Source organism: Rhodococcus jostii RHA1 (genome assembly GCF_000014565.1).
Lineage (GTDB): Bacteria > Actinomycetota > Actinomycetes > Mycobacteriales > Mycobacteriaceae > Rhodococcus_F > Rhodococcus_F jostii_A.
Map to the genome: position 1 here is coordinate 1,062,672 of NC_008268.1, position 56,467 is coordinate 1,119,138.

The 56,467-nt window shown below is 68.8% G+C and carries 59 protein-coding genes, 1 tRNA gene and 1 pseudogene (2 of these 61 only partly in view); 18 read left to right on the plus strand and 43 right to left on the minus strand.

Annotated features, from left to right (window positions below; genetic code table 11):
* A protein-coding gene (locus tag RHA1_RS04785) for an oxidoreductase (protein ID WP_011594170.1) crosses the window boundary here: on the plus strand, positions 1-33 show its end. The gene continues 807 nt to the left of window position 1, outside the view; only the last 33 of its 840 coding nucleotides appear in the window; the start codon falls outside the window, past its left edge; its stop codon occupies positions 31-33.
* Between the two features lie 42 nt (positions 34-75).
* Here the strand turns inward: RHA1_RS04785 and RHA1_RS04790 are convergent, their stop codons facing one another.
* A complete protein-coding gene (locus RHA1_RS04790; RefSeq protein WP_005260374.1) occupies positions 76-705 on the minus strand; it encodes an ANTAR domain-containing response regulator in 630 nt (209 codons plus the stop codon).
* 100 nt (positions 706-805) lie between these two features.
* Here RHA1_RS04790 and RHA1_RS04795 point away from each other — a divergent pair.
* Positions 806-879 (plus strand) — tRNA-Leu (locus RHA1_RS04795).
* An 83-nt stretch (positions 880-962) separates the two neighbouring features.
* On the opposite strand, the gene RHA1_RS04800 is transcribed toward RHA1_RS04795, so the two are convergent.
* A complete protein-coding gene (locus tag RHA1_RS04800) occupies positions 963-1,418 on the minus strand; it encodes a carboxymuconolactone decarboxylase family protein (RefSeq protein WP_011594171.1) in 456 nt (151 codons plus the stop codon).
* Positions 1,419-1,515: 97 nt separating this feature from the next.
* Between RHA1_RS04800 and RHA1_RS45800 the strand changes: the two are divergent.
* The 3 genes and pseudogenes from RHA1_RS45800 to RHA1_RS04815 form a co-directional block, all read left to right on the plus strand.
* Positions 1,516-2,228, plus strand: a pseudogene (locus RHA1_RS45800) (sigma factor); the annotation flags it as partial.
* Between the two features lie 121 nt (positions 2,229-2,349).
* Positions 2,350-2,853 carry an SRPBCC family protein gene (locus tag RHA1_RS04810; RefSeq protein ID WP_011594172.1) on the plus strand — a complete coding sequence of 168 codons (504 nt, stop codon included), beginning with the start codon at positions 2,350-2,352 and terminating at the stop codon, positions 2,851-2,853.
* Positions 2,854-2,921: 68 nt separating this feature from the next.
* On the plus strand, positions 2,922-3,905 hold the full coding sequence (locus RHA1_RS04815; protein WP_011594173.1) for a glycoside hydrolase family 183 protein: 984 nt from the start codon (positions 2,922-2,924) through the stop codon (positions 3,903-3,905).
* Positions 3,906-3,918: 13 nt separating this feature from the next.
* Here the strand turns inward: RHA1_RS04815 and RHA1_RS04820 are convergent, their stop codons facing one another.
* From RHA1_RS04820 to RHA1_RS04880, 13 genes are all read right to left on the minus strand, one after another.
* Complete coding sequence (locus RHA1_RS04820) at positions 3,919-5,706, minus strand: ABC transporter ATP-binding protein/permease (protein ID WP_011594174.1); 1,788 nt, start codon at positions 5,704-5,706, stop codon at positions 3,919-3,921.
* Positions 5,707-5,904: 198 nt separating this feature from the next.
* On the minus strand, positions 5,905-6,153 hold the full coding sequence (locus RHA1_RS04825; RefSeq protein WP_009473659.1) for a hypothetical protein: 249 nt from the start codon (positions 6,151-6,153) through the stop codon (positions 5,905-5,907).
* 105 nt (positions 6,154-6,258) lie between these two features.
* The gene (locus RHA1_RS04830) at positions 6,259-7,137 is read right to left on the minus strand and encodes an acyl-CoA thioesterase (RefSeq protein WP_009473660.1); all 879 of its coding nucleotides are present in this window, start codon (positions 7,135-7,137) and stop codon (positions 6,259-6,261) included.
* Positions 7,138-8,556 (minus strand): pyruvate kinase, encoded by a 1,419-nt coding sequence (gene pyk / locus RHA1_RS04835; RefSeq protein WP_009473661.1) that lies wholly within the window; start codon positions 8,554-8,556, stop codon positions 7,138-7,140. It lies immediately after the preceding gene.
* 37 nt (positions 8,557-8,593) lie between these two features.
* Positions 8,594-10,096, minus strand: coding sequence for a glutamate synthase subunit beta (locus tag RHA1_RS04840; RefSeq protein WP_009473662.1), 1,503 nt, complete (start codon positions 10,094-10,096; stop codon positions 8,594-8,596).
* A complete protein-coding gene (gene gltB / locus RHA1_RS04845) occupies positions 10,089-14,672 on the minus strand; it encodes a glutamate synthase large subunit (protein WP_011594175.1) in 4,584 nt (1,527 codons plus the stop codon). The genes RHA1_RS04840 and gltB overlap by 8 nt, the downstream gene beginning before the upstream one ends.
* Before the next feature lie 275 nt (positions 14,673-14,947).
* On the minus strand, positions 14,948-15,790 hold the full coding sequence (locus tag RHA1_RS04850) for a TM2 domain-containing protein (protein ID WP_011594176.1): 843 nt from the start codon (positions 15,788-15,790) through the stop codon (positions 14,948-14,950).
* Positions 15,783-16,862 carry a prolipoprotein diacylglyceryl transferase gene (gene lgt, locus RHA1_RS04855; RefSeq protein ID WP_011594177.1) on the minus strand — a complete coding sequence of 360 codons (1,080 nt, stop codon included), beginning with the start codon at positions 16,860-16,862 and terminating at the stop codon, positions 15,783-15,785. The genes RHA1_RS04850 and lgt overlap by 8 nt, the downstream gene beginning before the upstream one ends.
* Positions 16,859-17,662 (minus strand): tryptophan synthase subunit alpha, encoded by an 804-nt coding sequence (trpA, locus tag RHA1_RS04860; protein WP_009473666.1) that lies wholly within the window; start codon positions 17,660-17,662, stop codon positions 16,859-16,861. Before trpA ends, lgt begins: the two co-directional genes overlap by 4 nt.
* Positions 17,659-18,978 (minus strand): tryptophan synthase subunit beta, encoded by a 1,320-nt coding sequence (gene trpB / locus RHA1_RS04865; protein ID WP_005247488.1) that lies wholly within the window; start codon positions 18,976-18,978, stop codon positions 17,659-17,661. Before trpB ends, trpA begins: the two co-directional genes overlap by 4 nt.
* A gap of 62 nt (positions 18,979-19,040) precedes the next feature.
* Entirely contained in the window at positions 19,041-19,850 is an 810-nt protein-coding gene (gene trpC, locus RHA1_RS04870; RefSeq protein ID WP_005247490.1) for an indole-3-glycerol phosphate synthase TrpC, read from the minus strand.
* Positions 19,851-19,936: 86 nt separating this feature from the next.
* Positions 19,937-20,641, minus strand: coding sequence for a TIGR02234 family membrane protein (locus RHA1_RS04875; RefSeq protein WP_041811094.1), 705 nt, complete (start codon positions 20,639-20,641; stop codon positions 19,937-19,939).
* The gene (locus RHA1_RS04880) at positions 20,638-22,224 is read right to left on the minus strand and encodes an anthranilate synthase component I (protein ID WP_011594179.1); all 1,587 of its coding nucleotides are present in this window, start codon (positions 22,222-22,224) and stop codon (positions 20,638-20,640) included. Before RHA1_RS04880 ends, RHA1_RS04875 begins: the two co-directional genes overlap by 4 nt.
* A gap of 59 nt (positions 22,225-22,283) precedes the next feature.
* On the opposite strand from RHA1_RS04880, the gene RHA1_RS04885 reads away from it, so the two are divergent.
* On the plus strand, positions 22,284-22,748 hold the full coding sequence (locus tag RHA1_RS04885; protein ID WP_011594180.1) for a peroxiredoxin: 465 nt from the start codon (positions 22,284-22,286) through the stop codon (positions 22,746-22,748).
* Here the strand turns inward: RHA1_RS04885 and RHA1_RS04890 are convergent.
* Positions 22,736-23,515 carry a dioxygenase family protein gene (locus RHA1_RS04890; protein WP_009473670.1) on the minus strand — a complete coding sequence of 260 codons (780 nt, stop codon included), beginning with the start codon at positions 23,513-23,515 and terminating at the stop codon, positions 22,736-22,738. The genes RHA1_RS04885 and RHA1_RS04890 overlap by 13 nt on opposite strands.
* Positions 23,516-23,694: 179 nt before the next feature.
* On the opposite strand from RHA1_RS04890, the gene RHA1_RS04895 reads away from it, so the two are divergent.
* Positions 23,695-24,204, plus strand: a complete 510-nt coding sequence (locus tag RHA1_RS04895; RefSeq protein ID WP_009473671.1) for a MarR family winged helix-turn-helix transcriptional regulator — start codon at positions 23,695-23,697, stop codon at positions 24,202-24,204.
* Between the two features lie 7 nt (positions 24,205-24,211).
* Here RHA1_RS04895 and RHA1_RS04900 read toward each other — a convergent pair whose 3' ends face one another.
* From RHA1_RS04900 to RHA1_RS04965, 14 genes are all read right to left on the minus strand, one after another.
* Positions 24,212-24,391, minus strand: coding sequence for a tautomerase family protein (locus RHA1_RS04900; protein ID WP_005260336.1), 180 nt, complete (start codon positions 24,389-24,391; stop codon positions 24,212-24,214).
* Between the two features lie 76 nt (positions 24,392-24,467).
* Complete coding sequence (hisI, locus tag RHA1_RS04905; protein WP_009473672.1) at positions 24,468-24,812, minus strand: phosphoribosyl-AMP cyclohydrolase; 345 nt, start codon at positions 24,810-24,812, stop codon at positions 24,468-24,470.
* Positions 24,809-25,582: an imidazole glycerol phosphate synthase subunit HisF gene (gene hisF / locus RHA1_RS04910; protein WP_005247506.1), complete on the minus strand. Its 774-nt coding sequence runs from the start codon at positions 25,580-25,582 to the stop codon at positions 24,809-24,811. The genes hisI and hisF overlap by 4 nt, the downstream gene beginning before the upstream one ends.
* Positions 25,579-26,412 (minus strand): inositol monophosphatase family protein, encoded by an 834-nt coding sequence (locus tag RHA1_RS04915; RefSeq protein ID WP_011594181.1) that lies wholly within the window; start codon positions 26,410-26,412, stop codon positions 25,579-25,581. Before RHA1_RS04915 ends, hisF begins: the two co-directional genes overlap by 4 nt.
* Positions 26,413-26,421: 9 nt before the next feature.
* Positions 26,422-27,156 (minus strand): bifunctional 1-(5-phosphoribosyl)-5-((5-phosphoribosylamino)methylideneamino)imidazole-4-carboxamide isomerase/phosphoribosylanthranilate isomerase PriA, encoded by a 735-nt coding sequence (gene priA / locus RHA1_RS04920; protein WP_005247511.1) that lies wholly within the window; start codon positions 27,154-27,156, stop codon positions 26,422-26,424.
* Between the two features lie 19 nt (positions 27,157-27,175).
* The gene (locus RHA1_RS04925; RefSeq protein ID WP_011594182.1) at positions 27,176-27,433 is read right to left on the minus strand and encodes a membrane protein; all 258 of its coding nucleotides are present in this window, start codon (positions 27,431-27,433) and stop codon (positions 27,176-27,178) included.
* Complete coding sequence (hisH, locus tag RHA1_RS04930; RefSeq protein ID WP_009473677.1) at positions 27,430-28,065, minus strand: imidazole glycerol phosphate synthase subunit HisH; 636 nt, start codon at positions 28,063-28,065, stop codon at positions 27,430-27,432. Before hisH ends, RHA1_RS04925 begins: the two co-directional genes overlap by 4 nt.
* 9 nt (positions 28,066-28,074) lie before the next feature.
* The gene (locus RHA1_RS04935) at positions 28,075-29,256 is read right to left on the minus strand and encodes an MFS transporter (RefSeq protein WP_011594183.1); all 1,182 of its coding nucleotides are present in this window, start codon (positions 29,254-29,256) and stop codon (positions 28,075-28,077) included.
* A complete protein-coding gene (locus RHA1_RS50350; protein WP_007297398.1) occupies positions 29,256-29,408 on the minus strand; it encodes a CG2302 family histidine operon protein in 153 nt (50 codons plus the stop codon). The genes RHA1_RS04935 and RHA1_RS50350 overlap by 1 nt, the downstream gene beginning before the upstream one ends.
* A gap of 13 nt (positions 29,409-29,421) precedes the next feature.
* Positions 29,422-30,036, minus strand: a complete 615-nt coding sequence (gene hisB / locus RHA1_RS04945) for an imidazoleglycerol-phosphate dehydratase HisB (RefSeq protein ID WP_011594184.1) — start codon at positions 30,034-30,036, stop codon at positions 29,422-29,424.
* Entirely contained in the window at positions 30,033-31,175 is a 1,143-nt protein-coding gene (locus tag RHA1_RS04950) for a histidinol-phosphate transaminase (RefSeq protein ID WP_011594185.1), read from the minus strand. Before RHA1_RS04950 ends, hisB begins: the two co-directional genes overlap by 4 nt.
* Complete coding sequence (gene hisD, locus RHA1_RS04955; protein ID WP_009473681.1) at positions 31,172-32,494, minus strand: histidinol dehydrogenase; 1,323 nt, start codon at positions 32,492-32,494, stop codon at positions 31,172-31,174. Before hisD ends, RHA1_RS04950 begins: the two co-directional genes overlap by 4 nt.
* A gap of 106 nt (positions 32,495-32,600) precedes the next feature.
* The gene (locus RHA1_RS04960; protein WP_011594186.1) at positions 32,601-33,662 is read right to left on the minus strand and encodes a zinc-binding metallopeptidase family protein; all 1,062 of its coding nucleotides are present in this window, start codon (positions 33,660-33,662) and stop codon (positions 32,601-32,603) included.
* A gap of 111 nt (positions 33,663-33,773) precedes the next feature.
* Entirely contained in the window at positions 33,774-35,717 is a 1,944-nt protein-coding gene (locus RHA1_RS04965) for an acyl-CoA dehydrogenase family protein (RefSeq protein ID WP_011594187.1), read from the minus strand.
* An 87-nt stretch (positions 35,718-35,804) separates the two neighbouring features.
* Here RHA1_RS04965 and RHA1_RS04970 point away from each other — a divergent pair, with 87 nt between their 5' ends.
* Entirely contained in the window at positions 35,805-37,082 is a 1,278-nt protein-coding gene (locus RHA1_RS04970) for a glycoside hydrolase family 1 protein (protein WP_011594188.1), read from the plus strand.
* Between the two features lie 36 nt (positions 37,083-37,118).
* A complete protein-coding gene (locus RHA1_RS04975; protein WP_016880075.1) occupies positions 37,119-37,748 on the plus strand; it encodes a LysE family transporter in 630 nt (209 codons plus the stop codon).
* Between the two features lie 51 nt (positions 37,749-37,799).
* Here the strand turns inward: RHA1_RS04975 and nadC are convergent, their stop codons facing one another.
* The 3 genes from nadC to nadA are packed head-to-tail and all read right to left on the minus strand — an operon-like array spanning position 37,800 to position 41,271.
* Entirely contained in the window at positions 37,800-38,669 is an 870-nt protein-coding gene (gene nadC, locus RHA1_RS04980; RefSeq protein ID WP_011594189.1) for a carboxylating nicotinate-nucleotide diphosphorylase, read from the minus strand.
* Positions 38,669-40,237: an L-aspartate oxidase gene (locus tag RHA1_RS04985; protein WP_011594190.1), complete on the minus strand. Its 1,569-nt coding sequence runs from the start codon at positions 40,235-40,237 to the stop codon at positions 38,669-38,671. The genes nadC and RHA1_RS04985 overlap by 1 nt, the downstream gene beginning before the upstream one ends.
* The gene (gene nadA, locus RHA1_RS04990) at positions 40,234-41,271 is read right to left on the minus strand and encodes a quinolinate synthase NadA (RefSeq protein WP_005247541.1); all 1,038 of its coding nucleotides are present in this window, start codon (positions 41,269-41,271) and stop codon (positions 40,234-40,236) included. The genes RHA1_RS04985 and nadA overlap by 4 nt, the downstream gene beginning before the upstream one ends.
* Positions 41,272-41,349: 78 nt before the next feature.
* Between nadA and RHA1_RS04995 the strand changes: the two genes are divergently transcribed.
* Positions 41,350-42,075, plus strand: a complete 726-nt coding sequence (locus tag RHA1_RS04995) for an NUDIX hydrolase (protein ID WP_011594192.1) — start codon at positions 41,350-41,352, stop codon at positions 42,073-42,075.
* Between the two features lie 19 nt (positions 42,076-42,094).
* Here RHA1_RS04995 and RHA1_RS05000 read toward each other — a convergent pair whose 3' ends face one another.
* Positions 42,095-42,694, minus strand: coding sequence for a TetR/AcrR family transcriptional regulator (locus RHA1_RS05000; RefSeq protein WP_011594193.1), 600 nt, complete (start codon positions 42,692-42,694; stop codon positions 42,095-42,097).
* A gap of 83 nt (positions 42,695-42,777) precedes the next feature.
* Here RHA1_RS05000 and RHA1_RS05005 point away from each other — a divergent pair, with 83 nt between their 5' ends.
* Entirely contained in the window at positions 42,778-43,590 is an 813-nt protein-coding gene (locus RHA1_RS05005; protein WP_011594194.1) for an SDR family NAD(P)-dependent oxidoreductase, read from the plus strand.
* On the opposite strand, the gene RHA1_RS05010 is transcribed toward RHA1_RS05005, so the two are convergent.
* The 3 genes from RHA1_RS05010 to bioB are packed head-to-tail and all read right to left on the minus strand — an operon-like array spanning position 43,580 to position 45,487.
* Positions 43,580-44,137, minus strand: a complete 558-nt coding sequence (locus RHA1_RS05010) for a DUF2567 domain-containing protein (RefSeq protein WP_041811099.1) — start codon at positions 44,135-44,137, stop codon at positions 43,580-43,582. The two genes, RHA1_RS05005 and RHA1_RS05010, sit on opposite strands and share 11 nt — an antisense overlap.
* A 10-nt stretch (positions 44,138-44,147) precedes the next feature.
* A complete protein-coding gene (bsaP, locus tag RHA1_RS05015; RefSeq protein WP_041811102.1) occupies positions 44,148-44,477 on the minus strand; it encodes a biotin synthase auxiliary protein BsaP in 330 nt (109 codons plus the stop codon).
* Positions 44,474-45,487: a biotin synthase BioB gene (gene bioB / locus RHA1_RS05020; RefSeq protein WP_005260291.1), complete on the minus strand. Its 1,014-nt coding sequence runs from the start codon at positions 45,485-45,487 to the stop codon at positions 44,474-44,476. Before bioB ends, bsaP begins: the two co-directional genes overlap by 4 nt.
* Before the next feature lie 154 nt (positions 45,488-45,641).
* Between bioB and RHA1_RS05025 the strand changes: the two genes are divergently transcribed.
* The 4 genes from RHA1_RS05025 to RHA1_RS05040 all read left to right on the plus strand — a co-directional run bounded on the left by RHA1_RS05025 (position 45,642) and on the right by RHA1_RS05040 (position 48,944).
* On the plus strand, positions 45,642-46,271 hold the full coding sequence (locus RHA1_RS05025; RefSeq protein WP_005260290.1) for a TetR/AcrR family transcriptional regulator C-terminal domain-containing protein: 630 nt from the start codon (positions 45,642-45,644) through the stop codon (positions 46,269-46,271).
* Between the two features lie 77 nt (positions 46,272-46,348).
* A complete protein-coding gene (locus RHA1_RS05030) occupies positions 46,349-47,479 on the plus strand; it encodes a lipase family protein (protein ID WP_011594198.1) in 1,131 nt (376 codons plus the stop codon).
* Between the two features lie 59 nt (positions 47,480-47,538).
* Positions 47,539-48,276 (plus strand): FadR/GntR family transcriptional regulator, encoded by a 738-nt coding sequence (locus RHA1_RS05035; protein ID WP_193384922.1) that lies wholly within the window; start codon positions 47,539-47,541, stop codon positions 48,274-48,276.
* A complete protein-coding gene (locus RHA1_RS05040) occupies positions 48,273-48,944 on the plus strand; it encodes a sterol desaturase family protein (RefSeq protein ID WP_041811105.1) in 672 nt (223 codons plus the stop codon). The genes RHA1_RS05035 and RHA1_RS05040 overlap by 4 nt, the downstream gene beginning before the upstream one ends.
* A 61-nt stretch (positions 48,945-49,005) precedes the next feature.
* Here the strand turns inward: RHA1_RS05040 and RHA1_RS05045 are convergent, their stop codons facing one another.
* Genes RHA1_RS05045 through RHA1_RS05060 form a run of 4 tightly spaced genes read right to left on the minus strand, consistent with a single transcriptional unit; the run spans position 49,006 to position 52,818 of the window.
* Entirely contained in the window at positions 49,006-49,755 is a 750-nt protein-coding gene (locus tag RHA1_RS05045; RefSeq protein WP_009473697.1) for a succinate dehydrogenase/fumarate reductase iron-sulfur subunit, read from the minus strand.
* Between the two features lies 1 nt (position 49,756).
* Positions 49,757-51,691, minus strand: a complete 1,935-nt coding sequence (locus RHA1_RS05050) for a fumarate reductase/succinate dehydrogenase flavoprotein subunit (protein ID WP_009473698.1) — start codon at positions 51,689-51,691, stop codon at positions 49,757-49,759.
* A 21-nt stretch (positions 51,692-51,712) separates the two neighbouring features.
* The gene (gene sdhC / locus RHA1_RS05055) at positions 51,713-52,537 is read right to left on the minus strand and encodes a succinate dehydrogenase subunit SdhC (RefSeq protein ID WP_009473699.1); all 825 of its coding nucleotides are present in this window, start codon (positions 52,535-52,537) and stop codon (positions 51,713-51,715) included.
* Complete coding sequence (locus RHA1_RS05060) at positions 52,534-52,818, minus strand: Rv0250c family protein (RefSeq protein ID WP_009473700.1); 285 nt, start codon at positions 52,816-52,818, stop codon at positions 52,534-52,536. The genes sdhC and RHA1_RS05060 overlap by 4 nt, the downstream gene beginning before the upstream one ends.
* Before the next feature lie 173 nt (positions 52,819-52,991).
* Between RHA1_RS05060 and RHA1_RS50355 the strand changes: the two genes are divergently transcribed.
* Positions 52,992-53,378, plus strand: coding sequence for a VOC family protein (locus tag RHA1_RS50355; protein ID WP_041811106.1), 387 nt, complete (start codon positions 52,992-52,994; stop codon positions 53,376-53,378).
* A 25-nt stretch (positions 53,379-53,403) separates the two neighbouring features.
* Positions 53,404-53,778 (plus strand): VOC family protein, encoded by a 375-nt coding sequence (locus tag RHA1_RS50360; RefSeq protein ID WP_009473702.1) that lies wholly within the window; start codon positions 53,404-53,406, stop codon positions 53,776-53,778.
* Positions 53,779-53,788: 10 nt separating this feature from the next.
* Here RHA1_RS50360 and bioD read toward each other — a convergent pair whose 3' ends face one another.
* Together bioD and RHA1_RS05080 are read right to left on the minus strand one after the other, a co-directional pair.
* On the minus strand, positions 53,789-54,484 hold the full coding sequence (gene bioD, locus RHA1_RS05075; RefSeq protein WP_011594202.1) for a dethiobiotin synthase: 696 nt from the start codon (positions 54,482-54,484) through the stop codon (positions 53,789-53,791).
* The gene (locus RHA1_RS05080; RefSeq protein ID WP_011594203.1) at positions 54,481-55,632 is read right to left on the minus strand and encodes an 8-amino-7-oxononanoate synthase; all 1,152 of its coding nucleotides are present in this window, start codon (positions 55,630-55,632) and stop codon (positions 54,481-54,483) included. The genes bioD and RHA1_RS05080 overlap by 4 nt, the downstream gene beginning before the upstream one ends.
* Before the next feature lie 68 nt (positions 55,633-55,700).
* On the opposite strand from RHA1_RS05080, the gene RHA1_RS05085 reads away from it, so the two are divergent.
* Positions 55,701-56,467, plus strand: the 5' portion of a protein-coding gene (locus RHA1_RS05085; protein ID WP_009473705.1) for an adenosylmethionine--8-amino-7-oxononanoate transaminase. 529 nt of this gene lie beyond the right edge of the window; the window shows 767 of its 1,296 coding nt (coding positions 1-767); its start codon is at positions 55,701-55,703; its stop codon lies off the right edge, out of view.

Consider the following 56,467-nt stretch of genomic DNA (forward strand, 5'->3'; position numbering starts at 1 on the left):
AGCCGATCCGCGGACTTCCCCACCGGCGCCTGACGCCTCCGGCGAAAACGCATCGCCTGTCGCCGATCTCGCGGGTCAGCTGGTGGGAGCTTCCCCACCGAGGGTCTCGAGCACCACCTGCGCGACCGCCTTCATCGTCGACCGGCGGTCCATCGCCGCCCGCTGGATCCACTTGAACGCTTCGGGCTCGGTCAGGGACTGTTTCTCCATCAACACGCCCTTCGCCCGCTCGACGATCTTGCGGGTCTCCAGACGCTCCGACAGATCGGAGATCTCCCGCTCGAGCGCGGTCACTTCCTTGAACCGGCTGGCCGCCAACTCGACCGCAGGAACCAGGTCGGCCGTGGAGAACGGCTTGACGAGGTAGGCCATCGCCCCGGCGTCGCGAGCCCGCTCCACCAGCTCGCGCTGACTGAACGCTGTGAGAATGACCACGGGCGCAATACGTTTCGCCGCGATCTCCGAGGCCGCATCGATGCCGTCACGACGGGGCATCTTCACGTCCATGATCACGAGGTCGGGTTTGAGCTCCACCGCCAGGTCGACGGCGGCCTGCCCGTCACCCGCCTCACCGACCACGTCGTAGCCCTCTTCCCGCAGCATCTCGACCAGATCGAGCCTGATCAGCGCCTCGTCCTCGGCCACCACGACCCGTCGCGGCTGCGACGGCACACCTTGCTGCTGGGGAGCGTTCATGGCCACCATTCTCCTCTGCTCGGACGACCCCGGCGCGGGGAGCGAACGTTAGAAGGGTACCGGTGGTTGACTCCCGACGGCGATCTTCTACAGTGGTACAGCGCAACACGCCCTCGTATCCCAATTGGCAGAGGAAACGGATTCAAAACCCGTCCAGTGTGAGTTCGAGTCTCACCGAGGGCACTGCCAGAATTTCTCGCGATTCGCAGGTCAGATGCATTATCTGACCTGCGATTAGCATCTCGTCCCCCGTCATGGTGTTTCCGTCACCACTGTCCGCCCGCGACCTGCCGGGTGGCGGCGTTGAGCCGGTTCCACAGGTTCACGGTGGCGATCGACAGGACCAGCGACGCGAGCGCCTGCTCGTCGTAGTGCCGGGCGGCCTCGTTCCACACGTCGTCGGGCACCGGGTCCGAACGATCGCTCAACCGGGTCATCGACTCGGCCAGCGCCAGGGCCGCGCGTTCTGCGTCGCTGAAATACGGAGCCTCCCGCCACGCCGCCACCGCGAAGATCCGCTCGTTGGTCTCGCCCTCCTTCTCCAGTTCACGCGAATGCATGTCCACGCACACGCTGCAGCCGTTGATCTGGCTCGACCGCAGATGCACGAGAGCGTGGGTCACCGGCGGCACGTCCGCCTTCGACGCTGCCTTTCCCAGAGCCAGCAGAGACTTCATGGCGTCGGGAACGATCATCGCGGGGTTGGTCATCCGGGCTTTCATGATTGCCTGCCTCCAAAGGTATTCGGGTGATCTTCTGTCACACCGGGTGATTTTCGTTCTCACTGACATGACGAACCGCGACGGCAGAATGTGACAGATGAACGACGACGAAGTTCTGGCACACCGCTTCGAGGAGAACCGGACGCATCTGTCGGCGGTCGCCTACCGGATGCTCGGCTCGATCAGCGAAGCGGAGGACGCCGTGCAGGAGGGCTGGCTCCGCCTCAGCCGTGCCGAGACCTCGGATGTGGAGAATCTGCCGGGTTGGCTGACGACGGTCGTCGCCCGGGTGTCGTGCTCGACACGCTGACGCCCGCCGAGCGGCTCGCATTCGTGTTGCACGACATGTTCGCCCTGTCCTTCGACGAGATCGCCCCGATCGCCGGACGCACCGCCGCCGCGTCCCGTCAGCTGGCGAGCCGCGCGCGCCGCCGCGTCCAGGGTTCGGGGCCTGTTCCGGATACCGACCTGACCCGGCAGCGCGAGATCGTAGAGGCATTCATGGCCGCCTCGCGGGGCGGCCGGTTCGACGACCTCCTCGCGTTGCTCGACCCGGACATCGTCCTGCGGGCCGACGGCGGCGCGGACGGATCCTCTCTCGTGCGCGGAGCCCGCGCCGTCGGCGAGCAGGCCCTCACCTTCTCGCGCTTCGCTCCTTTCGCCCGGCTCGCCCTGGTGAACGGCGCCGCCGGGGACGTGACCGCGCCCGAGGGAAAGGCCATGTCGGTCATGGCCTTCGCCGTCGCAGGTGGAAAGATCGCCCGAATCGACATCCTCGCCGACCCGCACCGTCTGCTGCATCTGGGGCTCTTCCGCCGTCGACTGACGACCCCGCAGGTAGCGGCGGTTTTTTGTGCCCGATCCTGGGGATCTGCGCCGTCCTGCCAGTACCATGGTGGGACAGGTACGCCCTCGAGCACGGAGGTCACCCATGGAGCTCGGCACCGTCACTTTCACCTACGACGGGCGGGTAGCCCTTCGATTCCAGCAAGCGCTCTCGCACTCGCCGGAGAAGGTGTGGCGAGTTCTCACCGACCCGCAGTACCTGAAGGCCTGGTTCCCCGCCGACGTCGAGTTCGACCTCACCCCGGGCGCCGAACTCGTCTTCCGCGTGACGCCGGAGCAGGTCCGCCGATTCGGATTGCCCGCAGATCAGACCACCACCGGGACGGTCATCTCGGTGCATCCCGCGCACATCCTCGAGTACCTGTGGGACGCCGAGACCCTGCACTGGGAACTCGTCCCCGACGGCAGTGGAGGCTGCTGGCTGACGCTCACCCACACCGTGGAAGAAGAAGAATCCGCCTACGCCCACGCCGCCGGCTGGCACGCGGGACTCGAGGTGGTCGAAGCGCAACTGGACGGCCGCGAGGTCGACTGGTCCCCGTGGGATCGGGCCGACGAACTCGCCGAGTCCTACCGCAAGACGTCCTGACCACCGGATTCACCGACACGGGAGAAACGCGTATCGCGGACGGCACGACCACACCGGCAGCGACCTTCGTGAAGGAGGTCACCGGCGAGGCGACGCGATGCTGGGGTGTGCACGGCACCGACCTCGGCTGTCCCGCGCGCCTGCCCGACGGGAGAGTCGCGTTCTTCTTCGGCGACACGTTCAGCCGGCACGGCCGGCACGGCAGGCGGTGGCGCAGCCCCGTGATGTTGCGCTCCACCACCACCGATCTCCGCGGCGGCATCGAGTTCGACTCCGCGGCCGGCGGCCGGACGGCGGCGGAGATCCTGCCGAACGCGCACGACGACCGCGAACTCCCCGACCGGGAATCGGCGGGCACCGAGTTCACCGTCGTTCCCGCTGACGCCGTCACGATCGGTGATCGGACCTACCTGTCCGTCGTCAGCGTGCACTCGTGGAGGTCACGTGCGTGGCCGACGAACTTCACGTATCTCGCCTGGTCGGACGACGGTGGCGAGAACTGGCACCGCTCGCCCGCCCGCTGGGACAACCGTGGCGGGTCGCTCGATCAGCTGTGGACCATGGAGCGGCACGACGGCTACGTCTACGTCGTCTCGAGCGCGTTCGACCGCACCACTCCTGGTGGGATGATCCTCCGGCGGGTCCCGGAATCGTGCATCCTCGAGCCCGCAGCGTACGAAGAATGGGGCTGGGACCGCGGCACGGGGTGGGCGTGGGGGCAGCCCGCGACCCCGATCCTGCCGGGCCCCGTCGGCGAGATGTGCCTGCGACGGATCGACGGCACCTGGGTCCTCGCGTACTTCGATCCCACCGCGTACGCGATCGTCACACGCACGGCGGAGCGCATCGACGGAGCGTGGTCGGAACCGACCGTGCAGATCGCGGGCGGCGACTGGGGAGCGGCGGACGGCACGTGGGCGCAGATCTACGGCGGATTCATCCACCCGGCGTCCACACTGGACGATCTGCATCTGTTTGTGTCGCAATGGAACACGACGACCGGCGACCCTTATCGCGTCCTGCAGTTCACCACTCGACTGGACGCCGGGTAGCCCGCAGCACGAGTCACCCGACGAGTTCCGACTCCGTCCACCGCCCCTCGCCCTCGAGTTCCACACCGCGGGAATGGAACTGGTTGAGGGTGCTGCGGTGGCCCACACTCACCACGATGCTGTCCGGGAGTTCGGTCCGGAGCAGCGTGTAGAGCGTGTATTCGAGGCCCTCGTCGATGGCCGACGTGGCCTCGTCGAGGAAGATCACCGCGGGCCGTGCGATCAGCACCCGCGCGAACGCGAGACGCTGCTGCTCGCCCGGCGACAGGATCCGCGTCCAGTCGGCGGTCTCGTCGAGCCGATCCCCGAGATTGCCGAGCGACACCTTCGACAGCGCAGCGCGCACGACGTCGTCGGCCGCCGTCGGCTCCTTCGGGTACGCCAGTGCGGTTCGCAGCGAACCGAGCGGCAGGTACGGCCGCTGGGACAGGAAGATGGCCTCCCCCGCGGGCCGCGACACGGTGCCGTCTGCGTACGGCCACAGATCGGCGAGTGTGCGGAGCAGGGTGGTCTTGCCCGAGCCGGAGGGGCCCTTGACCAGTAACGACTGCCCCGGGTTCACGGTCAGGTCGAGGCCCTCGATGAGAGTCTGGCCCGTGGGAATGCGCACGTCCAGCTTCTCGACCTGGAGGTCGTCGCCCGACTTGCCGGTCTTCAGGATCGGAAGTTCGGCGGCGTGCTGGTTGTCGTTGGCCAGCCCGTTGAGTCGGATGAGGGTGGCGCGGAAACTCGCGAAGTCGGCGTACGACTCGCGGAAGAAGGACAGGGAGTCGTGGACCTGCCCGAACGCCTGCGACGTCTGCATCACGTCACCGAGCGACACCTGACCGGTGAACAGTCGCGGACCCTGCACGAGGAACGGGAAGATGACGGCCGTCTGGTTGACCGTGAGGTTCCATCCACTGAACTTCAACGTCCGGAAGACGATCTGCCACATGTTCCGGATGACGTCCGCGAACCGTCCGGCAAGCGTGCGGCGCTCGACGTTCTCGCCGCGGTAGAACGCGATGCTCTCGCCGTACTCCCGCACCCGGATCAGCGCGTAGCGGAAGTTGGCGCCCAGTTTCTCGTTGAGGAAGTTCAGCTTGATGAGGGGCTTGCCGATCCAGAACGCGACCACCGTGGTCACCAGCACGTAGATGTAGACGAGGAAGATCATCGCCCGCGAGATCTCGACGCCGAACACCGTCATCGGGCCGGACAGATCCCACAGGATTCCCGTGAACGACACGATCGACAGCACGGCCGTCACCGCGCCCATCGACAGCGAGCGGGACGTGGTCACGAAGTTGGTGATGTCGGCCTGGACGCGCTGGTCCGGGTTGTCGATCGCGTCGTCGAGGAATCGGTCACGGTAATAGGCGCGGCTGTCGAGCCAGTCGTCGACGAGATGGTGGTTGAGCCACGTCCGCCAGTCGATGTCGAGGGTCTGCCCGATCAGGTACTCGATCAGGGCCCGAACCACGTGGACGGTCGCCAGAATGGCGAAGACGCGGAGGAAGTGCCAGAACGCCGACTCGTCCAGGTTCTGGATCGAATCGTAGAAGTCGTTGTACCAGTAGGAGAACAGCACCGTCATCCGCACCGCGAAGACCGTCGACAGCAGCAGCACCGCCAGGATCGTCAACGGCTTGAGGCTGCGCCGCGGATCGAAGTACGGCGCGGCGAAGCGCCAGAACTGCCTCCCCCATTTGGTGAACCGCGCGAGCAGTATCACTACGACGACGAACGCGACGACAGTCATGACGTAGGCCTTGAGCAGCCACATTGCGCTGTCCCAGACGACGTTGTTCCAGTCCACGACCCATATCCCCGATCACGAGGTGAAACTCACCAGAAAAGATGGCGAAGTCTAACCCCGGACCTCGGTCATCGGCGAGTGATACACGCAGGACACCCGTCGACGCGCACCCACACGTCGCCCGATGTCCCATTTGCGCAGTTTCGACCGCACAAGCGGGACATCGGGCAGGCAGAACGGGCGCCCGTCGACGGGAGTCTACGAGTCCTTCTCGGGCTCAGGCTTTTTCAGGTTTCCCTCGTCGTCGACGTAGTCGTCGAAGGCGGTACCGGACACCGTGCCGTCGGAGCCGGGCAGGACGACCGTCTCGCGGGCGCCCGGCTCGTAGCGGGCGTCGATCTCCTCCACCTTCTTCTTGGCTGCGGCGAGCGCCTCGTCGTCGGGAAGGGGAACTTCGGTCTCGGCCGGCCGGCCGGTGTTCTTCTGCTCGGGTGCGTCTGCGCTCATAGTGCACGTCCGTTCCGTTTCGGAGATTCCAGACCGACCATACGCCGCGACCACCAGTTGAACTACCGTTCAAACCCGTTCGGTGGCAAAGGAATGGCGGGGCCGCTACTTCCGCGGCGGGAAGTGGCGGATCAGGCCCTCCTGGACCACGGTCGCCAGCAACTCGCCTTCCAGGGAGAAGAACCGCCCCGTCGCGAGACCGCGGGACCCCGCCGCGACCGGCGATTCGGTGGCGTAGAGCGTCCAGTCGTCGAACCGGAACGGCCGGTGGAACCAGATGGAATGGTTGACGGTGGCCGCGACGATCCGGTCCAGCCCCCACGACAGTCCGTGGGTGGTGATGATGGAATCCAGGACCGTGGTGTCCGACGAGTAGCCCATGACGGCCACGTGAATCAGCGGATCGTCGGGAAGGTCGCCGTCCGATTTCATCCAGACCCGGTTGTGGGTGAGCTTCTCCCCGGTGCCCTTCATGATCCACGACGGGTCGTTCGCGTAACGCATGTCGATCGGCTTGAGCGCGTCGACGAACATCTTCAGTCGATCCTCGTACCCGAGGAAGTGGTCGCCCAGTGGCGGCAGCGTGTCCGGGAACGGCACATCGGGCACCTCGACCGCGTGCTCGAGACCCTTGCCCCAGTCCTGGAACGCCGCCAGCATGACGAACAGTTCCTCACCGTTCTGCAGCGCCGTGACCTGACGGTTCGCGAAGGCCCGTCCGTCACGGTGCCGCTCGACGCGGTATTCGATGGGTTCCTTGACGTCGCCGCCGCGGATGAAGTGAGCGTTGATCGCGTGCACGGCACGCTCGCCGCTCACGGTGCGGCCGGCGGCGACCAGTGCCTGGGAAATCAACTGGCCGCCGAACGTCCGGCTACCCACCTGCGCGGGATGCCGACCTCGGTACGTGTCCTCCCCGGTCTTCTCGAGATCGAGAAGTTCGAGCAGGGTCTGGAGATCGGTCTTCGCCGCGACTTCGCTCACCTAGTGGTCCTCTTCGCCGATTCTGTGGACGTGGATCAGGTTGGTCGAGCCAACGGTGCCGGGCGGCGACCCGGCCACGATGACCACCAGTTCCCCCTTCTGGTACCGGCCCAACCCGAGCAGCGCGTGGTCGACCTGCCGCACCATCGCGTCGGTGCTCTCGACCGGATCGACGATGAACGTCTCGGTACCCCACGTCAGCGACAACTGGCTGCGCACCTCCGGCAGCGGGGTGAACGCCAGCAACGGCAACGGCGTGTGCAGCCGCGCCAACCGGCGCACCGTGTCCCCGGACTGGGTGAACGCGACCAGCGCCTTCGCATCCAGCCGCTCCCCGATGTCGCGGGCCGCATAGGAGATGACACCGCGCTTGGTCCGCGGCACGTGCGTGAGCGGCGGCACCTGAGTGGACTCGTTCTCCACCGCCTCGACGATCCGCGCCATCGTGCGCACCGTCTCCATCACGTACTTGCCCACCGACGTCTCACCCGACAGCATCACCGCGTCCGCACCGTCGAGGACCGCGTTCGCGACGTCGGACGCCTCGGCGCGGGTGGGCCGCGAGTTCTCGATCATCGACTCCAGCATCTGCGTCGCGACGATGACCGGCTTCGCGTTCTCCCGGGCGATCTGGATCGCCCGCTTCTGCACCAGCGGCACCTGCTCGAGCGGCAACTCCACCCCCAGATCACCACGGGCGACCATCACCGCGTCGAACGCCAGCACGATCGCCTCGAGGTTGTCGATCGCCTCCGGCTTCTCGAGCTTCGCGATCACCGGGATCCGGCGACCGACCCGATCCATCACGGCGTGAACCAGTTCCACATCGGCCGGCGACCGCACGAACGACAGGGCGATGAAGTCGACACCGAGACCGAGCGCGAACTCGAGGTCGGCGATGTCCTTCTCCGACAGCGCCGGGACCGACACGTTCATCCCCGGCAGGGACACACCCTTGTTGTTGCTGACCGGGCCGCCCTCGGTGACCCGGCAGATCACGTCGTTGCCGTCCACCCCGGAGACGACGAGACCGACCTTGCCGTCGTCGACCAGCAGGCGGTCACCGGCCTTGGCGTCCTCGGCGAGCTGCTTGTAGGTGGTCGACACCCGGTCGTGGGTGCCCTCGACCTCGTCGACGGTGATCCGCACTTCCTCACCGTTGGCCCACGTGGTGCGCCCCTCGGCGAACCGGCCGAGCCGGATCTTCGGGCCCTGCAGGTCGGCGAGGACACCGACCGCCTTCCCCGTCGCGTCCGAGGCCGCCCGGACGCGTTTGTAGTTCTCCTCGTGGTCGGCGTGTTCGCCGTGGCTGAAATTCAGCCGCGCCACGTCCATACCGCTTTCGACGAGTTCGCGAATACGGTCACCGGTGGCGGTAGCAGGTCCAAGTGTGCATACGATCTTCGTGCGTCGGTTCACGGCCTCGAGCCTAGTCGCCCCGCGCGCCCTTCTCCATTTAGACGACTGCCAGCGGGAGCGCCGTCGGATGCACCGGCGACGGGAGGTCCGACGCCCCGGTCAGATACACGTCGACGGCGTGCGCCGCGGACCTGCCCTCCGCGATCGCCCACACCACCAGCGACGCGCCGCGGTGCGCGTCCCCGCAGACGAAGACCCCGGGTGCGGTGGTCTGCCAGTCCGGTCCGCAGGAGAGCGATCCCCGCCGATTGGGTGACAGCCCGTAGTCGTCGAGCAGCGGACCGAGATCGACACCCTCGAATCCGATCGCGAAAAGCGCCAGCTCGCACGGTAATTCGATCTCCTCGCCGACCGGCGTGATGATGCGTTTGCCGTCCTCGCGGGTGACCCGGACCTCGGCGAGCACCATCGATCGCACGTTCCCGTTCTCGTCACCGAGGAAACGCTGCACCGCGACCTGATAGCGGCGGACACCGCCCTCGGCGTGCGCGGGCGACGTACGAAGCACCATCGGCCACGCAGGCCACGGCGTCGCGGCCTCGTCCCGTTCCGTCGGCAACTCCGGCTTGTAGTCCAGTTGGGTCACCGACAACGCGCCCTGGCGGTGCGCCGTTCCGAGGCAGTCGGCCCCGGTGTCGCCGCCGCCGATGATGACGACGTGCTTGCCCTTCGCGGTGATCGTCGCGGGACCGTCACCCTCGCATTCTTTGTTCGAGGTGACCAGGTGTTCCATCGCGAGGTGGATCCCGTTCAGCTCCCGGCCTTCGACGGTCGTATTGTCGCGGCCCCGGAGTGCGCCGATCGCGAGCACGACGGCGTCGAAGTTCTCGCGCATCTGCTCCACGGTGAGGTCGACGCCGACCTCGCAGTCGGTGACGAAGTGCGTTCCCTCGGCGCGCATCTGCATCAGGCGCTGATCGAGGATCGCCTTCTCCATCTTGAATTCCGGGATGCCGTACCGCAGCAGTCCCCCGAGCCGGTCGTCGCGCTCGTAGACGGTGACGTCGTGCCCCGCCCGGGTCAGCTGCTGCGCCGCCGCGAGGCCGGCCGGGCCGGAACCGACCACCGCGACCTTGCGGCCCGTGGCGATCATCGGCGGCTTGGGCACCACCGTGCCGGACTCCCACGCGACGTCGGCGATGGCCTGCTCGATCCGCTTGATGGTGACGCTGCCGGTCGTGTGCGTGTCGGCGAGGGCGAGCACACACGCCGACTCGCACGGCGCCGGACACACCCGCCCCGTGAACTCCGGAAAGTTGTTGGTGGCGTGCAGCCGTTCACTGGCCGCCGACCAGCGGCCCCGCCGCACCAGGTCGTTCCACTCCGGGATCAGATTGCCCAGTGGGCAACCCGCACTTCCCGAGTGGCAGAACGGGATTCCGCAGTCCATGCACCGGGCGGCCTGCTCGGACACCTCGGCGGCCCGCTCGGCCGGACTCTGCGGCGCATACACCTCGTGCCAGTCGTGCACCCGCTCCGCGACCGGACGCTTGCGCGCCTCCTTCTTGACGATGTGCAGAAAGCCCTGCGGATCAGCCACGTGCCGCCTCCATGATCGCAGTGTCCACGTCGAGTCCCTCGGCCTTGGCCATCCGGGTCGCGTCCAGCACCCGCTGGTAGTCCACCGGCATCACCTTGGTGAACAACGCGGACCGCCGGGGCCAGTCGGCGAGCACCGACGCCGCCACCGCGGAACCGGTCCACCGGTGGTGCCGGGTGACCGCGCCGCACAACCAGTCGAGGTCGTCCGGGTCGGGTTGCAGGAGCTTCACCATCGCCCGGTTCACGTCCTCGGGGTCCAGGTCGAGGACGTACGCGATGCCGCCGGACATGCCGGCCGCCATGTTCCGGCCGGTCGGTCCGAGGATCACGACCCGACCGCCCGTCATGTACTCGCAGGCGTGGTCGCCGACACCCTCCACGACGGCCGACGCACCGGAGTTGCGCACCGAGAAACGCTCGCCGACGCGGCCCCGGAGATACAGCTCGCCCGAGGTGGCGCCGTAGAGGAGGGTGTTGCCCGCGATCACCTGCGTTTCGGGGACGAACAGGACGTCGTCGGCGGGACGGACCACGATCCGTCCGCCCGACAATCCCTTGCCGACGTAGTCGTTGGCGTCACCGGTCAGGTCGATGGTGATGCCCGGTGGCAGGAACGCGCCGAGCGACTGCCCGGCGGAACCGGTGAACGTGAGCCGGATCGTGTCGTCCGGCAGCCCGGCGGCGCCGTACCGGCGGGTGACCTCCGCGCCGAGCAGCGTCCCGACGGTCCGGTTGACGTTGCGCACCGGCATCTCGATCTCCACGGCGTGCGCGTCCTCGAGGGCACCCTCGGCCAGCTGGATGAGCGTGCGATCCAGCGCCCGGTCCAGTCCGTGGTCCTGATCGCGGTCCCGGCGCCGCTGCGGCAGCGGCACCCCGTCCGGCCCGGTGGCCACGGCGAAGATCGGAGTGAGGTCGAGTCCCCGGTTCTTCCAGTGCGCGATCCCCTGCGCGGTCTCGAGGACGTCCGCGTGACCGACGGCCTCGTCGATGCTGCGGAACCCGAGGTCCGCCAGGTACTGGCGCACGTCCTCGGCGACGAAGCGGAAGAATTCCTCCACGAACTCCGGTTTGCCGGTGTACCGCTTGCGCAGCTCCGGGTTCTGGGTGGCGACACCGACCGGGCAGGTGTCGAGGTGGCAGACCCGCATCATGATGCAACCCGCCACGATCAGCGGGGCCGTCGAGAACCCGAACTCCTCCGCACCCAGCAGCGCCGCGACCACGACGTCCCGCGCGGTGCGCATCCCGCCGTCGCACTGGACGGTGATGCGGTCGCGGAGTCCGTTGAGCACCAGCGTCTGCTGGGCGTCGGCCAGCCCGATCTCCCACGGCGCCCCGGCATGCTTCATCGACGTCAACGGGGTGGCGCCGGTCCCGCCGTCGTTCCCGGAGATCAGGACCACGTCGGCGTGCGCCTTGCTGACGCCGGCGGCGACCGTTCCCACACCCACCGAGCTGACCAGCTTCACGTGGACCCGGGCCCGGTCGTTGGCGTTCTTCAGGTCGTGGATCAGCTGCGCGAGATCCTCGATCGAGTAGATGTCGTGGTGCGGCGGCGGCGAGATGAGCCCGACCCCCGGCGTCGAATGCCGGGTCTCCGCGACCCACGGGTACACCTTGTACGCCGGCAGCTGACCGCCCTCACCGGGCTTCGCTCCCTGCGCCATCTTGATCTGGATGTCGCTGGCGTTGATCAGATAGTCACTGGTGACGCCGAACCGCCCGCTCGCCACCTGCTTGACGGCGCTGCGGCGCGACGGATCGTAGAGACGGTCGACGTTCTCGCCACCCTCGCCCGTATTGGAGCGTCCGCCGAGATTGTTCATCGCGACGGCCATCGTCTCGTGGGCCTCGGCGGAGATCGAGCCGTAGCTCATCGCTCCGGTGTTGAACCGGGTGACGATCCGCTCGACCGGCTCCACCTCGTCCAGCGGCACCGGCGGGCGCACGCCCTCGCGGAACGTGAACAGGCCGCGCAGTGCCCCACCGGCCTCGGCCAGCCGGTTCACCTCCTCGCTGTACTTCGCGAACACCTCGTGCTGACCGGTGCGGGTGGCGTGCTGCAGCAGGAACACCGTCTCCGGGGTGAACAGGTGCAGTTCGCCGTCGCGGCGGAACTGGTACTCTCCGCCGTCCTCGAGCCGCCGGTGGGCGAACTCGGCCGGGTTGTCCGGGTACGCCTGCCGGTGGCGGACGGTGACCTCGCGGGCGATCTCGTCGAGACCGGCGCCGCCCAGCTTGCTGACGGTGCCCGTGAAGTACTCGTGGACGAGGTCGCGGTCCAGGCCGATCGCCTCGAACACCTGAGCCGCGGTGTACGAGCCGACGGTGGAGATGCCCATCTTCGACATCACCTTGAGCACTCCCTTGCCGAGAGCGGTGAGGTAGTTGCGCACGGCGATCGTGTGCTCGACGCCGGTGAGTTCGCCCTCGGACACGAGGTCCTCGATCGACTCCATCGCGAGGTACGGGTTGACCGCGGCGGCGCCGTACCCGATGAGCAGCGCCAGGTGGTGGACCTCGCGGGCGTCACCGGATTCGACGACCAGCGCCACTTTGGTGCGTTCCTTGGTCCGCACCAGGTGATGGTGCACCGCGGCGACCGCGAGCAGCGACGGGATCGGCGCGCGGGTGTGGTCGGAGTCGCGGTCCGAGATCACCAGCGTCCGATAGCCGTCCGCGATCGCGGCGCTCGCCTGCGCCCGCAATTCCTCGATCGCCTCGGCCATCCCCGCACCGCCGCGCTCCACGTCGTACAGCGCGCGCAGCACCGTCGCGGCGAGCCCCGGATGGTTGCCGTCCGCGTTCACGTTGATGATCTTGTTCAGCTCTTCGTTGTCGAGCACCGGCCACGGCAGCACGATCTGCCTGCACGACGCCGCGGTCGGCTCGAGCAGGTTCTGTTCCGGACCCATGACCCGCGACAGCGACGTCACGATCTCTTCGCGGATCGCGTCGAGCGGCGGGTTCGTGACCTGCGCGAACAGTTCGACGAAGTAGTCGTAGAGCAGCCGCGAACGCTGAGACATGACAGCGATCGGCGTGTCCGTCCCCATCGAGCCGAGGGGCTCGCCGCCGGACGCGGCCATCGGCGCGAGCAGGATGCGCAGATCCTCCTCGGTGTACCCGAACGCCACCTGCCGTCGCACCACGGACTCGTGGTTGTGCTGCACGTGCGGGCGATCCGGCAGCGTCTTCAGTTCGAGCAGACCGGCGTACAGCCACTCGGCGTACGGCTGCTCCGCCGCGAGCCGCATCTTGATCTTCTCGTCGGGCACGATCCGGCCCTCGGACGTGTCGACCAGGAACATCTGTCCCGGTTCGAGGCGGCCCTTCGCCACGACCTCCGCCTGCGGCACGTCGAGGACACCGCTCTCGCTCGCGAGGACCACCCGCCCGTCGACGGTCTGCCACCAGCGTCCCGGACGCAGGCCGTTGCGGTCGAGCACGGCGCCGACAACGGTCCCGTCGGTGAACGTCACACACGCCGGTCCGTCCCACGCCTCCATCAGCGATGCGTGGAACTGATAGAACGCCCGCCGGTCGGGACACATCGACGTGTCGTTCTCCCACGCCTCCGGCACCATCATCATCACCGCGTGCGCCACGCTGCGGCCGGCGAGGTGCAGCAGTTCGAGCACCTCGTCGAACGACGCCGAATCCGACGCGTCGGGGGTGCAGATCGGGTACAGCCTGCGCAGGTCGCCCGGGATCACCGAACTCGACAGCAACGCCTCGCGGGCGCGCATGCGGTTCCGGTTGCCGCGGACCGTGTTGATCTCACCGTTGTGCGCGACGAAGCGGAACGGGTGCGCGAGCGGCCAGGACGGGAACGTGTTGGTCGAGAACCGGCTGTGCACGATCGCGATCGCACTCGCGATCCGGGGGTCGCGCAGGTCCGGGAAGTACCGCGACAGCTGGGACGTGGTCAGCATTCCCTTGTAGACGACGGTCCGGCTCGACAGGGACGGGAAGTACACGCCGCTGCCCTCGGACTCGACCTCGGGAGTGACCTGTTCGGCCCGCTTGCGCAGCGCGTAGACCAGGCGGTCGAGTGCCAGCCCGCCGGGCCGGATCCCGCCGACGGCAGGTGCGGTGACGAACAACTGGCTCATGTGCGGTTCGCAGGCCCGGGCCGAGGAGCCGACGTCCGCGCCGTCCGGATCGACGGGCACCCGGCGCCAGCCGAGGATGTCGAGCCCCTCCTCGGCCGCGAGGTCGGAGACGCGTCGTTGCGCGGCCGCCCGCGCCTGCGGGTCGTGCGGGAGGAAGCAGGTGCCCGCCGCGTACGTGCTGCTGCCGTCGTCGAGCGGCGCCGGGAGATCGAAGTCGACGACGTCCGCGAAGAATTCGGTGGGAAGCTGCAGGAGGATGCCGGCGCCGTCTCCGCTGTTCGGTTCCGATCCCGCCGCACCGCGGTGCTCGAGATTCTCGAGGGCGAGGAGTCCGTCGGAGACGATGGAGTGTGAGCGGCGGCCGTGCACGTCCGCCACCATGGCGACACCGCAGGAATCGACTTCCTGGTCCGGGTCGTACAAGCCCTGGGGACCGGGCAACTGAGAGAACAGCACCGATATACCTCCACATCGGCCAGGAAGACCACCAGTGTGTGCGCTCCGCACGTGCTGTCGGCGGCCTCCGCTAGCGGGGTCGCCACGACGGGCGCTAACTGCTTTTCGGGGGTCTACCGGGACAGCATCGGCCCGTGAAGGTTGTTACCGGACATACACCCGGCGCGCTCAGCTTACCAGGACCGATACCTCGCAAGATATGCCGAATCCGGCCCCGGAAAGCACCGTGGCCCGTGTCGCATCAGCAACACGGGCCACAGTTCGGTCGGGGATCGTCACTGCTCCCGCAGGGGTCGTCCGTACTTGTCCTTCACGCTTCCGGTCAGCATCATGATGCCGTCGACGAGCGGCCAGATTCCGCCGATTCCACAGGTGAGCCATGTGACGGCGATCTGCGCCACGGCGATGCCGGGCTGGTTCAGGTAGAACCGTCCGACTCCGAAGCCGCCGAGGAAGATCTGCAGCAGGCCGGCGGTCAGCTTGGACTTGTCGGAGTACGGCTCACCCGTCAGCGGGTGCCTGCCGAACGGCGCCGACGGATCGGCGTACGCGTTGTAGCCGGCGGGGGCGTATCCGGGCGGCGGGAACCCCTGCTGGGGGTAACCCTGCTGCTGTCCGTACCCGGGCTGCTGATACCCGGGCTGGGGGTAGTCCTGCGGCGACTGCGGAGCCGCCCCGTACTGCGCACCGTAGTTGGGGTCGGGTGCGCCGTAGGTGGGACCGTCCGGTTGCTGGGGGTTCTCGTACCCGGTGTAGGGCGCGGTCGGCGACGTCGGCTCGCCCACGTTCGGGAACGGGGCCGTCGGCTCGGTGCCGCTCGGCGACGGGTAGGTGGGCGTGGACCCCCAGCCCGGGCCGTTGCCGACACCGGAGTACGTGTCCCACCCCGGTCCGGTGCCGGTCGAACCCGGTGACGGCGTCGCGTCCGACGTGGCAGGCGGCTGGGACAGCGAGGCCTCGGCGGTGGCGTCGTAATCGAAGGGTGAGCCGAACTCCGGCGGCAGGCTCGACTCGGTGCTGTTCTCGGTGCCGTCGCTGCTCTTCCCCAGGTCGACCTTGTGTGCGTCCTCGGATGCACCCTTGCCGGAATCGTCGGATGCTTTCCCCGGTTCAGTCATTCGCGTCATCCTTCTTGCTGTCGATGGTCTTCGTGCCCGCCTCGCCGCCGGTACTCGCGGTACTCGCGGCCTTGTCGTCCGATACCGGCTCCGACGCTGACGTGCCCTCGTCCTTGCCCGCGTCCTCGACGTTCTTCTCGGGCTCCTTCTGCGCGATCTCGCCGTCGACCGGTTCGCCGCCGCCCCCGACCGGGCCGCCGTCGGCAGGCCGCAATTCGGCCGGGTCCTCGCGGCCCTTCGTGGCGGCGAAGAAGTACACCAGGGCCGCGACGAACACCAGGGCGGAGGTGAACGAGTTCACGCGGACGCCGGCGATGAGGCTCGCGTGATCGCTGCGCATCAGTTCGATCCAGAAGCGGCCGGCGCAGTAACCGGCCACGTACAGGGCGAACAGTCGGCCGTGACCGATGCGGAAGCGGCGATCGACCCACACGAGCAGGAGGACGATCAGCACGTTCCACAGGGCCTCGTACAGGAACGTCGGGTGCACCACGAACGCGACCTCGCCGGTGGACACCCCGTCGATCAGCTGCGGTGACACCTGGCCCACGTCGTTGCGCCGCTCGAAGATCTCGAGACCCCACGGCACCTCGGTCTCACGACCGTAGAGTTCCTGGTTGAAGTAGTTTCCGAGCCGGCCGATCGCCTGCGCCAGCAGGATCGCGGGCGCGACCGCGTCGCCGAGCGCCGGCAGCGGGATGCCGCGGCGGCGACACCCGATCCAGGCGCCGACACCGCCGAGCGCCACGGCGCCCCAGATGCCGAGACCGCCCTGCCACACCTTCAGGGCGTCGACGGGGTCGCCGCCCTCCCCGAAGTACGTCGGCCAGTCGGTCATCACGTGGTACAGACGGCCGCCGATCAGGCCGAACGGCACCGCCCAGATGGCGATGTCGAGGACGGTGCCCTTCTCGCCGCCGCGGGCGACCCAGCGACGGTCACCCCACACGATCGCGACGACGATCCCGACGATGATGAACAGCGCGTACGCGCGCAGGGCCACCGGTCCGACATACCAGACACCTTGGGGCGGACTCGGAATGTAGGCCAGTACGTCCACAGTGGAAGTCACGACGCCACGGTAGCGGAGCGAACGCCCTCGGCGAGTTCCTTCGTGAGCGAGCGCACCGCGTCGAGACCGCTCTCCGCGGCCGTGACCAGCGCGGATCCGACGATGACCGCATCGGCGTACGCGGCGATCTCGGCGGCCTGCGCGCCGGAGCGGACACCCAGTCCGACACCCACCGGAATGTCCGAGTGGGCGCGGATACGGGCGGTCAGCTCGGGTGCCATCGACGACACCGCGTCACGGGCACCGGTGACACCCATCGTCGACGCGGCGTACACGAAGCCGCTGCTCGCGTCGAGGGTCATCGAGAGACGTTCCTCGGTCGACGACGGCGCCACGAGGAAGATCCGGTCGAGGTCGTGTTCCTTCGACGCGGCGATCCACTCGCCGGCTTCCTCGGGGATGAGGTTGGGTGTGATCAGGCCGAGGCCGCCCGCGCTCGCCAGGTCGCGCGCGAACTTGTCGACGCCGTACTGCAGGACCGGATTCCAGTAGGTCATCACGACGGCCTTGCCGCCGACGGAGGCGATCGCCTCGACGACGGTGAACACGTCACGCACGCGGACACCGTTCCGCAGCGCCGTCTCGGCCGCCGCCTGGATGGTGGGCCCGTCCATCACCGGGTCGGAGTAGGCGATGCCGACCTCGACGATGTCGCAACCGGATTCGACCATCGCCTTGAACACGTCGATGGACTCCTGCACGGTGGGGAAACCGGCCGGGAGGTACCCGACGAGCGCGGCGCGCTTCTCCTCGCGGCACTGCGCGAACGTCGGGGCGAGGCGCGAGAGTCGTTCGCTCACTTGGCCGAACCTTCCTTGTCAGTCGTGGTGGTCTCGGTCGAGTCGTCGGGATCGAACAGTCCGAACCACTTGGCGGCCGTGTCCATGTCCTTGTCGCCGCGCCCGGACAGGCTGATGACGATGATGGCGCCCTCCCCCAGTTCGCGGCCCAGTCTCAGCGACCCGGCGACGGCGTGGGCGGACTCGATGGCCGGGATGATGCCCTCCCGCTCGGACAGCAGACGGAGCGCGTCCATGGCCTCCGTGTCGGTGACCGGCTCGTAGGTGGCGCGGCCGATGTCCTTGAGGAGTGCGTGCTCGGGTCCGACACCGGGGTAGTCGAGGCCCGCGGAGATCGAGTGCGACTCGATGGTCTGGCCGTCTTCGTCCTGCAGCAGGTACGAGTACGCACCCTGGAACGCGCCCGGGGTGCCCGCGGCGAACGTGGCGGCGTGCCGCCCGGTCTCGACGCCGTCACCGGCGGCCTCGTAGCCGACCAGCCGCACGGCGGGGTCGTCGAGGAACGCGTGGAAGATGCCGATGGCGTTGGAACCGCCGCCGACACACGCCGTCACGGCGTCGGGCAGCCGACCGGTCAGCGCCTGCACCTGGGCACGCGCCTCCAGACCGACGACGCGCTGGAAGTCGCGGACGATGGTCGGGAACGGGTGCGGCCCGGCAGCGGTGCCGAAGCAGTAATACGTGTTGTGGGCGTTGGTGACCCAGTCGCGCAGCGCCTCGTTGATGGCGTCCTTCAGGGTCCTCGACCCCGACTCGACCGACACCACCGACGAGCCCAGCAAGCGCATGCGGGCGACGTTCAGCGCCTGCCGCTCGGTGTCGACGGCACCCATGTAGATGACGCATTCCAGGCCGAGGAGCGCGCAGGCGGTCGCGGTGGCCACACCGTGCTGGCCGGCCCCGGTCTCCGCGATGATGCGGGTCTTGCCCATCCGCTTGGCGAGCAGCACCTGGCCGAGCACGTTGTTGATCTTGTGCGAGCCCGTGTGGTTGAGGTCTTCGCGCTTGAGGATGAGCCGCGCCCCACCGGCGAACTCGCTCATCCGTTTCGCCTCGAAGATCGGGGACGGACGGCCGGTGTAGTCACGCTGGAGACGATCGAGTTCGTTCAGGAACGCGTCGTCGGCGCGGGCCTTCTCGTACTCGGCGGTGACCTCCTCGATCACTGCCATCAGGGCCTCGGGCACGTGCCGTCCGCCGTACACGCCGAAGTGTCCTCCGGCGTCGGGGTCGTGCGTCGTGCGCTCGGCGATCCCGGCGCTGGCAGTCGGCAGATTGCCACCCTTGAAGACGGTTTCCTGATTACGTGAAGTCACAGGTCCAGTCTGCCCCAACGCCGGGTTCGGCCGCCGTCCGGGTCAGTTCCGCCGACGCAGCGTCAGCGTGACGGCTTGGGGCAGGACGGGTGAGCGCCTGCGTTGACCAGATCGGCCACCGCCTTGCGCGGATCCCCGCTGGTGACGAGGCCTTCGCCGACCAGCACCGCGTCGGCTCCCGCACCGGCGTAGGCCAGCAGGTCGGCTGTGCCGCGCACACCGGACTCGGCGATCTTGATGATCTCGGTCGGCAGCCCGGGAGCGATCTCGCCGAACGTGTTCTTGTCGACCTCGAGCGTCTTGAGATTGCGGGCATTGACGCCGATGACCTTGGCACCGGCCTCGAGCGCCCGGTTGGCCTCTTCCTCGGTGTGGACCTCGACGAGGGCCGTCATGCCCAGCGACTCCGTGCGGTCGATCAGCGACGCAAGCGCGTCCTGTTCGAGGGCGGCGACGATGAGCAGCACGACGTCGGCGCCGTGGGCGCGGGCCTCGTGGATCTGATACGGCCCGACGATGAAGTCCTTGCGGAGGATCGGGATGCTCACCGCGCGGCGGACCGCGTCGAGGTCCGCGAGGGACCCCTGGAACCGGCGCTCCTCGGTGAGCACGCTGATCACGCGGGCGCCACCGGCCTGGTAGGCGGCGGCCAACTCGGCGGGATCGGTGATGTCGGCGAGCGCGCCCTTCGAGGGGCTCGCGCGCTTGACCTCGGCGATGACTCCGATGCCCGGCTCGAGCAGGGCGGCCGCGGCATCGAGGGCCGGCGGTGCGGCAGCGGCGGCAGCCTTGACTGCGGCGAAGTCAAGGACGGCTTCGCGGGCGGCGACGTCGGCGCGCACCCCGTCGAGAATCGAGTCGAGAACGGTCATCGTGGCCCGAGTCCTTTCTGGGCAGAAACCCGATGTGAGGAACATCATCAGGGGTGAAGTCAGCCTAGATGGCACTCTGATTCTGTTTACGTTCGGGTCCCCGGGTCTTTGTCCTGTCCGTCAACTTGGTCGACAGGTTCGGCTTTCTTGTCTTCCACCGTGGGGTCCTCCCCCGCGTCCAGGGCGTCCCAGAGCATGCGCTGGGTGACGGGCCCCTCGCCCGCATCGGCCCCGGCCTTCTTCGCCGCGTCACGCCGCGCACCGGGGCTGTCGTACTTGGAGGAGAGCCCGGCCCGCACACGCGGACGGCGCACGAGTTCCACCGCGGCGGCGAGCGCCGCCACGCCGCCCACCAGCGCGAGCACGGCGGGTCCGACGTGCACGGACACCGACTGAACCTCGGCGCGGCCCGGCAACTCGGCCAGCCTGCCCGCCTCGTCGTCGGAGGCGCCGGACACGATCAACCCCACCGCCGGAACCGCGGCCGCGACGGCCACGACCGCGACGAGGACGCCGAGCACACGCAGCGCCCAGCCCTTCACGGCGAACAACGCGGCGATCGCGGCGACCAGGGTCAGCGCCAACGGCGTGAGCGCCGCCGCCCACGTGCCGCCGGCGAGCGCGGACGTGCGCTCCTCCCCGAGTCCGTCGGAGGAGGTGACCTCCACCCACGTCATCCGGGAGGCACCCCACAGGCACAGCGCGGCGACCGCGAGCAGCAGCACCGAGATCATCGACCGGCGACGTCCCGCCTGCCCGGGTTCCCGGGACGTCTCCGACGCGTCACTCACTGCGTGTCGCCTCCCAGGGTCTTCAGCGTGTGCGCCGCCGCGATCGCGCTCAACACCGCCATCGCCTTGTTCCGCGCCTCCGTGTCCTCGTACTCGGGGTTCGAGTCGGCGACGACGCCCGCACCCGCCTGGACGTACCCGATGCCGTCCTTGATCAGCGCGGTCCGGATCGCGATGGCCGTGTCGGCGTCGCCGGCGAAGTCGAGGTACCCGATGATGCCGCCGTAGATGCCCCGGCGCGTGGGTTCGAGTTCCTCGATCAGCTGCATCGCCCGGACCTTCGGCGCACCCGACAGCGTGCCCGCCGGGAAACACGCGGTGACGGCGTCCAAGGCATGCTTACCGTCCGCGAGGTGACCCGTGACGGTGGAGACGAGATGCATCACGTGGCTGTACCGCTCGATGTGGCGGTAGTCGTGGACCTTCACCGTGCCCGGTTCGCACACGCGCCCGAGGTCGTTGCGGCCCAGGTCCACGAGCATGAGGTGCTCCGCGTTCTCCTTCTCGTCGGCGAGCAGGTCCTTCTCGAGCAGGATGTCCTCCTCCTCGGTGTGCCCGCGCCACCGGGTTCCCGCGATCGGGTGCGTGGTGGCGACGCCTTCCGACACGGTCACCAGGGCCTCCGGGCTCGAACCGACGATCGAGAACGCGGTCTCGCCGTCGCCGTTCGGCACGTTGAGCAGGTACATGTACGGGCTCGGGTTGGAGGCGCGCAGCATCCGGTAGACGTCGATCGGGTCCGCGGTGCAGTCGATCTCGAAGCGCTGCGACAGCACCACCTGAAATGCCTCGCCCGCCTCGATGTCTCCCACGAGTTTCTGCACGTCGGCGCCGAATCCTTCGGTGGTGCGCTGACGCCGGTAGTCGGGGGCGGGCTTCGCGAACGTGGACACGGTGGACGACGCCGGCGCCGACAGGGCGTGCGTCATCCGGTCCAGCCGCTCCACTGCGGAGTCGTAGGCCTCGTCGACACGTTCGTCGGTGCCGTCCCAGTTGACCGCGTTGGCGATCAGGGTGATGGCGCCCTCGTGGTGGTCGACGGCCGCGAGATCCGTCGCCAGCAACATGACCATCTCGGGGATCTGCAGATCGTCGGTGGTGTGCTCGCCGATGCGCTCGATCCGGCGCACCGCGTCGTAGCCGAGGAAGCCCACCATGCCGCCGGTCAGCGGCGGCAGGTCGGGCAGCCGCTCGGTGCGGAGCAGTTCCAGCGTCCGGCCGAGGGCCGCGATCGGATCGCCGCCGGACGGGACGCCCGCCGGGACGTTGCCGTACCAGGCGGCTTCACCGTCGACGACGGTGAGCGCGGCGGGACTGCCCGCGCCGATGAACGACCATCGCGACCACGATCGGCCGTTCTCCGCCGACTCGAGCAGGAAGGTCCCCGGCCGGTTCGCCGCCAGCTTGGTGTACGCCGACAGCGGAGTTTCCGCGTCTGCCAACACCTTGCGCGTCACCGGGACCACCCGGTGTTCGGCGGCGAGAGCGTGGAACTGCTCGCGCGTCGTAGTCGAGTCGGACCCGTCGTCGGCCGGGGTGGCGGCGGACTCGGGTGCGGGAATCGTGGTGGGCTCGCCGTGCATGCCGACCATCATCCCAGGCGCACTCGTCGTGTCTGCGTGCGCGGGTAGCCTCGGCTCTCATGAAGCCAGGTCAGCTCGCACCGGAATTCACCCTGCCCGATCAGGACGGCATCGCGCGGTCCCTGTCGAGCCTCCTCGAGGACGGCCCTCTGGTGCTGTTCTTCTACCCCGCGGCGTCGACGCCGGTCTGCACCGCCGAGGCCTGCCATTTCCGCGACCTCGGAATCGAGTTCTCCGCGGTGGGCGCGTCCCGCGCCGGGATCAGCACCGACGCGGTGGAGAAGCAGGCGTCGTTCGCGCAGGCGCAGTCGTTCGACTACCCGCTGCTGTCGGACGCCGACGGAGCCGTCGCGGAGATGTTCGGCGTCCGCCGCGGACTGCTCGGCAAACTCGCCCCGGTCAAGCGGTCGACGTTCGTCATCGACACCGACCGCACCGTGCTCGAGGTCATCTCGAGCGAGTTCCGCGCCAACACGCACGGCGATCAGGCGCTCGCCTTCCTCCGGACACGTCAGTCCACCTGAATCGACCGTTTGGCCAGCCCCATCCAGAAGCCGTCGATCACCTGCCGAGGGATCTGCTCCGGATCGCTCGAGGCGCCCAGCGTGACGAACAGCGGCGCGAAGTGCTCGATCGTCGGGTGGGCGTACGGCATGCCCGGCGCGAGCGAGCGGAAGTCGATGAGCGAATCGACGTCGCCAGCGGCGAGGCGCTCGTCCGCCCAGGCGTCGAACTCCGACGACCAGCCGGGCGCCTTCGCGTCGGGTGACGGGTCGCGCAGGAACGGCAGGCCGTGTGTGGTGAATCCCGAACCGACGATCAGCACACCCTGCTCGCGCAGGGGACGCAGCCGCTCACCGAGGTGCAGCAGTCGCTGCGGGTCGAGCGTGGGCAGCGAGATCTGCAGGACCGGGATGTCGGCGTCGGGGTACATGACCGTCAACGGCACGTAGGCGCCGTGGTCCAGGCCGCGGTGCGGCTGGTGCGACACGGTCTCGTCGTCCGGCATCAGCGCCACGATCTGCGCCGCGAGGTCGGGGGCACCGGGCGACTCGTACGTGGTCCGGTAGAAGCGCTCGGGGAAGCCACCGAAGTCGTAGACGAGGGGCGTGCCGGTGGTGGTGGATCCGATCGTGAGCGGCGCCGATTCCCAGTGCGCCGACACCATGAGGATGGCCTTCGGCCGCGGCAGGTCGCCTGCCCACTTCGCCAGCTGCGACACCCACAGTTCGCTGTCGACCAGTGGAGGCGCACCATGGCTGAGGAACAGTGCGGGCATCGTGGCGGTCATCGCGACTCCTTCGGATCCGAGATCCAACATCGACGGCCAATGTTGAACCTTCAAGTTACTATAAGAGTCAACCGATGGGCGCGGCAACTAATTCCCCGGGCACGATCCAGCCCGCGACGTGCTAACTATGTTGAACACGCTGCACGCGTGGATCGACGTACAGATGGAGGACACCACTGATGAGTGGGAACGACGAGGGCAAGCCCGCAGAACCCGGCACCCGATGGCTCGACGCAGAGCAGCAGGAGGCCTGGCTCACCCTCATCGCCCTGGTCACCCGGCTCCCCGCCGCACTGGACACCCAGCTCCAACGCGACTCGGCACTCACCCACTTCGAGTACTTCGTCCTCGCCTCGCTGTCCGGCGAAACCAACCGGCGCCTCCAGCTGTCCCTGCTCGCCCAGCGCGCCAACGCATCACTGTCCCGGCTGTCCCACGTCATCACCAAGATGGAAAAAGCCGGCTGGGTACGCCGCGAGAGCATCCGCGGCAGCCGCGGCTCCGACGCCGTCCTCACGGACGAAGGCATGGCCAAAGTCGTCGAGGCCGCGCCCCCGCACGTCGAATCCGTCCGCTCACTGATCTTCGACGGACTGTCCGCCGAACAAGTCCGTCAGCTGTCCGAACTGTCCGGCGCCATGCTCACCCAACTCGACAAGAGCATCGCGTCGGGAACCGGCAGAGCCTGACAGCAACTCACCCCAGCGGCGTCCCGCCGACACCCCAGCTGTCGCGCGGGACCTCGGTGATCGTCACCCACACCTTCGCGGGATCCTTGCCCGTCGCATCGGCGTAGGCCTGGGTGACCGCCTCGATCGTCGCGCGCTTCTGCTCCGCGGTGAGCCCCGGTGTCTGACTGATCTGAATCAATGGCATGCGGGCATTCTGCCCGAGGGCATGCGGGCATTCTGCCCGAGGGCATGCGGGCATTCCGCCCGAGCGTCGTGGCGCCCTACTCGACGGCGAGAAGAACGTCGGTGTCGAAGCAGGTGTGCGTGCCCGTGTGGCACGCCGCCCCCTCCTGATCGACGACGAGCAGCACGGTGTCGCCGTCGCAGTCGAGCCGCACCTCGTGGACGTACTGCGTGTGACCGGACGTCTCGCCCTTCACCCAGTACTGCTGACGGGACCGGGAGTAGTACGTGCCCTTGCGGGTGTCGAGGGTGCGGGCGAGAGCCTCGTCGTCCATCCACGCCACCATCAGGACGTCGCCCGTCGACCGTTCCTGCGCGACAGCGCTGAACAGTCCCGCCTCGTTGCGCTTGAGCCGTGACGCGATAGCGGGGTCGAGACTCATCGGACGGTGATCCCTTCTTCACGCATGGACTTCTTCACGTCGCCGATCGTCATGTCGCCGAAGTGGAAGACACTGGCGGCCAGGACGGCGTCCGCGCCGGCGCCGACCGCGGGTGCGAAATGCTCGACGGCGCCCGCTCCCCCGCTGGCGATCACCGGCACGTGCACGGCCGCGCGCACCGCCCGGATCATCGGCAGGTCGAAACCGGCCTTCGTGCCGTCGGCGTCCATCGAGTTGAGCAGGATCTCCCCGACGCCCAGTTCGGCGCCGCGGACCGCCCACTCCACCGCGTCGATACCGGTGCCGCGCTTGCCGCCGTGCGTCGTGACCTCCCACCCCGACGGGGTGTCGGGCTGACCCTGCGGCACGGTCCGTGCATCGACCGACAGGACGATGCACTGGGAGCCGAAGCGTTCGCTGAGTTCGCGGAGCAACTCGGGCCGGGCGATCGCGGCGGTGTTGACGCTGACCTTGTCGGCGCCTGCGCGCAGCAGCCGGTCGACGTCCTCGACGGTGCGGACACCGCCGCCGACCGTGAGCGGGATGAAGACCTGCTCCGCCGTCCGGCTCACCACGTCGAGCATGGTGCCCCGGTCCGCGGTGGACGCGGTGACGTCGAGGAACGTGAGCTCGTCGGCTCCCTGGGCGTCGTATGCGGCAGCCAGCTCGACGGGGTCACCCGCATCCCGCAGGTTCTCGAAATTGACGCCCTTGACGACGCGTCCGGCATCGACGTCCAGACACGGGATCACTCGAACCGCCAGTGTCATTGCGTACGCCCTCCTGAAGGCTCGGAACGAGGATCACCCAGTGATCCGAGGATATCGAGAATTTCGCCGTGCACTCCGGGCGCTCCGGCGAGCACCGAGTCGGACGTCACGGTCCAGGGTTTGCCGCCCAGATCCGTGACCACACCACCCGCGGCGCGCACCAGCGCGACACCGGCGGCGTTGTCCCACGCATTGTGGCCGAACACCACCGCGCCGCCGAGTATTCCGGCCGCGGTGAACGCGAGGTCGACGCCGGTGGATCCGTGAATCCGGATCCGGGAGGACACCCGGCTGAGCTGTGCAAGGACCTGCAGCCGGTACGCGCCGGGGATGCGACCGCGACTGTCGATGTTCAGTGCGCCCAAGCCCACGATCGACGACGCCAGCGACGTGCGACCGAGCGCAGGCAGGGGCTTGCCCCCTTCGAGCAGCGGGCCGTCCGCGACGGCCGCATACCGCCGCCCGACGAGCGGCAGCCACGTCAGACCGAGGACGGGAACCCCGTCGTCGAGCAGCGCGAGCAGCGTGCCCGCCGTGGGCAGACCGGCCGAATAGTTGAACGTGCCGTCGATGGGGTCGAGCACCCACACGGGTCCGCTGCCCAGGTCGGGGCCGCCGAACTCCTCGCCGTGCACGTCGATGCCGGTCCGGTCACGCAATTCACCGGTCAGCCGCTTCTCGAGTTCGAGGTCGAGGGCGGTCGCGAAGTCGTCGGGACCCTTGTGGACGGCGCTCGGCGCACCCACACCCGAGACGAACCGGTCGTGCACGCCGTCGAGCAGCTCGCTGGCGACGGCGAGGAGCTCCCGGGGATCACGGGACAGGGCCATGGCGGGAACTCAGCCCGAGACCGCGGCGAGCGCCTCGGGGAGGGTGAACCGCCCCGCGTACAGCGCCTTGCCGACGATGGATCCCTCCACCCCCTGATCGACGAGCCCGGCGATCGCCCGGAGGTCGTCGATGGTGGACACGCCGCCCGAGGCCACGACGGGGGCGTCGGTGGCCGCGCAGACCTGCGCGAGAAGTTCGAGATTGGGGCCGGTGAGGGTGCCGTCCTTGCTCACGTCGGTGACGACGTACCGGGAGCAGCCGTCCTTGTCGAGCCGGGCGAGCGTCTCCCACAGGTTTCCGCCCTCGGTGACCCAGCCGCGACCGCGGAGCTGGTATTCACCGTCGACGAGGCGCACGTCGAGACCGACGGCGATCTTCTCGCCGTATTTGGCGATGGCGCGGGCACACCACTCGGGGTTCTCGATGGCGGCGGTACCGAGGTTGACGCGGCCGCAGCCCGTCGCCAGTGCGGCCTCGAGCGACGCGTCGTCGCGGATCCCACCGGACAGTTCCACCTGGACGTCGAGCTCGCCCACCACGTCGGCGAGGAGTTCACGGTTCGAGCCGCGACCGAATGCGGCGTCGAGGTCGACGATATGCACCCACTCGGCACCGTCGTTCTGCCATGCGAGGGCGGCATCACGAGGCGAGCCGTATCCGGTCTCGCTTCCTGCCTCCCCCTGGACGAGGCGAACAGCTTCACCGTTGACGACATCTACAGCAGGCAAAAGGACCAGGCTCACGTGCGACAACCCTAGTCGCTCAGCGGTCGGAACCCGGCTCCGGGTCCTCGGGATCGGGACCGTACGCGTTGCGGGTCATGCGTTTCGACACGAAGCCCATGGCCGCGATCGCACCTGCGACGCCGAGCAGTCCGACGATCAACCCGAGGACGGGGCCCGGTTTTATCACCAGAATGATGGCGGTGGCGAGTACCAGCACCGCGGTGGCTGCGCCCATCGCGTACACCGCGAGCCTGCCGATCGACAGATCGCCGCGCCCGTCCCCGGGCTCGGTCACAGACTGCGAACCCAGTTCCGGAGCAGCTCCGCGCCCGCGTCACCGGACTTCTCGGGGTGGAACTGGGTGGCGGACAGCGCGCCGTTCTCGACGGCGGCGAGGAACTTGCCGCCGTGGTCGGCCCACGTCAGGGCAGGGGGCGCGAGCCGCTCCGGTGTCGGCATGTCCCAGGACTGGGCCGCATACGAGTGGACGAAGTAGAACCGGGTGTCGGGATCGATCCCGGCGAACAGCGTGCTGTTGTCGGGGGCCTCGACCGTGTTCCATCCCATGTGCGGCAGCACGTCGGCCTGGAGCCGTTCGACGGTGCCGGGCCATTCGCCGCAGCCTTCCGCCTCGACGCCGAACTCGACTCCGCGTTCGAAGAGGATCTGCATGCCGACGCAGATCCCGAGGACCGGCCGTCCGCCGGCCAGACGCTGACCGATGATCCGCTCCCCGCGGACCGCGCGTAGTCCCTCCATGCACGCGGCGAAGGCGCCGACGCCGGGAACGACCAGACCGTCGGCCGCGAGTGCAACCTTGTGATCGGATGTGACCTCGACGCGCGCGCCGGTCCGGGCCAGAGCGCGGGTGGCCGAATGCAGGTTGCCGGAGCCGTAGTCGAGGACGGCAATCGTGGAGACGGTCATGACACAACCTTATCCGGCGGCTGCACGACGCCCGAGGGCGCGGCCGACGACCATCGCGGCGGCCGGAACCACCGCGACCGCCGTCGGCGCGACCGCGAACACCCAGGAGTACCCGGCCGCCGACGCGACGGCCCCGAGCGCGAGGGAACCGAAACCGGTTCCGGCGTCGAACCCGATGTTCCATCCGGCGCTCGCCGAGCCGAATCGGGCCGGTCCCGCGGCGGTGAAGATCATGACGAGGGTTTCGTTCTGCACCGCGCCGAATCCGAATCCGAAGGCCAGGGCCGCACACACCAGCAGCGGCACCGGCGCACTCGTCGCCGCGGCGACGGCGAACAGCACCAGGCCGAGGCACACGAACGCCAAAGCGGGAACCAGGGCGCGGCCCACCCCCAGCCGGTCGGAGAACGATCCTGCGGCGTATCGCCCGATCAGCGTCGCACCGCTCGAGACGGCGAGGATCACCCCGGCGAGCGAGGCTCGTTCCGAGATCGCGATCGGCAGCAGGCTGGAGAGGCCGCCGAATGCGGCCGCGGAGATCGCGATCGCGAGCCACGGGGTGAGTAGGACGGCGAACGGGATGCGGCCCTGCGAGGTGCGGTCCGCGGGGGCGTGAATCGCGGGGAGCCGCGTAATCGCGAGCACCGCGAGGGCGGGAATGAGGGCACCGATCACGAAGACGGGGGTCGCGGACCAGTGCTGCATGATCGCGAGCCCCGCCGGCAGACCGACCATCTGCGCGGCGGCCACCGCGATTCCCTGCGCACCCGTCGCCCGGCCGAGCATCTCGCGGGGAACGAGTTCGGCGACCAGCGCACTGCTGGCGACGGTGAGCATGCCGAAGCCCGAGCCCCGGACGGCAGACACGGCCAGCACCGGGATCGCCTCGGTCGACAGGAGGAGGAGCAGCGACGGCGGCCCGAGCAGCATGCAGCCGGCGGCGAGCACCCAGCGATGCCCCCACCTGCGCAGGAGCCGGGGCACACCGAGTTGCGTGACGACGGTCGCGGCCATGAACACGGCCGTCACGCTGCCGGCGAGCGTGTCCGAGCCACCGGACAGCGAGACGATCAGTGGCACCACGGGCAGCAGCACCGCCCAGCCGCCGAACGCCGCCGCGCCCATCACCATCGCGGCGGGCATGCCGCGGGTGCGGAGCAGGCCGCGGCGCGGCTCCACTGCGACGGGCATTACATCAACCTGAGAACGCCTGCCACGGCTGCCAGCACCGCCAATGCCAGCAGCACGCCCGAGGCCAGTTTGTTGAACTTCCACATGGAATACGCCCCGCCCGCCGCGATCCCCGCGGCGATGAACAGGACGTAGACGAGGACGACACTCACGAATGCGCCCGGATCACAGGCTGCCCTTGGTGGAGGGCACACCCGTGACGCGGGGATCCGGTTCGACGGCCTCGCGCAGTGCCCGGGCGACGGCCTTGAACTCGGCCTCGGTGATGTGGTGCTGATCGCGCCCGTAGAGCACGCGCACGTGCAGGGCGATGCGCGCGTTGAGCGCGATCGACTCGAACACGTGCCGGTTGATCACCGTCGCGTACGGCACGCCCGGGTAGCCGCCGATGACGGAGTGCAGCAGGTGTTCGGGTTCGCCGGTGTGAACGCAGTACGGACGCCCCGACACGTCGACCGACGCGTGCGCGAGCGTCTCGTCCATGGGGATGAACGCGTCACCGAACCGGCGGATGCCCTTCTTGTCGCCGAGCGCCTGACCGAGCGCCTGACCGAGCACGATCGACGTGTCCTCCACCGTGTGGTGCGCCTCGATCTCGATGTCGCCCTTCGCGTGGACGGTGAGGTCGAAACTCGCGTGGGAGCCGAGCGCGGTCAGCATGTGATCGAAGAACGGGACCCCGGTGGAGACGTCGACGATGCCGGTGCCGTCGAGGTTCAGTTCGACGGTGATGCTGGATTCCTTGGTGGTGCGCTCCACGCGGGCGATGCGGTCGGTCATCCTCGGTCTCCTGAGCTGGTGAGTTCGGTGGCGGCGATCTCGTCGCTCGCCACGATGAAGGCGTCGTTCTCGGAGGCCAGCCCGACGGTGGCGCGCAGATACCCCGGGATGCCGACGTCCCGGATGAGCACTCCGCGGTCGAGGTAGGCCCGCCAGGCGTGGGCACTGTCGGTGAACTCACCGAACAGGATGAAGTTCGCGTCGCTGGGGATGACGCGGAACCCCGTGTCGTCCAATGCCTTCGACACCCGCACCCGCTCCGTTGCGAGAGCGTGCACGCTGGCGAGCGTCTCGTTCGCATGCCGCAGCGCCGCCCGGGCAGCGGCCTGCGTGACCACCGACAGGTGATACGGCAGCCGGACCAGGAGCAGCGCCTCGATGAATGCCGGTGCGGCCGCAAGGTATCCGAGCCGGCCACCGGCGAACGCGAACGCCTTGCTCATCGTCCGCGACACCACCAGCTTCGACGGGTACTCGTCGATCAACGTCAGAGCGCTGGGCGCGTCGGAGAATTCGGCGTACGCCTCGTCGACGATCACGATGCCCGGCGCGGCGTCGAGGACCCGGCGCAGTTCCGCGATGCCGACGCTGTGCCCGGTCGGGTTGTTGGGACTGGTGACGAACACGACGTCGGGCCTGCGCTCGGTGATCGCCGCGGTCGCGGCGTCCACGTCGAGCGCGAAGTCGGCGCGCCGGAAGATCGGCAGCCACTCGGTCTCGGTGCCGTCCGCGATGATCGGGTGCATCGAATACGACGGCACGAAGCCCATCGCGCTGCGACCGGGACCGCCGAACGCCTGCAGCAGCTGCTGCAGGATCTCGTTGGACCCGTTGGCCGCCCACACGTTGTCGACCGTCACCGGCACCCCCGTCTGGCGGACGAGGTACGCGGCGAGGTCGGTGCGCAGTGCCACCGCATCCCGATCCGGGTAGCGGTGCAGTTCCCGCGCGGCCTCCCGCACGGACTCGGCGACGTCGTCGACGAGCGCCTTCGTGGGCGGGTGCGGGTTCTCGTTGGTGTTCAGCTGGACCGGGACGGTCAGCTGCGGCGCCCCGTACGCCGACTTGCCGCGCAAGTTCTCCCGGATCGGCAGGGCGTCCACCCCGATCGACGAACCCGGCACGTTCGCCGCGGTCACCGCAGCGCCTCGAACCGCAGCCGCACGGCCTCACCGTGCGCGGGCAGGTCCTCGGCGTTCGCGAGGGTGATGACGTGGCCGGAGACCTCCTTCAGCGCGGATTCGGAGTAGTCGACCACGTGGATGCCGCGCAGGAACGTCTGCACGCTCAGACCCGAGGAGTGCCGGGCGCAGCCCGCAGTGGGCAGGACGTGGTTGGACCCGGCGCAGTAGTCGCCCAGGCTGACCGGCGCCCACGGGCCGACGAACACCGCGCCCGCACTGGTCACCTTCGCGGCGACGGCGGTGGCGTTCTCGGTCTGGATCTCGAGGTGCTCGGCGGCGTACGCGTTGACCACCCGCAGTCCCGCCTCGACGTCGGAGACCAGGACGGTGCCCGACTGCGTGCCGGACAGCGCGGCGGTGACGCGCTCCTTGTGCTTGGTGATCGCGAGTTGCGCGGCCAGTGCCGTGTCGACGGCGTCGGCGAGTTCGACGCTGGATGTGACGAGCACGCTCGCGGCCATCACGTCGTGCTCGGCCTGGCTGATCATGTCTGCGGCGACGTGCACCGGGTCGGCCGTGTGGTCGGCGAGGATCGCGATCTCGGTGGGGCCCGCCTCGGCGTCGATGCCGACGAGGCCGCGGCAGAGGCGCTTGGCGGCGGTGACGTAGATGTTGCCGGGGCCGGTGATGAGGTCGACGGGGGCGAGTTCGGCGCCGTTCGTGTCGGTGCCGCCGTAGGTGAGCAGGGCGACAGCCTGACCGCCGCCGACGGCCCACACCTCGTCGACCCCCAGCAGGGCGGCCGCGGCGAGGATCGTCGGGTGCGGCAGACCACCGAAGTCGGACTGCGGCGGCGACGCCACCACGAGAGACCGGACACCGGCGGCCTGCGCCGGGACCACGTTCATCACGACGCTGGACGGGTAGACGGCGTTGCCGCCGGGAACGTACAGCCCGACGCGGTCGACGGGAACCCACCGTTCGGTGACGGTGCCTCCCGGGACGACCTCGGTGGTGGTGTCGGTGCGGCGCTGGTCGGCGTGGACCTTGCGGGTGCGTTCGATCGCGACCTCGAGGGCGGCCCGGACGGCCGGATCGAGTTCGCCGAGCGCGCGGTCCAACTCGGACTGCGGCACCCGCACCTGCGCGGGACTGACGCCGTCGAACTTCTCGCTGAACTCGAGCGCCGCGTCGGCGCCGCGCTCACGGACCGCCTCGACGACCGGGCGAACCTGATGCAGGACCGCGTCCACATCCACTCCACCTCGAGGAAGTGCGGCGCGAAGTTCGGCCGTGGAAGGGGTACGACCACGAAGGTCGGTGCGGGCGAGCATGAGAGGTCCTCTCTGCGAATGTCGGGACACGGTGTCTCGGATGAGCGGACTGTTCTGCGAAGAACAGGGCTCGACACCGATTATCCAGGATAGGCGCACCCCATTTTCACCGGTCGGCGGCCGACCGGGTTTCCGCCGACACCGGTGCCGGCTCGTCCCACACCGGGGCGGGCTGGATCAGCGAGTGGATGAACCGCATCTTCTCCAGCACCGCGGCCGGAAGCACGAACGGATACAGGTCGTGGTGCCCCATCGACCTGTTCAGCTGGTTGAGCGCCCACGACAGCGGCAGCCACCAGTCGATGATCTGGTCGAACCCCACGTCACCACTGAGTTCGCTGCTCGTCGTCGCTCCGGCGGGTGCCATCGCGAAGGCCGCCGCGGTGTCCAGGGCGTCGCGGATGTGCAGGTAGTGAGCGAACGTCTCCGCCCAGTCCTCGGCGGGGTGCATCGTGGCGTAGGACGACACGTAGAGCCGGCCCCAGCCCTTCGGCGCACCCTCGCGGTAGTGGCGTTTCAGCGCGGCCTGGTAGTCGACGTCCGGATCCCCGAACAGGTCCTCGAATCGGGCGCGTTCGGCGTCGCCCCGGATCAGCATCACCTGGTAGTAGTGCCCGATCTCGTGCCGGAAATGGCCGACGAGCGTGCGATACGGCTCGTCCATCTCGACGCGCAGCTGTTCCCGGTGCACGTCGTCGCCCTCGGCCAGGTCGAGGGTGATCACCCCGCCGGCGTGCCCGGTCACCACCCGGGTCTTTGCGCTCGACAGCAGGTCGAAGGCCAGCCCGGTGCCCGGGTCCTCGAACTTGGGGACGATCGGTAGACCGAGCTCGTCGAGTTCGAGAACGACCCGCCTCTTGTTGGTCTCGGCGGTCGCGAACGCGGCCATGCCCTCGTCGTCACCGTCCGCAGGACGCGTCCGCGTCAGCCGGCACGACGTGCACAGGCTCTGGACGTCGTCGTTCCGGACGAGCCAATTGCACTTCGCCGTGCCGGCATTCCCGCACCGCACCCAGGTCTCGCCGTCCACGTCCGCCCGGTCCCCGCCGTCGAGGACGACGATGGACCGGCTCGGCAGGTGGAATCCCAGGGCGCTGTCACATTTCAGGCAGAGACTGTTCTCGAACGACAGTCGTTGGCCGCATTTTCGACACATGAAGCTGCGCACTGGTGTTCCCTCGGCTCGTCCCGACCGCGTCCGAGAACGCAGGCGGGTGCCACGCTGGTGTGCGCGTCTCCTCGGAGGGTACCGCCGAGCCGGGGCGCGGAACCCGACGGCCTAGAGGCGGGTCGAGTGCAGGAACCTCCTCGCCAGGTTTTCCTCGGTGGACGCGCCGGGGGTCCACTCGGTGATCCACGGACCGGTGCCTTCGCTGGGGTCGACCACTCCCCGCTCCAGCCACGCATACCGTCCCTCGAGGATCGAGTGCGCGACCCGCTTGTCCACGTCGTCGGTGTTGTGCCACAGACCGTCGAACAGTTTCTCGACCCGCAACGCTGCCTGCCGGCAGAACACGTCGGCGAGTTCGTAGGCGGCCGCGCCCTCGGCCTCGTTCTCCTCGCGCTGCATCTCCGCCTTGACGCACGTGGCGGACATCGCGAACAGCTCGGCGCCGATGTCCACGACCCGGCCGAGGAAGCCCTGCTGCTTCTCCAGCGCCGCCTGCCACCGGGCCATCCCGTAAAACGTGGAGCGGGCCAGCTTGCGGGAGTGCCGTTCGACGAACCGCAGGTGCTTGGCCAGGACACCGAATTCGCTGAACGACGTCGGCACCTGCCCCTTGCCTGCCACGAGTTGCGGCAGCCACTTCGCGTAGAAACCACTCGCCTTGGCGGCCGCGCGGGCCTTCGCACCGGTGTCGGCGTGCGGGTCCGCGAGATCGCCCGCCGCCGTGAGGTGCGCGTCCACGGCCTCGCGCGCGACCAGCAGCCGCATGATCTCGCTCGAGCCTTCGAAGATCCGGTTGATGCGCAGGTCGCGGTCCAGCTGCTCCACCGGCACCGCACGTTCACCGCGGGCCGCCAGCGACGCCGCCGTCTCGTATCCACGGCCGCCGCGGACCTGGATCAGCTCGTCGGAGATGACGCAGGCCATCTCGGACGACCACAACTTGGCGAGCGCCGCCTCGATCCGGATGTCGTTGCGACCCTCGTCGTTCATCTGCGCCGACAGGTCCACCACGGCCTCGAGGGCATAGGTGGTCGCGGCCATGAACGACAGTTTGTTGGCGACGGCAGTGTGCTCGGCGATCGGCTTGCCCCACTGGACGCGGACGCCCGACCATTCGCGGGCGATCTTCAGCGACCACTTCCCGGCCCCGGCGCACATCGCCGGAATCGCCAGCCTGCCGGCGTTGAGTGTGGTGAGCGCGATCTTGAGTCCGTCACCTTCCCGGCCGATCAGGTTCTCGGCCGGAACGCGGACCTTGTACATGCGGGTGACGCCGTTCTCGATCCCCCGCAGTCCCATGAACGCGTTGCGCCGTTCGACGGTGATGCCCGGGGTGTCGGCCTCGACGACGAAGGCGGAGATTCCGCCGCGGTGGCCTTCGCTCTTGGGCACCCGCGCCATGACGACGAGCAGTTCGGCGACGACGCCGTTGGTCGTCCACAGCTTCACGCCGTCCAGTTCGTAGGCGGCACCGCCCTCGATGGGGGTCGCGGAGGACGCCAGCCGCGCGGGGTCGGAACCGACGTCCGGTTCGGTGAGGAGGAAGGCGGAGATGGCGCCGCGGGCGCAGCGCGGCAGGAACTCGCGTTTCTGCTCGGGGGTGCCGGCCAGCTTGAGCGGTTCGGGGACGCCGATCGATTGATGCGCGGACAGCAGCGCGCCCAGGCTCGGATGCACCGACGCGACGAGCATCAAAGCCCGGTTGTACGCGACCTGCGAGAGTCCGAGGCCGCCGTACTCCTCCGAGATCTTCAGGCCGAAGCACCCGAGGTCGGCGAGGCCGCGGACGTATTCGTCGGGAATGCGCGACTGGGACTCGATGACGCTGCCGTCCATCTCCTCGCAGTAGGCGCGGAGGCGAACGAGGAATTCCTCGGCCTTGGCGGCGTCCTCGGTCGCCGGCCGGGGGAAGGGATGAACCAGATCCAGCCGGAACCGTCCCAGAAACAGTTCTTTCGCGAACGAGGGTTTGTCCCAGCCGGATTCCCTCGCCTCCTCCGCGACCGCTCGTGCTTCTTCCTCGGTGACCTTCGGAGCTGAGGTGTCGACCATGACGCGCCTCCTACTGGCGGGTAGTCCTACTCACCAGTATCACCCAATCGGCGCACTCGGGACAGCGTTTCCGCTACTCTTCGGCCGATGCGGACTCCCTCGCGACTCCTGGGCGCCGGCGCGGTCCTGCTGTGCTTGCTGGCGCCCGCGACCGCGGCGCACGCCGCCCCTCTCCCCGACGACTTCCTGTGGGGCGTCGCGACGTCCGGGTTCCAATCGGAGGGTTCCTCACCAGACAGCAACTGGCGGCGGTATTCCGACTCCGGACGGACCCACGACGCGATCGGCAGCTCCGTCGACTTCCGTCACCGGTACACCGAGGACATCACCCGCGCCGCGGACCTGGGTGTCGGCGTCTTCCGGTTCGGCGTCGAATGGGCCCGCCTGCAACCCGCCCCGGGCGTGTGGGACGAGACCGAACTGCGGTACTACGACGACGTCGTCCACGAGATCACCAGCCGCGGAATGACCCCGATGATCACCCTCGACCACTGGGTGTATCCGGGGTGGGTCGCCGATCGGGGCGGCTGGGCGAACCCGGACACGGTCGACGACTGGCTCGCGAACGCGCAGAACGTGATCGAGCGCTATTCCGGTCTCGGTGCGCTCTGGATCACGATCAACGAACCGACCGTCTACGTGCAGAAGGAGCTGACGTTCGGTGGCATCACCCCCGACCGGGCCCCGCAGATGCTCGACCGGCTCGTCGAGGTCCACCGCCGCGCCTACGACCTGATCCACGAGAACGACCCGGGCGCCCGGGTGAGCAGCAACCTCGCGTACGTCCCGGCCGCGATGGACGCGCTCGACGCCACCTTCGTCGACCGGGTCCGCGACAAGCTCGACTTCCTCGGCGTCGACTACTACTACGGCCTCTCCCCCGACAACCTCACCGCGGCACACGCGGTCACCGACGCCTTCTACGACATCAACCCTCAACCGGACGGCATCTACCACGCCCTGATGCGATACACCGGAAAATTTCCGGGACTACCGCTGTACGTCGTGGAGAACGGCATGCCCACCGACGACGGGAGACCGCGCCCGGACGGCTACACCCGGTCCGATCATCTCCGCGATCACGTCTTCTGGCTGGAGCGGGCACGGGCGGACGGCGCCCCGGTGATCGGATACAACTACTGGTCGATCACCGACAACTACGAGTGGGGCACGTACCGTCCCCGGTTCGGCCTGTTCACCGTCGACGCGCTGACCGATCCCACCCTCACCCGCCGACCGACCGATGCGGTGACCACCTACCGGGACCTCGTCGCGAACGGGCTCCCGCCCGGCTACGAACCCGAACGCCCTGCCGCACTCTGTTCCCTCGTGAATCCGCCGCTCAGCTGCATCGATCCCCCGTAGATCGGGTGCAGCAGAGGCGCGACGTAACATCACCTCGTGTCGTGGCAGATGTGGTGTGCAGTGCTCGGGGCTTCGTGCGTGATCAGTCTGTCCCCGGGGGCCGGCGCGATCGCATCGATGGCCACGGGGATGCGGTTCGGGTTGCGTCGCGGCTATTGGAACATCGCGGGTCTCCAGCTGGGGTTGCTGCTGCAGATCGCGGTGGTCGCCGCCGGACTCGGGGCACTGCTCGCGAATTCGACACTTGCGTTCACGGTGATCAAGTGGTTCGGCGTCGCCTACCTGGTGTATCTCGGCGTCCGTCAGTGGCGGGCGAGCGCGACCGACGTGTCGGGCGTCGACGGCGAGGTCGCCGAGACCAGCGGGCCCGCGATGACCCTGCGCGGCTTCCTGGTCAATGCCAGCAACCCGAAGGCCGTCGTCTTCATGCTGGCGGTGCTCCCACAGTTCATCACCCCGTCAGCGCCGCTGCTCCCCCAATACCTGGTCATCGCCGCCACCATGGTCGCGGTCGACGTCGTCGTCATGACCGGCTACACCGGGCTGGCGTCGAAGGTCCTGCGGCTGATGCGGTCACCACGCCAGCAGCGCGCGACCAACCGGACGTTCTCCGGATTGTTCTTCGTCGCGGCCACGTTCCTGGCGACGGTGCGCCGCGCCGTCTGACCCGTGAGTACTTGTTAACCGCGGGCGGTTAACAAGTACTCACGGGTGGGGTCACATGTCGAGGCCGAGATCCAGCACGGTGACGGAATGGGTGAGCGCACCGACCGCGAGGTAGTCGACTCCGGTGCCGGCGTACTCGGCCGCGACGTCCAGCGTGAGACCGCCCGACGACTCCAGCTTGGTGCCGGGGGCGTTCGCGTCACGACGTTGCACGGCTATCTGCGTCTGCCACAGCGGGAAGTTGTCGAGCAGCACCAGTTCGACGTTCTCGGCCAGCACCTCGTCGAGTTGCTCGAGGCTGTCGACCTCTACCTCGCACTCGATGTCCGGTGCCGCCGCGCGCACGGCCCGCAGCGCCGCCACGACCGAACCGGCGGCCGCGACGTGGTTGTCCTTGATCAGTGCCGCGTCGCCGAGCCCCATGCGGTGATTGACGCCGCCGCCCACCCGGACGGCGTACTTCTGCAGGCCGCGCAGTCCCGGCAGCGTCTTGCGACTGTCGCGGATCTTCGCCCCGGTGCCCTCGACCGCGTCCACCCAGGCGGATGTCGCCGTGGCGATGCCGGACAGGTGGCACACCAGGTTGAGCATCGTCCGCTCCGCGGTGAGCAGCCCCTGTGTGGGCGCGGTGACCGTCAGCACGGCCTGGCCGGGCGCGACCCGGGTGCCGTCGGCGACCCGGTCGAGAACCTGGTAGCGGCCCGCCCCGATCACTTCGTCGAGCACCAGCAGTCCCACGTCGAGGCCGGCGACGGTGCCGTGCGCGCGGGAGACCACGGACGCCTTGGCCACCGCGTCGGCCGGGACCGTGGACGACGACGTCACGTCCGGTCCGTACCGCAGGTCCTCGTCCAGGGCGAGACGCACGAGCGCACGCACCTTGTCCGCGTCCAGACCGTCGGGAAGGACATGGTCGGACATCACAGCACTCCTGTCAGTTGGGGTTCGAGAAGCTCGAGTTCGCTGTCGCGCAGACGCACGTGCGTGCTGCGGCGCCACTCGTCGGATGTCTGCGGGTAGTCGCTGCGGGTGTGGCATCCACGACTTTCGGTCCGCGCCACGGCGGCGAGCACCAGTGCGGACGCCGTCAGGGTCAGCGCGGCGTCTTCGAGCGCGGTCTGCCCCTCGGGCACCGTGTGTGGCGCGGCGGCCAGGGCGGCGGCCACCGCATCGAGGCCGGCACCGTCCCGGACGACGGAGGCGTTGCCGGTCATCAACTGCTGCACCAGTTCCCGAGGTGCGGACGGCAGGGCACGCTGCTCGGGTTCGGTTGCCTCGACGCGGAGGCCGGCGCGTTCGACGGCCGCGGCGCCGACCCGCTCGCCGACCACCAGGCCTTCGAGAAGACTGTTGGAGGCCAGCCGGTTCGCTCCGTGCAGCCCGGTGCGGGCCACCTCGCCCGCGGCGTAGAGGCCGGGGACGGCGGTGCGTCCGTCGACGTCGGTGACCACTCCGCCGCACGAGTAGTGCGCGGCGGGCGCGACCGGGATCAGCTGTTCACGCGGATCGATCCCGGCGTCCAGGCACGAGGCCGTCACGGTCGGGAAGCGCTGCACGAAGCCGGACAGGTGACGCGCGTCGAGGTAGACACGGTCGTGACCCAGTTCCCGAAGCCTCGACGCGATCGCCCGCGACACGACGTCGCGGGGGGCGAGGTCGCCGCGCGGGTGCACACCCGCGGTCACCGATTCGCCGTTGGCGTCGACGAGGATCGCACCCTCGCCGCGGACGGCCTCGCTGATCAGCGGACGCCGTCCGAGACCGCCGGGGGTGAACAGGACGGTCGGGTGGAACTGCACGAACTCGAGATCGGCGACGGCCGCGCCTGCGTCCAGCGCGAGAGCGACGCCGTCGGCGGTGGCTCCGGGCGGGTTGGTGCTGCAGGCGTACAGCTGCCCGAGCCCGCCGGTGGCCAGGAGGACGGCCGGTGTGTGGACGACGCCGAGTCCGCGCGGCGAATCCACGAGCACGCCGGTGACACCGCGCGCGTCGGTGAGTACCCGTAGGGCGACGCTGTCGAACAGGACGGGAAGCCCGGCGGCACCCAGTGCTCGCTGCACCTCGGCGCCCGTGGCGTCCCCTCCGGCGTGAATGATCCGCCGGGTGCTGTGCCCGCCCTCGCGGGTGCGCGAGACGGCGCCGTCGCGGCCACGGTCGAACACCGCGCCCAGATCGGTCAACGCGGCCACGGCATCACGGCCGCCCGCCACGATCGATCGCACCGCGTCGTCGTCGCACAGGCCCACCCCGGCCTCGCACGTGTCGGCGACATGCGACTCCACCGAATCGGTGACGGCGTCACCCACCACCGCGATGCCGCCCTGCGCGTACTGCGTCGCGGTGTCCGTCGCCCCGCCCTTGCTGACGGTGAGCACGGTCAGTCCGCGCAGCGAGGCGGTGCGTGCGGCCGTCAGTCCGGCCACACCACCGCCCACCACCACGAGGTCGGCGTGCTCTTCCCAGGAAATCCCCCGGGCCGGGCTGCTCACTCGCCGCCGCCCGGGTTTCCGATCTCGATCATGCGCTGCACCGATTTGCGGGCACGCTCCGCGGTCGCGAGATCGACGTGAACCTCGTCCTTGCCCTCGAGCAGGCAGCGGAGCAGGGCCGCGGGGGTGATCATCTTCATGTACGGGCAGGACGCGCGGTCGTTGACGGCCTGGAAATCGACCTCCGGCGCGGCCTTGCGCAGCTGGTGCAGCATGCCGACCTCGGTGGCCACGAGAACCTGCTTCGCCCCGGTCGCGCGGGCGGCGTCGAGCATGCCGCCCGTCGACAGGATCTTCACCTTGTCCTCGGGCACGAACCCTTCACCGGCCAGGTAGAGAGCCGAGGTGGCGCAGCCGCATTCGGGGTGCACGAACAGTTCGGCACCGGGGTGCGCCTTGGCCTGCGCGGTGAGCTCGTCGCCGTTGATGCCGGCGTGGACGTGGCACTCACCCGCCCAGATCTGCATGTTCTTGCGGCCGGTGACGCGCTTGACGTGTGCGCCGAGGAACTGGTCGGGCAGGAACAGGACCTCACGGTCGGGGTCGATCGACGCGACCACGTCGACGGCGTTGGACGACGTGCAGCAGATGTCCGTCAGACCCTTCACCTCGGCGGTGGTGTTGACGTACGACACGACGACGGCGTCGGGGAACTCCGCCTTCCACTCCCGCAGCTGATCGGCGTTGATCGAGTCGGCCAGCGAGCAGCCGGCACGCTCGTCCGGGATCAGCACGGTCTTGGCGGGGCTGAGGATCTTCGCGGTCTCGGCCATGAAGTGCACGCCGCAGAACACGATGGTGTCCTCGGGCGCTTCGGCCGCGATGCGCGAGAGCGCGAGGGAGTCGCCGACGTGGTCGGCCACGTCCTGGATGGCGGGCAACTGATAGTTGTGCGCAAGGAGCGTCGCTCCCCGCTCACGCGCCAGCCGTTTGATCTCGGCAGCCCACTCTTCGCTCGCCTCGACGCCCGCGTAACCGCCGGGACCGTCCTGAATCTGCGGGTTGGTACCCGCCCACAACGTCGTGGTCGTCATGGCTTGCTCCTTCACCGTGAACTCGGGCGGGGTGGCCCGAATTTCCGCAATCGAGGTTTTCGACTTAGGATCGAAAACATGCCCAATAGTAACACCACGCACGAAGTGCTTACCGCGGTGTTCCAGGTTCGCCACTTTCCCGACCACATCACCGCAGTTCAAGGCGGTGATGCGCGTCACGCCGGTGAGCTCGCCGTGCTGCTGTGGCAACGAGCCCTCGATCCCCAGGCGGGCGCCTGGTCCCTGCCCGGTGGACTGCTCCACGAGGACGAGGACCTCACCACCTCCGCGCGACGCCAGCTGGCCGAGAAGGTGGACGTGCAGGAGGTCTCCCACCTCGAGCAGCTGTCGGTGTTCAGCGACCCGCATCGAGTGCCCGGCCCGCGCACCATCGCGTCGACCTTCCTCGGACTCGTCCCCCTCCCCGCCGACCCGCAGCTGCCGCCGGACACCGCGTGGCACCCGGTGTCCGCGCTCCCCGAGACGGCGTTCGACCACGGCACCGTCGTCCGGCACGCCCGGACCCGCCTCGCGGCCAAGCTCTCCTACACCAACATCGCGTTCGGCTTGGCCCCCGACGAGTTCTCCATGTCGACGCTGCGCGAGATCTACTGTGCCGCACTCGGGTACCAGGTGGACGCGACCAACCTCCAGCGCGTCCTCGGACGACGTGGGGTGCTCACTCCCACCGGGAACACGGCGCCGTCGGGCCGTGCCGGCGGGCGCCCGGCCGCCCTCTACCGGTTCACCGACTCCACGCTGCGGGTGACGGACGAGTTCGCGGCGCTTCGACCGCCGAGCTGACCCCGCTCGTCAGGCGGCCTCACGCCTGCGCGAGACCCCGCCAGAACGTGTCCGATGCGGCGGTGACGACTTCGTCCACCGGAGCGCCGTCGAGCATCCCGCCTGCAGCGAGGGTGGCGATCCCGTGGAACGTCGCGAACGCGACGAGGGCGATGCGCGACGCGTCCCCGGGTCCGATGTCGCCCGCGGCCTGGGCTTCGGTGACGATCCGGACCGTCAGGTCCATCGAGGCGTGGCCGGCCTCCACGACCTGGGAAGCGGCTCCGGGCGCGTGCTTGTTCCCGTACATCAGGGCCAGCAACTCCCGGTGTGCGAGTGCGAAGCTCACATAGGCGCCTGCGAGCGCGGCGAAACGGGCCCGGGCATGCGATTCCGCCTCCTCGACCGCGCGTTCGAGGGCGGCGGTGAGACGCAGGAAGCCGGACTCCGCGAGTGCGTCGAGCAGCGCCTGACGATCCCGGAAGTGCTTGCTGGGTGCGGCGTGGCTGACCCCGGCCTCACGCGCGAGTTGCCGCAGGGAGAGTCCGTCGACGCCGTCCTTCTCGAGCGTGCTCTCGGCGCGCGCGAGCAACACCCGGCGAAGACTCCCGTGGTGGTAGGGCTGTTCGGCGACGGGCATGCCGCCAGCCTAGCAAGATGTTGTCATTGACTACATAGATGGCACTGACTACATTCGAGGACACCCCACCGCTAGGAGCACACATGTCCTTCGATGTATCCGGAACCACCGTCCTCATCACCGGCGCCAGCGCGGGCCTCGGTGCCGAATTCGCCCGCCGGTTCGCCGAGCGGGGTGCAGATCTCGTCCTCGTCGCCCGCCGCGCCGACCGGCTCGAACAACTCGCCACCGAACTCCGCGCCGCGCACCACGTGTCGGTCACCGTGCTCCCGTTCGACCTCGCGACACACGGCGCCGGGGAGCGGTTGCGCGGCGAACTCACCGCCCGCGACATCCGCGTCGACTCGCTGATCAACAACGCGGGATTCGGGACGCACGGAGATTTCGCGTCCGCCGACCTGGAGCGCCTCACCTCCGAGATCCAGCTCAACGTCACCACCCTCGTCGAGCTGTCGCACGCTTTCCTGCCCGACCTGCTCCGGGGACGCGGCGCACTCGTGAACGTGGCGAGCACCGCCGCGTTCCAGCCGACTCCCGGCATGGCCGTCTACGGGGCGACCAAGGCGTTCGTCCTCAACTTCACAGAGGCGTTGTGGGCCGAGGCGCGAGGCACCGGCCTCACCGTGCTCGCGGTCTGCCCGGGCCCCACCCGCACCGAGTTCTTCGACGTCGTCGGTTCCGAGGACGCCGCCGTCGGCCGCATGCAGACCGCGGATCAGGTGGTGACGACAGCGCTGCGCGCACTCGACCGGCGCAGCACCCCGCCGAGCGTCGTCTCCGGGCTGATGAACTGGGTGTCGTCGGTCAGCACCCGGTTCGCGACTCGCCGCATCGGCGCTCTCGCCAGCGGGCGCCTCCTCGGGAACATGCGGATGCGGACGTCGGTCACGAGGTAAAGGTCGCGTCGCGCTCTTCCGGCTCGTCGAGTTCGACCGGGGGATCGCTGACGCCGAGATCGTCGTACGGGTTGAGCGCGGCGAGCACCAACGTCACGACGCAGGCGACGAGGGGCTGGAAGATCAGCACCAGCTGGGTCCCGATCCCCGGCGCGACCGCCACGACCGTACCGGCGGTCGAGGTGTCGGGGTCGGGAAAACGCAGCGCGGCCACGCCGATTCCACCGAGCGCCATCACACCGGCCCCGACCACACTGCCCGCGAGAACCGCACCCAGCGCCACCGGGCCGCGACTTCTCCGCGCCGTCCACGCCGCGACCGCGGTGAGGATCCCGACGACCAGGCCCGCGCACGCGAACATCCCGATCGCATCGAACCGGTGCACACTCTCCCCCGTCAGCGACACCCCGCGGTCGGGGGCGACCACCAGCAGGTGCTCGGGCGGTGCGAGGACTCCCCACAGCACTCCGGCGAGCGCGCTCGCCACCACCGTCCCGCAGAAGATTCCGGCGGCAGATCGAAGCCTGAAGCGCGGGAGCGTGGTCACCCGTCCGACGCTACCGCCGTCCGCCGCAGATCGAGTCGAACACACCGTGGCGGGAACATTTCGCCCACCAGCCGTCCGGGCTGATCTGCACCACCATCCGGCGGCCGCACGCCTCGCAGAAGCGGGGCGGCTCGAGACCCAACTGCGCGGCGGCGGGCACGGTGTCGTCGACACCGGCCACCACGCGGCGGCCGGTGTACGGGTTGTAGCGCTCCTCGCGGCCGTCGACCCGGCCTTCGAGGCCGTCGACCCGGCCTTCGAGGCCGTCGACCCGGCCTTCGGGGCGGTCGACCCGGCCTTCGGGGCGGTCGCCCATGGTCGCCTCTGCCATGATCGTCACAGGGTGTCGTTCAGGGCCTTGATCGGCATCTGCAGATCGACGAGCAGGTCGAGATCCTGTTCGGCCGGGCGGCCGAGGGTCGTGAGGTAGTTGCCGACGATGACGGCGTTGATGCCGCCGAGGATGCCCTGCTTGGCGCCGAGGTCGCCGAGCGTGATCTCGCGCCCGCCCGCGAAGCGGAGGATGGTGCGGGGCAGCGCGAGGCGGAACGCGGCGACCGACTTGAGGGCCTCGCTCGCAGGCAGGACCTCGAGGTCGCCGAACGGGGTTCCGGGCCGCGGGTTGAGGAAGTTCAGCGGCACCTCGTCGGGTTCGAGTTCGGCCAGGTTGGCCGCGAACTCGGCGCGCTGTTCGAGGCTCTCGCCCATGCCGAGGATGCCGCCGCAGCACACCTCCATGCCCGCCTCGCGCACCATGCGGAGCGTGTTCCAGCGCTCGTCCCACGTGTGGGTGGTGACGACGTTCGGGAAGTGGGACTTCGACGTCTCCAGGTTGTGGTTGTAGCGGTGCACACCCATCGCGGCGAGCTGGTCGACCTGCTCCTGGGTGAGCATGCCCAGCGAGCAGGCGATCTGGATGTCGACCTCGTTGCGGATCGCCTCGATGCCGGCAGCGACCTGGGCGAGCAGCCGCTCGTCGGGGCCGCGGACGGCGGCGACGATGCAGAACTCGCTGGCGCCGGACTTCGCGGTCTGCTTGGCGGCCTCCACGAGCGACGGGATGTCGAGCCACGCCGCGCGCACCGGCGACTGGAACAGGCCGGACTGCGAGCAGAAGTGGCAGTCCTCGGGGCAGCCGCCGGTCTTGAGGCTGATGATGCCCTCGACCTCGACCTCGGGACCGCACCACTTCATGCGCACGTCGTGCGCGAGGGCGAGCAGTTCCTCGAGCCGGTCGTCGGGAAGTTGCAGGACCTCGAGCACCTGACTCTCGTTCAGCGCGTCACCGCGCTCGAGAACCTGCTCACGCGCGAGGGCGAGGATGTCTGTCTGTACCGGGGCCGATGTCACACGTATCTCCTGGAAAACGGGCCGATCACGTGCCGTGAATCGACGGAACCGAAAAATTGAACACCGTACAAGTTGAACGGTGTTCACGTTAGATCCGTGGTGGAATACTGTCAAAGCCGGAGCGGGCTCTTCGACGAGATTGGGAGATCACACAGTGCAGTTGCGACGCGGCGACGTACTCGACGGCGCAATGGCCATCCTCGACGAGTTCGGCCTCGCCGACCTCACGATGCGCAGACTCGCGACGGCTCTCGGCGTGCAGCCGGGTGCTCTGTACTGGCATTTCCCCAACAAGCAGACCCTGCTCGGGGCGCTCGCCGACAAGATCCTCGAAGACGTCGACGCCCCGGTCACGGCCCCCGGGTGGGACGCGGAGTTCACCGAACTGGCCCACCGGCTCCGCACCGCGCTGCTCGCCCACCGCGACGGCGCCGAACTGGTTTCCGCCACGTACGCGTCGCGCATGACCAACTCCCGGGTCCGGGAAAGCTTCGCAGCAGTCGGCCTGCGGTCCGGACTGTCCCGCGAACACGCGGAACTGTCGTCGTACTCGCTGCTGTACTACGTCCTCGGCCACACGGTCGACGAGCAGTCGCGGGCGCAGATGGAGTCGGCAGGCGCCCTCACCCGGGCCGCCCTCTCCCCCGATGCGCCGCAGTCCCCGATCGCGGCGTACGACGAGGACCTCCTCGACGGCGATCCGGCGGTCCGGTTCGACTTCGGCCTGTCGCTGTTCGTCGACGGAATTCGCGCACGCTTGAAAGACTCCGCCCACCGCCCCTGAGCGCGCACAATTGAGTCGACGCCGCGTCGGCCACTCCAGGACCGCGCGGCGCCTCCGACGGCCCAGGGACGGACGCGATGACGTCTTCACTCGGCCGCCGCACCGGAACGGTTCTCGCGGCGGCACTCGTACTGTCGCTCCTCGGCGCGCCCACCCCGGCGGCGGCACAGACTGCGGGCGGCGATCCGGGTGCGGTCGTCGCCGCGACGCCGCTGGCACCGGACGCGCGGCCGCCGGGCGTCGCCGACGCCACGTACGTCACCTATTGGACGACGGGGCCGATGGACGAACCCGCACTCAGCACCGGTGCGGTTCTCCTGCCCCCCGGTGAGGCGCCGCCCAGCGGGTGGCCCGTCGTGTCCTGGGCCCACGGGACGGTCGGCATCGCCGACAAGTGTGCGCCGACGGTGACGGGAAAGCTCGTCGGACCGTACGTCCAGCACTGGCTCGACCAGGGTTACGCCGTCGTCGCAACGGATTACGTCGGCCTCGGCACGCCCGGTGTGCACCCGTACCTCGACGGCCCGACGGAGGCGCACAGCGTGATCGACATGGTGCGCGCGGCGCGGACCGTCACGCCGTCCCTGTCCGATCGGTGGGTCGCCCTCGGTCAATCGCAAGGCGGCCATGCCGCTCTCGTCGCCGCGTCGATGGCCACCACGTACGCACCGGAACTCGACTTCCGCGGCACTGTCGCCACCGGCGCCCCGTCCAACCTGGAGAATCTCGCGCCACTCGTCGGCCCGGGTTTCCCGGAGGTGCCACTCACCGGGAGCACGGTGTTCGTGGCGTACGCGCTCGCCGGATTGCGGGCGTCACGGCCCGACTTCGACGTCGACAGCTACCTCACACCGCTCGGCGTCGACGTCCTGAATCGCGTCGAATCGCTCTGCTACGAGGAGGCAGCCCCGCAACTCGACGGCATCTCGATCGGACAGTTGATGTCCCGTCCCCTCGACGACCCGGCGGTCCTGGGGGCGCTGCGCACCACTCTGGGTGTGCCCGTGCGGGGCTACGACCGGCCGCTGTTCATCGGGCAGGGACTGTTCGACGACGTCGTCCCCATTCCTCTTGCCTGGAAACTGACGGCGGACCTCGCCGCGAACGGGCAGCAGTTCGTGTTCCGGACGTATCCGACCGGCCATCTCTACACCATGCCCGCGTCCCTGCCCGACACCAGTGCGTTCGTCCGAAGCCTCTTCGGCTAGCAAAATGCACTGGTAAGACCACTTGACCTCTTACCTATTGCCGACCTACTGTCATGGTCATGATGTTCGAGCCGATCGCGCGGAAATCCGCCTCCACCGAAGTCTTCGACCAGATCACCGCGCGTGTGCTGGGCGGCGACCTCGCCGCCGGCGATGCCCTGCCGAGCGAACGACGACTCGCCGAAGCGTTCGGGGTGTCCCGGCCCGCGATCCGAGAAGCGATCCAGAAGCTGGCCCAGGCCGGACTCGTCGAGGTCCGGCAGGGCGACGCCACCTCGGTCCGCGACTTCCGGCAGCACGGCGGGCCCGAACTGCTGTCCCAGCTGCTGGTCCGCGACGGCGTACCCGACTGGGCGGTGGTCCGCAGCGTTCTCGAGGCGCGGCGGATGATCGGTGTGCAGGTCGCCCGGCTCGCCGCGGGCCGGGCCACCGACGAGTCGGGTGCCGCTCTCCGCGACGCCGTGGATCATCTCGCCTCCGACAGCGACCCCGTCGCGCAGCAGGTCGGCGCCCTGGCCTTCTGGGAGCGCGTCGTCGACACGGCCGATTCCATCGCATTCCGGCTCATCTTCAACAGCCTCCGTAACGCTTACGAACCGACTATGACGGCGATGGCCGCCGTCATGGTCGCGGAAGTCGGCCGCACCGACCTGTACCACCAGCTGGCCGAGGCGATCTCCGCCCACGACGAAGTCGCCGCGGCACAGACCGCCACCACACTCCTCGACCTCGGCACGGCCGCCGTCACGTCCGTGATCGACGCACTGCACCAGAACGATTCGGAGAAGGACACATGACCACGAAACCTCCCGCAGATCGCCGCCAACGCAGGTCGATCACCCTCCGCGACGCCGCAGACCAGTTCCGTCGACACCCGTCCCCGTGGATGATCGGCGGCATGCTGGTCGCCGCGGTGGCCGCCCGCCTGATCGTCGGCGACTGGCAGCTGACCGATGCCGTGCTTCCGCTGGTGATGCTGGCCGTGTTCCCGTTCGCCGAATGGGTCATCCACGTCGGCATCCTGCACTGGAAACCCCGAAAGGTCCTGGGCCTGACCGTCGATTCGCTGCTCGCCCGGAAGCATCGCGAGCATCACGTCGACCCCCGGGACGTACCGCTGGTCTTCATCCCGTGGCAGACGCTGACGTGGCTGATTCCGGTTCTCGTGGCCATCTCGCTGCTCGCGTTCCCGCGCACCGGACTCGGACTGACGTTCCTGGTGGTGCTGAGCATTCTGGGCGTCCTCTACGAATGGACGCACTACCTCATCCACAGCGACTACAAGCCGAACTCCCGCCTGTACCGTGCGATCTGGCGCAACCACCGCCATCACCACTACAAGAACGAGCACTACTGGTTCACCGTCACCACGTCGGGAACCGCCGACCGGATCCTGGGCACCGACCCGGACCCCGAATCGGTCGAGAAGTCGCCCACCGCCCGCAACCTCCACACCGTGCGCTGACGCACCCGTGAGTACTTCTCAACCGCCCGCGGTTAACAAGTACTCACGGGTGCCGGAGGCGCTAACCGCGGCGAAAAAGCTTGTTGCCCAACCAGACGATGGGGTCGTACCGGCGGTCGACCACCCGCTCCTTCATCGGGATGATGGCGTTGTCGGTGATCTTTATCCCCTCGGGGCACACCTCGGTGCAGCACTTGGTGATGTTGCAGAGCCCGAGACCGAACTCTTCCTGCGCCGCGTCACGACGGTCGGCCGTGTCGAGTGGATGCATCTCCAGTTCGGCGACGCGGATGAAGAAGCGGGGGCCGGAGAACGCCGGCTTGTTGTCGTCGTGGTCACGGATCACGTGACAGGTGTTCTGGCAGAGGAAGCACTCGATGCACTTGCGGAATTCCTGCGACCGCTCGACGTCGATCTGCTGCATCCGGTACTCACCCGGTCCGAGCCCCGGCGGCGGGGTGAACGACGGGATCTCCCGCGCCTTCGCATAGTTGAACGACACGTCGGTGACGAGATCCCGGATGACCGGGAACGCACGCAACGGCGTGACCGTCACCACCTCGTCTTCCGTGAACGTCGACATCCGCGTCATGCACAGCAGCCGTGGCTGGCCGTTGATCTCGGCGGAACACGAACCGCACTTGCCCGCCTTGCAGTTCCATCGCACCGCCAGGTCCGGCGTCTGCGTCGCCTGCAACCGGTGGATGATGTCGAGCACCACCTCACCTTCGTTGACGGGGATGGAGTAGTCCTGGAGCGCGCCGCCGTCGGCGTCGCCGCGCCAGACCCGGAACCGCGCGTCGTAACCCATCTCAGGCCTTCCTTCCCGGGTGTTCCGCGAGTTCGGCGTCGGTGTAGTACTTCGCCAGTTCGTCGATGTCGAAGAGCTCCAACAGCTCTGCGCGCATCGGGAGCTGGGGTTCGCGGGTGACGGTGACGTCCGGCACCACCGAATCGGGATGCGCGGACATGTCGCCGACCACGCTGCACACCAGCAGGGTGTTGCGCCACTCCGCCTCCATGCTCGGGTGGTCGTCTCGGGTGTGCCCGCCGCGACTTTCCGTGCGCAGCAGCGCCGCCTGGGCCACGCATTCGCTGACCAGCACCATGTTCCGCAGGTCGACGGCGAGGTGCCATCCCGGGTTGAACTGGCGGTGCCCCTCCACCTCCACGCCCCCGATGCGGCCCTTGATCTCCGTGAGCTTCTCCAGGGCACGCACGATCTCGTCTTCCTTCCGGATGATGCCGACGAGGTCGTTCATGGTCTGCTGCAGTTCGGTGTGCAGCGTGTACGGGTTCTCGGTCGTGCCGCCCTCCCCGACCGCGGGATCGAACGGCGACAACAACATCCGCGCCGCCGCATCGACGGCGTCCGCGGACACGACCGGCCGGTCCTGCAGCGACTTCACATACTCCGCCGCCCCCAGTCCGGCGCGGCGCCCGAACACGAGAAGGTCGGACAGCGAGTTGCCCCCGAGCCGGTTGGAACCGTGCATCCCGCCCGAACACTCCCCCGCGGCGAACAGACCCGCGACGCTGGACGATCCGCTGTCGGGGTCGACTTCGATGCCCCCCATCACGTAATGGCAGGTGGGCCCGACCTCCATCTGCTCCTTGGTGATGTCGACGTCGGCGAGTTCCTTGAACTGGTGGTACATCGAGGGCAGCCGCCGGACGATCTCGTCGGCGGGCATCCGTGAGGCGATGTCGAGGTACACGCCGCCGTGCGGGGTCTGCCGTCCGGCCTTGACCTCGGAGTTGATGGCCCGGGCCACCTCGTCGCGGGGCAGGAGATCCGGTGTGCGCCGGTTGTTGTCGGAATCCTTGTACCAGCCGTCGGCCTCTTCCTCGGTCTCCGCGTACTGGCCTTTGAAGACCGGCGGGATGTACGAGAACATGAACCGCTCGCCCTCGGAGTTCTTCAGGACCCCGCCGTCGCCGCGGACGCCTTCCGTCACGAGGATGCCCTTGACGCTGGGCGGCCACACCATGCCGGTGGGGTGGAACTGCACGAACTCCATGTTGATGAGGTTGGCGCCCGCGCGCAGGGCGAGGGCGTGACCGTCGCCGGTGTACTCCCACGAATTCGACGTCACCTTGAACGACTTGCCGATCCCGCCGGTGGCCATCACGACGGCCGGTGCCTCGAACAGGACGAAACGTCCACTCTCGCGCCAGTATCCGAAGGCACCCGAGATCCGGTCGCCGTCCTTGGTCAGCTCGGAGATGGTGCATTCGGCGAAGATCTTGATCCGGGCCTCGTAGTCGCCGGTGGCGGCGAAATCTTCCTGCTGCAGCGACACGATCTTCTGCTGCATGGTGCGGATCAGTTCGAGTCCGGTGCGGTCACCGACGTGCGCGAGCCGCGGATACGTGTGACCGCCGAAGTTACGCTGGCTGATCCGGCCGTCGGGGGTCCGGTCGAACAGGGCCCCGTACGTCTCGAGTTCCCACACCCGGTCGGGAGCCTCGCGGGCGTGCAGTTCGGCCATTCGCCAGTTGTTGAGGAACTTGCCGCCGCGCATCGTGTCCTGGAAATGGGTCTGCCACGTGTCCTTCTCGTTGGCGTTTCCCATCGCGGCGGCGCAGCCACCCTCCGCCATGACCGTGTGCGCCTTGCCGAACAGCGACTTGCAGACGACGGCGACGGACAGGCCCTGTTCCCGGGCCTCGATGACCGCTCGCAGACCGGCGCCGCCGGCACCGATGACCACGACATCGTACTGGTGCCGTTCGACTTCCGTCATTCCACTCCCTCTTCGATGAAGTCAGTTGATGAGGCGCAGGTCGGAGATGGTGCCGCTGGCCACGAGCATCACGTAGAAGTCGGTGATGATCAGTGTGGCGAGGGTGGTCCAGGCGAGCTGCATGTGCCGGGTGTTCAGTGTGCTGACCCAGGTCCAGAGCCGGTACCGGATCGGGTGCTTGGAGAAGTGGGTGAGCCTGCCGCCCATGACGTGCCTGCAGGAATGGCAGGAGACGGTGTACGCCCAGAGCAGGATCACGTTGCAGACCATGACGAGTGTGCCGAGCCCGATTCCGAATCCGCCGTCGGCGCCGTGGAACGCGCGGATCGCGTCGTACGTGTTGATCAGCGAGACGACGACTGCCACGTAGAAGAAGTAGCGGTGTGCGTTCTGGACGATCAGCGGCAGGCGCGTCTCACCCGTGTAGGTGCTGTGGGGCTCCGCAACCGCGCACGCGGGCGGCGAGAACCACACCGACCGGTAGTAGGCCTTGCGGTAGTAGTAGCAGGTGAGCCGGAAGCCGAGCAGGAACGGCAGCACCAGGAACCCGAGCGGGATGATCATCGGCAACTCGCCGATGGGTGTCCCGAAGTCGCTCGAACCGGGCACACACGAATCGCTCAGGCACGGCGAGTAGAACGGCGTCAGGTAGTGATAGTCCTCGACGAAGTACGCGGTGCGGACCCACGAGCGGACCGATGCGTACACCACGAAGACGGACAGGCCGAGCACCGTCAGCAGCGGGGCCACCCACCACCGGTCGGTGCGGAGCGTGCGTTCCGCTATCCGGGCACGGGTCGGCGCCCCCACACCGGCACTTTCGGAATCCTTCGGCGGCGCGCTCATCCGCGCTCGTAGTGGAGCCCGCCCAGCCCCTCGTCATCGATACCGAGCCACATCGACGCGTCGTACGGGGTGTCCGACACCTTGATTCGCTCCACCGGTTCGCGGTGGACGACGTTCGGCGGCGAGGAGTCGAGTTCCCGCGCGTCTATCTCGAGCCGCTCCAGATCGTTGCTCAGCCGCCGCACGGATGCGGCGTCGCCGTACATCGATCGCAACGAACCGACAGCGCGCCGAAGGCGGTCGATGGTGCGATTCAGTTCGAGCATTTCGGAGGTCGACATGTGACCCCTCCCAACCCAGCCGGATGTAGCCGTGACATGAATCACACTACCGATATTCGGAGGGGACGGTGCCGCTTTCGGCACCTCGGAAACTCCGTTGCGATGAATTTCGCGGGGCGGCCGAGTCCATATCTGCAGGACCACCGACAACGCACACCCACCGGGAGGACATCATGGCCGACGCCACGATCGGAAGCATCCTGCTCGCCAGCACTCACCCCGACCGACTACGGGACTGGTACACCGCCGCGTTCTCGCCGAAGGTCGAACGCACCCCCGGCGAACCGGGCTACGACGTCCTCGACTTCGACGGCTTCTACATCATGCTCGACCGGCGCGACGATGTCGGCGACACGAACCCCGAACCCGGCCGCATACTCCTCAACGTCGAGGTCACCGACGCCCGCGCCGCAGCAGACCGGATCGACGAACTCGGCGCGACGTGGTTGTCCCCGCTCGAGGATCGTGACGGCAGCTGGTTCGGCACCGCCGTGGACCCCGACGGCAACTACGTCCAGATCATCCAGCTCAGCGCGCAGGCGCGGGCCGAGATGTCCTGACCGACAGCACGGAAAGAGAACAGACATGTTGAGCAATGCGCGAGCATTCAGCGGGTTCGCCGTCGACGACATCGCCGCGGCCAAGTCCTTCTACACCGACACCCTGGGCCTCGAGGTCACCGAGGAGGAGATGGGACTGCTGGGCCTGCATCTCCCGAAGGGGCCGGTGGTGCTGATCTATCCCAAGCCCGACCACACGCCGGCGACGTTCACGATCCTGAATTTCGCCGTGGACGACGTCGAGAAGGCCGTCGACGCGCTCACCGAACGTGGGGTCCGGTTCCTGCGGTACGACGGTTTCGATCAGGACGACAAGGCAATCATGCGCGGCAACGGTCCCGACATCGCGTGGTTCACCGACCCCGCGGGCAACGTGCTGTCGGTGCTCGCCGACTCCTGACGGCCCCAGCTCAGAGCCGCGTGAGCGTCGACTTCAGCCAGGTGCTGTCGAACCACGTGGATGCGGCCGCGCCGAACGACGCGGAGGCGAGGCGTCCGCTGCCCGCGGGCACCGAGCCGACGACGTCGACTCCCGTCACGGCGGGCAGGTCGTCGAGATTGCACCGCTCGGCGAGCCCGGGCTCGTCCGGCCACGACCCGATCACCGTTCCGGCGCAGGCGAGACCGGCCGCCGACAGTGCCCGGATCGTGAGCTCGGTGTGGTTGAGCGTGCCGAGGCCTGCCGCGGCGACCACCACAGCCGGTGCGTCGAGGGCGCGCGCGAGATCGACGAGCGTGAAGCCCTCGGCGCCCAGCCGCACCAGCAGGCCGCCTGCACCCTCGACGAGCACCAGATCGTGCCCGTCATCGAGCGCACGGACCGTCTCGACGACGTCGGCGCACCGCAGCATCGGCAGGCCACTGCGCCGGGCCGCGGTGTCGGGGGCGAGTGGTTCGGGATAGCGGGCCAGCTCCACCACCGCCGTGACACCGGACAGTCTGGTCACCTCGGCCAGATCACCCGGCCCGCCCGGCGCGACGCCGGTCTGCGCGGGCTTGCACACCGCCACGGACAGGCCCGCCTCACGTGCAGCCGCCGCCAGCGCCGCCGTGACCACCGTCTTGCCGACGTCCGTCGACGTGCCGGTGACCACCAGGATGCTCACGCCGACGCTCCCGCCAGGACGTCCGCCAGCACGGCTTCGATCCGCGACAGTTCGCCCTCATCGAGCGTCGCTCGGGCGGTGAGCCGCAGACGCGACGTGCCTTCGGGCACCGACGGGGGCCGGAAGCAGCCGACGTGCAAGCCCTGTTCCCGGCAGGCGGCGGCCGCGTCGACGGCGCGTTGCGGGTCGCCGAGAATGACGGAGACGACGGCGGACTCGGGTGTCCCGGCGCCGGTGAACCGGGCGAGATCCCGCGCACGGTTCAGGACGGACTCCGCACGGTGGGGTTCACGCCGCAGAACGGCGAGCGCCGCCCGTGCCGCACCGACGGCCGCGGGGGCGAGGCCGGTATCGAAGATGAACGTGCGCGCGGCGTCGACGAGATGCGCGCGCACCTTCTCCGACGCCAGCACCGCACCGCCCTGGCTGGCCAGCGACTTCGACAGCGTGGCCGTGACGACGATGTCGGGTTCGCCCGCGAGACCCACCTCGTGCACGAGTCCGCGGCCCCCTGCGCCGCGGACTCCGACACCGTGCGCCTCGTCCACGACGAGGAACGCGCCGTGGTCGCGGCACACCCGGTGGAGGTCGACGAGGGGTGCGAGATCCCCGTCCGCGCTGAACACCGAGTCGGTGACGACCAGCGCCCGCTCCTCCGGCCGGGTGGCCAGTGCGCTGCGGACGAAGTCGAGATCGGAGTGCGGTGCGACGGCCACGCGGGCCCGGGACAGCCGGCACGCGTCGACCAGCGACGCGTGGCTGCCCGCGTCGGAGACGATCAGCGATCCGGCGCCGGACAGTGCGGTGACGGCACCGAGATTCGCCGTGTACCCGGACGAGAACACCAGCCCGGCCTCGGCGCCGACGAACTCGGCGAGTTCGGTTTCGAGGAGTTCGTGTTCGGTGGTCGATCCCGTGACCAGACGCGAGCCGGTGGCCCCCGCGCCCCAGCGGCGCAGCGCGGTCATCGCGCCGTGCAGCACCTCCGGGTGCCGTACGAGTCCGAGGTAGTCGTTGGACGCCAGATCGATCAGCGCGTTGCCGGGCGTGCGTGGACGCAACTCGCGGCGCAGTCCCGCGGCGCGCCGCTGGTCCTCGACGTCGTCGAGCCAGGTGGTGAAGGTGCGGTCGGTACTCACCCACGGCACGATACGCGACTTGAACGGTGTTCAACCCGGGTGGGCCCGGTTTTCTTCGAGTGGCTAGGGTCGAGACCGTGACCTCCCCGAGCCTGTCCGTCGACGACATCACGTCCCTCGATGCCTCGCTGCTCTGGCATCCGTACGGCGCCTTCCCCGCCTCGACCACCCCGCTCGTGGTGGCCGAGGCGAGCGGGACGCGCCTCACTCTCGCCGACGGACGCGAACTCGTCGACGGCATGAGTTCGTGGTGGGCCGCGGTCCACGGCTACCGGCATCCCGTCCTGGACGCGGCGGCGACGGCGCAGCTCGGGCGGATGAGTCACGTGATGTTCGGCGGGCTCACCCACGAACCGGCCGCGCGGCTCGCCCAGCTGCTCGTCGAGATCACCCCGGACGGACTCGACAAGGTGTTCCTCGCCGATTCCGGTTCGGTGTCCGTCGAGGTCGCCGTCAAGATGTGCCTGCAGTACTGGCGCAGTCGCGGCAGGCCGGAGCGGCACCGGCTGCTCACCTGGCGCGGCGGGTATCACGGCGACACGTTCGCCCCGATGAGCGTCTGCGACCCGGACGGCGGCATGCACTCCCTGTGGACGGACGTCCTGGCACGGCAGGTCTTCGCCGGACCCCCGCCCCGCGAATTCGACCCGCGATACGTCGCGGAGTTCGAGCACCTGGTGGCCTCGCACACCGACGAACTGGCGGCCGTCATCGTCGAACCGGTGGTGCAGGGAGCCGGTGGCATGCGCTTCCACGACCCCCGGTACCTGTCGGAGCTGCGGCGGATCTGCGACGAGCACGGGCTGCTGCTGGTGTTCGACGAGATCGCGACCGGTTTCGGCCG

Coding starts and splice junctions, on each gene's coding strand:
- RHA1_RS04790 (WP_005260374.1), bottom strand. CDS start 705: ATGGTGGCCATGAACGCTCCCCAGCAGCAAGGTGTGCCGTCGCAGCCG.
- RHA1_RS04800 (WP_011594171.1), bottom strand. CDS start 1,418: ATGAAAGCCCGGATGACCAACCCCGCGATGATCGTTCCCGACGCCATG.
- RHA1_RS04810 (WP_011594172.1), top strand. CDS start 2,350: ATGGAGCTCGGCACCGTCACTTTCACCTACGACGGGCGGGTAGCCCTT.
- RHA1_RS04825 (WP_009473659.1), bottom strand. CDS start 6,153: ATGAGCGCAGACGCACCCGAGCAGAAGAACACCGGCCGGCCGGCCGAG.
- RHA1_RS04850 (WP_011594176.1), bottom strand. CDS start 15,790: ATGACTGAACCGGGGAAAGCATCCGACGATTCCGGCAAGGGTGCATCC.
- trpC (WP_005247490.1), bottom strand. CDS start 19,850: ATGACCGTTCTCGACTCGATTCTCGACGGGGTGCGCGCCGACGTCGCC.
- RHA1_RS04880 (WP_011594179.1), bottom strand. CDS start 22,224: ATGCACGGCGAGCCCACCACGATTCCCGCACCCGAGTCCGCCGCCACC.
- RHA1_RS04885 (WP_011594180.1), top strand. CDS start 22,284: ATGAAGCCAGGTCAGCTCGCACCGGAATTCACCCTGCCCGATCAGGAC.
- RHA1_RS04890 (WP_009473670.1), bottom strand. CDS start 23,515: ATGACCGCCACGATGCCCGCACTGTTCCTCAGCCATGGTGCGCCTCCA.
- RHA1_RS04895 (WP_009473671.1), top strand. CDS start 23,695: ATGAGTGGGAACGACGAGGGCAAGCCCGCAGAACCCGGCACCCGATGG.
- RHA1_RS04900 (WP_005260336.1), bottom strand. CDS start 24,391: ATGCCATTGATTCAGATCAGTCAGACACCGGGGCTCACCGCGGAGCAG.
- hisI (WP_009473672.1), bottom strand. CDS start 24,812: ATGAGTCTCGACCCCGCTATCGCGTCACGGCTCAAGCGCAACGAGGCG.
- hisF (WP_005247506.1), bottom strand. CDS start 25,582: ATGACACTGGCGGTTCGAGTGATCCCGTGTCTGGACGTCGATGCCGGA.
- RHA1_RS04915 (WP_011594181.1), bottom strand. CDS start 26,412: ATGGCCCTGTCCCGTGATCCCCGGGAGCTCCTCGCCGTCGCCAGCGAG.
- hisH (WP_009473677.1), bottom strand. CDS start 28,065: ATGACCGTCTCCACGATTGCCGTCCTCGACTACGGCTCCGGCAACCTG.
- RHA1_RS04935 (WP_011594183.1), bottom strand. CDS start 29,256: ATGCCCGTCGCAGTGGAGCCGCGCCGCGGCCTGCTCCGCACCCGCGGC.
- hisB (WP_011594184.1), bottom strand. CDS start 30,036: ATGACCGACCGCATCGCCCGCGTGGAGCGCACCACCAAGGAATCCAGC.
- hisD (WP_009473681.1), bottom strand. CDS start 32,494: ATGCTCGCCCGCACCGACCTTCGTGGTCGTACCCCTTCCACGGCCGAA.
- RHA1_RS04965 (WP_011594187.1), bottom strand. CDS start 35,717: ATGGTCGACACCTCAGCTCCGAAGGTCACCGAGGAAGAAGCACGAGCG.
- RHA1_RS04970 (WP_011594188.1), top strand. CDS start 35,805: ATGCGGACTCCCTCGCGACTCCTGGGCGCCGGCGCGGTCCTGCTGTGC.
- nadC (WP_011594189.1), bottom strand. CDS start 38,669: ATGTCCGACCATGTCCTTCCCGACGGTCTGGACGCGGACAAGGTGCGT.
- nadA (WP_005247541.1), bottom strand. CDS start 41,271: ATGACGACCACGACGTTGTGGGCGGGTACCAACCCGCAGATTCAGGAC.
- RHA1_RS04995 (WP_011594192.1), top strand. CDS start 41,350: ATGCCCAATAGTAACACCACGCACGAAGTGCTTACCGCGGTGTTCCAG.
- RHA1_RS05000 (WP_011594193.1), bottom strand. CDS start 42,694: ATGCCCGTCGCCGAACAGCCCTACCACCACGGGAGTCTTCGCCGGGTG.
- RHA1_RS05005 (WP_011594194.1), top strand. CDS start 42,778: ATGTCCTTCGATGTATCCGGAACCACCGTCCTCATCACCGGCGCCAGC.
- RHA1_RS05030 (WP_011594198.1), top strand. CDS start 46,349: ATGACGTCTTCACTCGGCCGCCGCACCGGAACGGTTCTCGCGGCGGCA.
- RHA1_RS05035 (WP_193384922.1), top strand. CDS start 47,539: ATGATGTTCGAGCCGATCGCGCGGAAATCCGCCTCCACCGAAGTCTTC.
- RHA1_RS05040 (WP_041811105.1), top strand. CDS start 48,273: ATGACCACGAAACCTCCCGCAGATCGCCGCCAACGCAGGTCGATCACC.
- RHA1_RS05045 (WP_009473697.1), bottom strand. CDS start 49,755: ATGGGTTACGACGCGCGGTTCCGGGTCTGGCGCGGCGACGCCGACGGC.
- RHA1_RS05050 (WP_009473698.1), bottom strand. CDS start 51,691: ATGACGGAAGTCGAACGGCACCAGTACGATGTCGTGGTCATCGGTGCC.
- sdhC (WP_009473699.1), bottom strand. CDS start 52,537: ATGAGCGCGCCGCCGAAGGATTCCGAAAGTGCCGGTGTGGGGGCGCCG.
- RHA1_RS05060 (WP_009473700.1), bottom strand. CDS start 52,818: ATGTCGACCTCCGAAATGCTCGAACTGAATCGCACCATCGACCGCCTT.
- RHA1_RS50355 (WP_041811106.1), top strand. CDS start 52,992: ATGGCCGACGCCACGATCGGAAGCATCCTGCTCGCCAGCACTCACCCC.
- RHA1_RS50360 (WP_009473702.1), top strand. CDS start 53,404: ATGTTGAGCAATGCGCGAGCATTCAGCGGGTTCGCCGTCGACGACATC.